Source organism: Proteus sp. G2674, from assembly GCF_009915195.1.
GTDB classification, from domain to species: Bacteria; Pseudomonadota; Gammaproteobacteria; order Enterobacterales; family Enterobacteriaceae; genus Proteus; species Proteus mirabilis.
Genome location: NZ_JAABLS010000025.1, coordinates 1 through 57671 on the forward strand (window position 1 = coordinate 1; position 57671 = coordinate 57671).

The 57671-nt window shown below is 37.9% G+C and carries 50 protein-coding genes, 2 tRNA genes and 1 pseudogene (1 of these 53 running past the window's edge); 38 read left to right on the top strand and 15 right to left on the bottom strand.

Annotated elements, in window-relative coordinates; translation table 11 throughout:
* Positions 1-327 precede the first annotated feature (327 nt).
* Positions 328-822 (top strand): hypothetical protein, encoded by a 495-nt coding sequence (locus GWI58_RS11750; protein WP_233499634.1) that lies wholly within the window; start codon positions 328-330, stop codon positions 820-822.
* A gap of 22 nt (positions 823-844) precedes the next feature.
* Here the strand turns inward: GWI58_RS11750 and GWI58_RS11755 are convergent, their stop codons facing one another.
* From GWI58_RS11755 to GWI58_RS11780, 6 genes and pseudogenes are all read right to left on the bottom strand, one after another.
* Entirely contained in the window at positions 845-1150 is a 306-nt protein-coding gene (locus GWI58_RS11755) for a helix-turn-helix domain-containing protein (RefSeq protein ID WP_017827823.1), read from the bottom strand.
* A gap of 100 nt (positions 1151-1250) precedes the next feature.
* Entirely contained in the window at positions 1251-2333 is a 1083-nt protein-coding gene (locus GWI58_RS11760; RefSeq protein WP_017628485.1) for a fimbrial protein, read from the bottom strand.
* A gap of 9 nt (positions 2334-2342) precedes the next feature.
* Positions 2343-4877 (bottom strand): fimbria/pilus outer membrane usher protein, encoded by a 2535-nt coding sequence (locus GWI58_RS11765; RefSeq protein WP_036919965.1) that lies wholly within the window; start codon positions 4875-4877, stop codon positions 2343-2345.
* Positions 4878-4886: 9 nt separating this feature from the next.
* Positions 4887-5612, bottom strand: coding sequence for a fimbrial biogenesis chaperone (locus tag GWI58_RS11770; protein WP_012367650.1), 726 nt, complete (start codon positions 5610-5612; stop codon positions 4887-4889).
* Positions 5613-5677: 65 nt separating this feature from the next.
* Positions 5678-6220, bottom strand: a complete 543-nt coding sequence (gene ucaA, locus GWI58_RS11775; protein WP_004247004.1) for a uroepithelial cell adherence major pilin UcaA — start codon at positions 6218-6220, stop codon at positions 5678-5680.
* 496 nt (positions 6221-6716) lie between these two features.
* Positions 6717-6854 (bottom strand): annotated as a pseudogene (locus GWI58_RS11780) (DNA polymerase III subunit theta); the annotation flags it as partial.
* Between the two features lie 244 nt (positions 6855-7098).
* Between GWI58_RS11780 and glnS the strand changes: the two are divergent.
* From glnS to GWI58_RS11795, 3 genes are all read left to right on the top strand, one after another.
* A complete protein-coding gene (gene glnS / locus GWI58_RS11785) occupies positions 7099-8766 on the top strand; it encodes a glutamine--tRNA ligase (RefSeq protein ID WP_012367653.1) in 1668 nt (555 codons plus the stop codon).
* 637 nt (positions 8767-9403) lie between these two features.
* Positions 9404-10798, top strand: a complete 1395-nt coding sequence (chiP, locus tag GWI58_RS11790; RefSeq protein ID WP_161769193.1) for a chitoporin ChiP — start codon at positions 9404-9406, stop codon at positions 10796-10798.
* A 71-nt stretch (positions 10799-10869) separates the two neighbouring features.
* Entirely contained in the window at positions 10870-11094 is a 225-nt protein-coding gene (locus GWI58_RS11795) for a type II toxin-antitoxin system HicB family antitoxin (protein WP_049236268.1), read from the top strand.
* A 155-nt stretch (positions 11095-11249) separates the two neighbouring features.
* Here GWI58_RS11795 and fur read toward each other — a convergent pair whose 3' ends face one another.
* From fur to ybfF, 4 genes are all read right to left on the bottom strand, one after another.
* Positions 11250-11696: a ferric iron uptake transcriptional regulator gene (gene fur / locus GWI58_RS11800; RefSeq protein ID WP_004244382.1), complete on the bottom strand. Its 447-nt coding sequence runs from the start codon at positions 11694-11696 to the stop codon at positions 11250-11252.
* A 190-nt stretch (positions 11697-11886) separates the two neighbouring features.
* The gene (gene fldA / locus GWI58_RS11805; protein ID WP_004244384.1) at positions 11887-12414 is read right to left on the bottom strand and encodes a flavodoxin FldA; all 528 of its coding nucleotides are present in this window, start codon (positions 12412-12414) and stop codon (positions 11887-11889) included.
* A 158-nt stretch (positions 12415-12572) separates the two neighbouring features.
* Positions 12573-12872 (bottom strand): LexA regulated protein, encoded by a 300-nt coding sequence (gene ybfE / locus GWI58_RS11810; protein WP_004244385.1) that lies wholly within the window; start codon positions 12870-12872, stop codon positions 12573-12575.
* Positions 12873-13070: 198 nt separating this feature from the next.
* On the bottom strand, positions 13071-13856 hold the full coding sequence (gene ybfF, locus GWI58_RS11815) for an esterase (protein ID WP_036894445.1): 786 nt from the start codon (positions 13854-13856) through the stop codon (positions 13071-13073).
* Positions 13857-14319: 463 nt separating this feature from the next.
* Here ybfF and seqA point away from each other — a divergent pair, with 463 nt between their 5' ends.
* From seqA to GWI58_RS11850, 7 genes are all read left to right on the top strand, one after another.
* Positions 14320-14871, top strand: coding sequence for a replication initiation negative regulator SeqA (gene seqA / locus GWI58_RS11820; protein WP_004244392.1), 552 nt, complete (start codon positions 14320-14322; stop codon positions 14869-14871).
* A 74-nt stretch (positions 14872-14945) separates the two neighbouring features.
* The gene (pgm, locus tag GWI58_RS11825) at positions 14946-16589 is read left to right on the top strand and encodes a phosphoglucomutase (alpha-D-glucose-1,6-bisphosphate-dependent) (RefSeq protein WP_004244393.1); all 1644 of its coding nucleotides are present in this window, start codon (positions 14946-14948) and stop codon (positions 16587-16589) included.
* Between the two features lie 156 nt (positions 16590-16745).
* On the top strand, positions 16746-17228 hold the full coding sequence (locus tag GWI58_RS11830) for a DUF1456 family protein (protein WP_063109013.1): 483 nt from the start codon (positions 16746-16748) through the stop codon (positions 17226-17228).
* 156 nt (positions 17229-17384) lie between these two features.
* A complete protein-coding gene (locus tag GWI58_RS11835) occupies positions 17385-17627 on the top strand; it encodes a type II toxin-antitoxin system ParD family antitoxin (protein WP_004244397.1) in 243 nt (80 codons plus the stop codon).
* Positions 17620-17913 (top strand): type II toxin-antitoxin system RelE/ParE family toxin, encoded by a 294-nt coding sequence (locus GWI58_RS11840; protein WP_161769194.1) that lies wholly within the window; start codon positions 17620-17622, stop codon positions 17911-17913. Before GWI58_RS11835 ends, GWI58_RS11840 begins: the two co-directional genes overlap by 8 nt.
* Before the next feature lie 353 nt (positions 17914-18266).
* A complete protein-coding gene (locus tag GWI58_RS11845; RefSeq protein ID WP_004247539.1) occupies positions 18267-18473 on the top strand; it encodes a YbfA family protein in 207 nt (68 codons plus the stop codon).
* 224 nt (positions 18474-18697) lie between these two features.
* Positions 18698-19441, top strand: coding sequence for a type 2 GTP cyclohydrolase I (locus GWI58_RS11850; RefSeq protein WP_094959914.1), 744 nt, complete (start codon positions 18698-18700; stop codon positions 19439-19441).
* A gap of 80 nt (positions 19442-19521) precedes the next feature.
* On the opposite strand, the gene GWI58_RS11855 is transcribed toward GWI58_RS11850, so the two are convergent.
* Entirely contained in the window at positions 19522-20652 is a 1131-nt protein-coding gene (locus GWI58_RS11855; protein ID WP_110229840.1) for a multidrug effflux MFS transporter, read from the bottom strand.
* 102 nt (positions 20653-20754) lie between these two features.
* Here GWI58_RS11855 and GWI58_RS11860 point away from each other — a divergent pair, with 102 nt between their 5' ends.
* Complete coding sequence (locus GWI58_RS11860) at positions 20755-21516, top strand: AraC family transcriptional regulator (RefSeq protein ID WP_004244408.1); 762 nt, start codon at positions 20755-20757, stop codon at positions 21514-21516.
* Positions 21517-21585: 69 nt separating this feature from the next.
* On the opposite strand, the gene GWI58_RS11865 is transcribed toward GWI58_RS11860, so the two are convergent.
* Positions 21586-22869, bottom strand: a complete 1284-nt coding sequence (locus tag GWI58_RS11865) for a citrate synthase (RefSeq protein WP_004244410.1) — start codon at positions 22867-22869, stop codon at positions 21586-21588.
* A 631-nt stretch (positions 22870-23500) separates the two neighbouring features.
* Between GWI58_RS11865 and sdhC the strand changes: the two genes are divergently transcribed.
* The 21 genes from sdhC (at position 23501) to GWI58_RS11970 (ending at position 44253) form a co-directional block, all read left to right on the top strand.
* Entirely contained in the window at positions 23501-23881 is a 381-nt protein-coding gene (gene sdhC, locus GWI58_RS11870; protein ID WP_123059542.1) for a succinate dehydrogenase cytochrome b556 subunit, read from the top strand.
* The gene (sdhD, locus tag GWI58_RS11875) at positions 23875-24219 is read left to right on the top strand and encodes a succinate dehydrogenase membrane anchor subunit (protein WP_161769195.1); all 345 of its coding nucleotides are present in this window, start codon (positions 23875-23877) and stop codon (positions 24217-24219) included. The genes sdhC and sdhD overlap by 7 nt, the downstream gene beginning before the upstream one ends.
* The gene (gene sdhA / locus GWI58_RS11880; RefSeq protein ID WP_004244416.1) at positions 24219-25985 is read left to right on the top strand and encodes a succinate dehydrogenase flavoprotein subunit; all 1767 of its coding nucleotides are present in this window, start codon (positions 24219-24221) and stop codon (positions 25983-25985) included. The genes sdhD and sdhA overlap by 1 nt, the downstream gene beginning before the upstream one ends.
* A gap of 34 nt (positions 25986-26019) precedes the next feature.
* A complete protein-coding gene (locus tag GWI58_RS11885; RefSeq protein WP_004244417.1) occupies positions 26020-26736 on the top strand; it encodes a succinate dehydrogenase iron-sulfur subunit in 717 nt (238 codons plus the stop codon).
* A gap of 284 nt (positions 26737-27020) precedes the next feature.
* A complete protein-coding gene (gene sucA / locus GWI58_RS11890; RefSeq protein WP_094959912.1) occupies positions 27021-29825 on the top strand; it encodes a 2-oxoglutarate dehydrogenase E1 component in 2805 nt (934 codons plus the stop codon).
* Positions 29826-29838: 13 nt separating this feature from the next.
* Positions 29839-31047: a 2-oxoglutarate dehydrogenase complex dihydrolipoyllysine-residue succinyltransferase gene (gene odhB, locus GWI58_RS11895; RefSeq protein ID WP_004244419.1), complete on the top strand. Its 1209-nt coding sequence runs from the start codon at positions 29839-29841 to the stop codon at positions 31045-31047.
* Positions 31048-31208: 161 nt separating this feature from the next.
* Positions 31209-32375 carry an ADP-forming succinate--CoA ligase subunit beta gene (gene sucC / locus GWI58_RS11900; protein WP_004244420.1) on the top strand — a complete coding sequence of 389 codons (1167 nt, stop codon included), beginning with the start codon at positions 31209-31211 and terminating at the stop codon, positions 32373-32375.
* Positions 32375-33247, top strand: a complete 873-nt coding sequence (gene sucD, locus GWI58_RS11905) for a succinate--CoA ligase subunit alpha (RefSeq protein ID WP_004244421.1) — start codon at positions 32375-32377, stop codon at positions 33245-33247. Before sucC ends, sucD begins: the two co-directional genes overlap by 1 nt.
* Positions 33248-34729: 1482 nt before the next feature.
* Positions 34730-36298 (top strand): cytochrome ubiquinol oxidase subunit I, encoded by a 1569-nt coding sequence (gene cydA / locus GWI58_RS11910; RefSeq protein ID WP_004252190.1) that lies wholly within the window; start codon positions 34730-34732, stop codon positions 36296-36298.
* Between the two features lie 14 nt (positions 36299-36312).
* Positions 36313-37470 (top strand): cytochrome d ubiquinol oxidase subunit II, encoded by a 1158-nt coding sequence (gene cydB, locus GWI58_RS11915; protein WP_110229842.1) that lies wholly within the window; start codon positions 36313-36315, stop codon positions 37468-37470.
* A gap of 12 nt (positions 37471-37482) precedes the next feature.
* On the top strand, positions 37483-37596 hold the full coding sequence (cydX, locus tag GWI58_RS11920) for a cytochrome bd-I oxidase subunit CydX (protein WP_004244425.1): 114 nt from the start codon (positions 37483-37485) through the stop codon (positions 37594-37596).
* A complete protein-coding gene (gene ybgE / locus GWI58_RS11925) occupies positions 37596-37880 on the top strand; it encodes a cyd operon protein YbgE (protein WP_004244426.1) in 285 nt (94 codons plus the stop codon). The genes cydX and ybgE overlap by 1 nt, the downstream gene beginning before the upstream one ends.
* A 674-nt stretch (positions 37881-38554) precedes the next feature.
* A complete protein-coding gene (gene ybgC, locus GWI58_RS11930) occupies positions 38555-38950 on the top strand; it encodes a tol-pal system-associated acyl-CoA thioesterase (protein ID WP_004247549.1) in 396 nt (131 codons plus the stop codon).
* Positions 38950-39636, top strand: a complete 687-nt coding sequence (tolQ, locus tag GWI58_RS11935) for a Tol-Pal system protein TolQ (protein WP_004244434.1) — start codon at positions 38950-38952, stop codon at positions 39634-39636. The genes ybgC and tolQ overlap by 1 nt, the downstream gene beginning before the upstream one ends.
* A gap of 22 nt (positions 39637-39658) precedes the next feature.
* The gene (gene tolR, locus GWI58_RS11940) at positions 39659-40084 is read left to right on the top strand and encodes a colicin uptake protein TolR (protein ID WP_004244435.1); all 426 of its coding nucleotides are present in this window, start codon (positions 39659-39661) and stop codon (positions 40082-40084) included.
* A gap of 27 nt (positions 40085-40111) precedes the next feature.
* A complete protein-coding gene (gene tolA / locus GWI58_RS11945) occupies positions 40112-41155 on the top strand; it encodes a cell envelope integrity protein TolA (protein ID WP_071425294.1) in 1044 nt (347 codons plus the stop codon).
* Between the two features lie 142 nt (positions 41156-41297).
* Positions 41298-42593, top strand: coding sequence for a Tol-Pal system beta propeller repeat protein TolB (tolB, locus tag GWI58_RS11950; RefSeq protein ID WP_004244437.1), 1296 nt, complete (start codon positions 41298-41300; stop codon positions 42591-42593).
* A gap of 45 nt (positions 42594-42638) precedes the next feature.
* On the top strand, positions 42639-43136 hold the full coding sequence (gene pal, locus GWI58_RS11955) for a peptidoglycan-associated lipoprotein Pal (RefSeq protein ID WP_012367670.1): 498 nt from the start codon (positions 42639-42641) through the stop codon (positions 43134-43136).
* 9 nt (positions 43137-43145) lie between these two features.
* Positions 43146-43919 (top strand): cell division protein CpoB, encoded by a 774-nt coding sequence (gene cpoB / locus GWI58_RS11960; RefSeq protein ID WP_004247552.1) that lies wholly within the window; start codon positions 43146-43148, stop codon positions 43917-43919.
* Between the two features lie 152 nt (positions 43920-44071).
* Positions 44072-44147: transfer RNA gene (locus tag GWI58_RS11965), tRNA-Lys, on the top strand.
* A 30-nt stretch (positions 44148-44177) separates the two neighbouring features.
* Positions 44178-44253 (top strand) — tRNA-Lys (locus GWI58_RS11970).
* A 155-nt stretch (positions 44254-44408) separates the two neighbouring features.
* On the opposite strand, the gene GWI58_RS11975 is transcribed toward GWI58_RS11970, so the two are convergent.
* A complete protein-coding gene (locus GWI58_RS11975; protein WP_004244440.1) occupies positions 44409-45299 on the bottom strand; it encodes an aminoglycoside 6-adenylyltransferase in 891 nt (296 codons plus the stop codon).
* A 239-nt stretch (positions 45300-45538) separates the two neighbouring features.
* Between GWI58_RS11975 and pnuC the strand changes: the two genes are divergently transcribed.
* Together pnuC and aroG are read left to right on the top strand one after the other, a co-directional pair.
* Positions 45539-46267 carry a nicotinamide riboside transporter PnuC gene (gene pnuC, locus GWI58_RS11980; protein WP_110229843.1) on the top strand — a complete coding sequence of 243 codons (729 nt, stop codon included), beginning with the start codon at positions 45539-45541 and terminating at the stop codon, positions 46265-46267.
* Positions 46268-46510: 243 nt separating this feature from the next.
* Positions 46511-47569, top strand: coding sequence for a 3-deoxy-7-phosphoheptulonate synthase AroG (gene aroG / locus GWI58_RS11985; RefSeq protein WP_004244442.1), 1059 nt, complete (start codon positions 46511-46513; stop codon positions 47567-47569).
* Positions 47570-47641: 72 nt separating this feature from the next.
* On the opposite strand, the gene gpmA is transcribed toward aroG, so the two are convergent.
* Positions 47642-48394 (bottom strand): 2,3-diphosphoglycerate-dependent phosphoglycerate mutase, encoded by a 753-nt coding sequence (gene gpmA / locus GWI58_RS11990; protein WP_004244443.1) that lies wholly within the window; start codon positions 48392-48394, stop codon positions 47642-47644.
* Positions 48395-48744: 350 nt separating this feature from the next.
* Positions 48745-50211 (bottom strand): molybdate ABC transporter ATP-binding protein ModF, encoded by a 1467-nt coding sequence (modF, locus tag GWI58_RS11995; protein WP_094960196.1) that lies wholly within the window; start codon positions 50209-50211, stop codon positions 48745-48747.
* Positions 50212-50386: 175 nt separating this feature from the next.
* Between modF and GWI58_RS12000 the strand changes: the two genes are divergently transcribed.
* The 3 genes in view from GWI58_RS12000 to GWI58_RS12010 are tightly spaced (at most 15 nt apart) and all read left to right on the top strand, a layout consistent with a single transcriptional unit that may run on beyond the window.
* Positions 50387-51946, top strand: a complete 1560-nt coding sequence (locus GWI58_RS12000; RefSeq protein ID WP_135091507.1) for a ShlB/FhaC/HecB family hemolysin secretion/activation protein — start codon at positions 50387-50389, stop codon at positions 51944-51946.
* Between the two features lie 15 nt (positions 51947-51961).
* The gene (locus GWI58_RS12005) at positions 51962-57370 is read left to right on the top strand and encodes a two-partner secretion domain-containing protein (RefSeq protein WP_161769196.1); all 5409 of its coding nucleotides are present in this window, start codon (positions 51962-51964) and stop codon (positions 57368-57370) included.
* A protein-coding gene (locus tag GWI58_RS12010; RefSeq protein ID WP_004244448.1) for a hypothetical protein crosses the window boundary here: on the top strand, positions 57370-57671 show its 5' portion. It continues 10 nt past the right edge of the window; 302 of the gene's 312 nt are visible here — the first part of the coding sequence; it begins with the start codon at positions 57370-57372; its stop codon lies off the right edge, out of view. The genes GWI58_RS12005 and GWI58_RS12010 overlap by 1 nt, the downstream gene beginning before the upstream one ends.

The window sequence follows — 57671 nt, forward strand, 5'->3', positions numbered from 1 at the left end:
GTTAATAGCGATACAGAATTAGTCATTTCACAACCGGCTACATTTACCGTAAAAAACACTAGTTACAGCATTAATCTCACTGAGCCGAACTCATACAGCGACGCTAATAATCGTATGACCGCTATTGCATCAGATATTACGTAGTTCTTAAACGAGCAACGAGTTACGCTCGATGGTGTTAAAAAAGTGCTGGGGGATATTAGTAAAAAGTTAGATAAAAGTGGTGTGGACCTTTCAGGGATTTCGAAGTGCGATTACACGTAATACACAAATGGCTTATTGTGTGTTTCGACAAAAATCCACCTTAAAGGCGAGCGCTATTGGTCTTTGCCGACAATATTATCGCATTTAGATAAGTGTGTTGTGTTTTATCATACCACCAACTCTCAAGCGGAAGTGAGCTATTTAGCGCATAAAAAGCAATTATACAGTTCAGCCCAAACAGACATTTATGTGTGTGTATTCGTTTCAGGAATGGTTTTGACCCCGAAGAAACGTTGGGGGTTATCACTGTACAGTGAAGATGGAGCACGGGTCTTTAATACGGACTATTTGCCTTTTACCCGAGGAAAATCAATGGAATTGTTATTACGGGAGGGGAGTGTAGAGACTCCATATAGTTTGCCTTTAGTCTGTGCAACCAGTCAGTTTGTGAATGCGTCTTATCAGGATGACCCTATTGATTGGGCCAAGCGCAATACGGGGATACGTTTTCGGGGAAAACAGATTTTTGTGAGCGAACGAATACGTGATGCTCATCGGCAACATCATGTAGAGCAACGTATTCCCTTTTATGTCCTTAATGGTTCACATTATTTTTAATAAAATGAATACCTGTCTATATTTATGTGGGATACATGTCGCTTTTCTTTATTGGCATAATGCTTTCTGCTGATAATGATTGTTTTGCTTTAATCATTTCTTTTTCATTTGAAAATTTATAATTAGGCAATAGTTCTTTAGGTTTGACACCTAAAATAAACGCGATAGAGAATAAATGTTCTACTGTTATTTTGGTATATCCATTCTCTATACGTGAATAGTGCTGTTGACTTATTTCCAATGAATGGGCTATTTCCCTCCCTGTCATCCCTAATTCTTTTCTTTTTTGCTTTATTCTATAAGCAATAATGGAATTAATTGTACTCATGAACTTCATTCTCCAACAATAAACAGATTTTTAAGTTTAACAGAGTAAAAAGCATTTGTTATAAAAGCATTTTACTCTACTTATAAAACTCAATTAATTTTTATTGATATGAAAAAGTAATCGTTGCTACTGCTTTTACACTTCCTGGCGTAATAGTATTTTCTGTTTTTATATAATTAGCTTTTAATTTTATACGTGGATTTATCTCTCCTCTATAATTTGAAAAATGCCATTGATTTTGATTTCCTTTGTTAGGAGTGTCTGAACCATAACTAATCGCAGTTACTTCATTATTTTTATATAATCTTAGCCCAACGCCTTTTGCCGTAGAATCCGTTGCTAATGTTAATATATCAGAACGATTCCCATGTTGGGTCGCATCATTTAATGTAGCATAAACATCAATACCGTCTTGGCATTGAAGTTGTATATTAACTTCCCCTCCTTGCACTTCTTTATACAAAGACGTGAACTGGGATTGATAGACAGTATTTAATGGAACAACATAATTCTTTTGATTCATCGAGCATGTTTGGCTTTGCACTTGGATGCGCCCTCCATTTAACATAACAGGAGCTGTTAATCTTTTATTATTCAAACTTGCCCGATTAGATTCCAATAAAATATGGCCCAGTTGTTTGGTTGGTATCGTTACATACCCATTAGGTAATCGTCCTGTTGCGACAAAAGCAACATATAAACGAGCACCAAAACTTCCAGTTGCACCATTATAAGCATTTGGATTTGTATTGGCGGCAACAGGATCAATATATATACTTGAGCTGTTTATGGGAACCAATGGCGTTGCAGGCCAATAGCCCGCCATACCAATAATAATACCTAGCCCTGGAACTCCAGTATCAAATATATCGAAATCGGAAGATTGAGTGTTATTTCCTTGGCGAAAGTTATATGTGATTTTGCCTATTTTAGGTAATGTAGGAGTAAATTTTCCACGCATTAATGCTATTAAACTACCGCCGTTAAATATATATTGATTACTTGTTCCGGTGAGTTCCCCTATCACTCGAGGGTAAGTATGGGCATCAGCAGGACCAATAACAACAACAGGGAGGGTAGATGTGTTGATTGTTATTGGAGACGGTACGTAGTCATCTGCACCAGCAACAGCTAGACTAGGGAATAGAGTTAAAAGAAATAATATGACAAAGATTCTTTTCATGGTTTGTTCCTAATTAGAGTGCGGTATACACTGAACAGGAATGGTTTGAGGTCGCATGTCAGTTTCATTGCGTGTCGCATGATATGTAAATGAGCATTTATCGTCATGATTTGGTCCCCATATCACATCAAGTTGACCTTGTTTAGGAAGACCGCGGGTAAATAAGCGTCCAGCTTGAGCCACATATCCGACTAACTGCTTATGCTCATCCAAAACCTCGGAAGCCATTGGAGGAGTACTACCATCTGGCATTCGAATATCAAATAGTAGGCTTCTCCCTGTTTGAGTATTAAATGTCACTAACGTGGCACTATTAGCGCGAGGAATGATTTCTTGTTCTGTTGCTGATAACTCAACATTCAAATCCAAATTAGTGGGGTCGATGCTAATTTGATTTTTTTCATAAGGCGTGACATAAGGCACAATACCATTTCCCCAAAAATCTAATCGGCTACCTGGTGCATTATTAATGACCGCACCTTGTGCTCCTTTTGCATGGATAATGGTAAAAGTATCACTTAAATCATTACTTAACGTCACTCCATAAGGATGTACGACAACGGCCCCCGATGCACCCAATGACATTTGACGATTATGTTGAGTATCTTGCCCGACGGTTGCGGTTACATTTACATAAGGTGAACGATAGCCTCCATTCATCGCATAGCCGGAAGGTCCACTTTCCTGACTATTACCTGAAATACCATAAGAGAATTGATTATCTTCCCCAGCGATACCGCTGATGGATGTTTGAATGCTGTTTTTCTCGCCTTTATTATAATTTAAGACAGTAGAAAAAATGGGGCTTTGAACACGCTCTCCCAAAGGAAGCGTAAAGTTCACATAAAATCTGTCATCTCGGCGTTGTTGCTCATTATCTCGTGATTGAGAAAAGCCAATCTGATAACCAAGTTTTTTCCAAAAATGGCTATATCCCATCTGATACTCATTACGACTTCCTTTATGCTCCCAGTAATTATAAGTGGTACCAGTTAAAAATATATTTCCCCATTTTTCACCTAATTCTTGATTAATTGAAACTTGGAATTGATTTTTAGGGCGATAAAATGCGGCACTTTTTATGGAAACATCATCAATAAATTCACTGTGATTAGCCAATAGCGCATCTTTCAAATGGTAAAAATCTTTAGATGAATAACGATAGGCTGCTAACGTGATATTTGTACTCGTGGTCGGAATATTGACGCTATAGCTAGTATGTAAACTGTAGCCTTTACGCGTTACGTTAGAGTGATTAAATGTTGTTCTGGACAATGTAATGTCAGATGCAATTGCCCCAATCGGCGTGTTAAAAGCAACACCAGCCAATCCTGCGGTATATTTTGAGCTTGTGGTCAGTCCACTATTTAAAGTGATATCATTTGTCAAACCATATTGATATGTGCCTTGTGCAATTAAATCATGATATGTCTCATTTGCATAACGATAGCGTCCCACTGACATTTGCCAACGGCTAAATCCGGGACGAATAAGTTGGGCAACAGAAGCAAAAGGAACCGTAAATGTTCTTGTTTGTCCATTAGATTCGGTTATTTGCACAAGAAGGTCGCCAGCATATCCACTGGGATACAAATCATTAATGACAAAGGGGCCAGCAGGCACAGTTGTTTCATAAAGGATGTGAGCATTTTGATAAATCGTAACTTTAGCATTACTATTAGCAATGCCTCGCACGATCGGAGCGTAGCCACGTAAAGAGTTGGGTAACATTCGTTCATCCGATGCTAATCGAATTCCCCGTAAGCTAAGGCTATCCATTAACTCGCCATTCGTATAAAAATCACCTAATGTGAATTGTGCCCGTAACCGAGCAATATCATGCGTCACATTTGTTTCGATATTCTGATATCCGGTAGAATGACCATTATTCCAGCTTTCACCACCACGGTGACGAAAAGCCCATCCCCATAAATTGAGTCCCGCTTTTAACCCAAGGTAAGTCTGCTCATTATTTATATCCGGAGTATTGTATTGATAATAGTTAACATCATAGTTGACAAATGCGGCAGGGACTCCACTTTGCCACTGTGCAGGGGCAATATATCCTCGAGGTCGAGTATTCACTTGTGCCTGAGGAATTTCTATATTCAGCTTTAAAGTGGATAAATCAAAATGAAATTTTGCTGAGGGGAGTCCTTCTGAGGCGGGATAACAAGTGGCTTTATAACTGTTTTCAGGAACAGTGCCTTTGACGACATCAATTAATGAAAGTAATTCCGGCGTTAGACATAACGTCGACGTATTCGCATTGTCAGTATATAAATACTGTACATTAGCTTTTCCTTTCCATTCATTATTGAGATAGATATCAGCGTAATACTTGCCCTCAGGAATAGGGTTGCCATAATTAAAGCGACGTATATCAATCGCATTCTTTCCTTGCACAGAATGCAAAAAGCTAGGGTCAAATTCAGCCTCTTCAGCAGCGAATGAAGAAATTGTTATCACCCCAATCCCCAAAGCAACACAAAACGGAAGAGAATAACGATAAGAAATGAGGTGTAACCGATTATTAAAATTCATTATATTACCTTATTCCAAAGTAGATTCACCTTGTTGGTATCCACCATAATCATTAACAACAACCCAAGTGACTTTATTTGTTAATGTTGGCTTCTCTTTAAGTGAAAATATTTTTGAAGAAAAAGGAGCTATCATCCCACTTTGTTCAACAGGCGTTAGCTGTTTATCCTGACCCACTGAGATTTTGTTGTAAGTGATGTAATAAGGTGTTGGGTTAATCGCTTTAATGCGTAGTGCTCCTTCCTGATGCCAAGTCACTTTTTGGTAAGCATCATCAGGCGTTACGTTGAGATTATCAGGGCGAAAGAAAAACTTAATGCGACTACGAACGGCTAATTGTAAGTAATTGTTATTTCCCTCTGAGTTTTCCGAATTTTCTTCCACTTTAGGTTTTGCTGGAATGTCTAAGACATTTAGATAGAAAAGAGACTCTCTATCTTGTGGTAATGATTCACCGGTATAGACAATCCGGATGGTTTGCCCTGATTTCGGCTCCATACGAAATATGGGAGGAGTAATGATAAAAGGAACGTGAATTGAATCTGGTGCTGCAGCTGCGTTTCCGGTATCTAACCAAGACTGAATTAATGCGGGGGATTCATCGTTATTATTTAATTGAACATTAATGCTTTTTTGCGTTGCGGGATAAACAACGCGGGTCCCCATAATAACTACACTGGCTTGAGCCACTGTGGATACAAACAGAGTCAAGAAAATAAGAATGAACTTTAACATAATACCTCTAGAAGGAAATGGGGCAGTTTTTTCTGCCCCGTAAAATAAAAGCAATCCAATAAACCTTACTCATAGGCAATGGTGTAATGAACGGTTGCTTTTACATCCCCAGCGGTAGATTGTCCGGTTGCATAATATTGAGCAAAATATGGGAGGTTTACATTAGCATTGTCGATTTGTACTGGATGGACATCTTGTGTTGCAGAATCAGTACCTAACTGGATTGTTGTTGCTGCATCTGAGTTAAGTAATTGAACTTGAACATTATCAGCTTTAGTTTGTGCAGTATTTTTTAAGTTGTGTGTGGTTACATCAATGTCACTTGAAGGTTCAAAATATGTTTTGACACTTTGTGCACCATCCATACCAACAGCGCAACCAGTTAAATGAATAGTAAATGGAGTAAGACCTGCAGTAGCCGCATTTTCATTTAATGTAGTGGTGGATACTGTAGGTAATGTTACCGCTAAATTCTTATCATTTGTATTGACAGAGCAGGTTTGCGCAACAACTTTACCTGTAAATGTAATTGTTCCGTCATACGCCATAGATGAGCCAGCAAATGCAGCAGAAAGAATAGTCGCTAGTGCTATAACTTTTCTTTTCATATATTTATGATTCCTATTTTAAATTAAAGTTAAGTTATTTTTTGTTTTTCAAAAAAATGAAAAGCATTATTGAATAATAAAATATATATAATCCTATTAAATAGAGTTTATAGTGAGGTTTATATTTGTAGATTATATAAATAATAAAGATATTAAGTTTTTTAATGGTGATGTAGCAAATATAAAAATAAATAATTGAAATTATTATTTCAAATATCACTTAAGTAAAGATGGTTTTTTCGATCGATGACGTTGATTTTGATAGTTATGACCTATTAATGGTTGGTGAAATGATCGTTAAAATCGATCTTGTTATTGTTGTTCAATGTGTTATATCAATGATTGATGATATATATATGGGAAGGTTATTAGTCAAAACTTGAGTTTTAATATAAATCAAATTGCTTAGCTCTTTCAGATATGGTGCAGAATTCCCATGTAGCAACTTCTTATTTTTTTCACTATAAAACACTAACCCTTTATTAAAATACATTCATAAATGTGCTGGTTGTTGTCGTTCAACTTTGGACGCAACAATTGGCATGTTGAGCCGTTCTTTATATGCGACACCTGAAGTAGCCAAATCGACATTGATTTTGTCTTTTTCTTCTTGAGATAAGTTTGCGAGGTTCATAACGGATCCGGTTAGTTTTTGGAGAGTATAGCAGGGTGGGAGAATTTAACAGAAAACACACTCACTAAAACTTGTAATATATTGATTTATTTGTCTGGTATTGTCATGTTTTGTCGTGTTTTTTCTTATTAATTATATCATGGTTAAATTGTAAATAATTGATTTTAAAACAATAGCTTGATTTAAGTCTGCTTATTGGATTATAGTAGGTCAATATGCGTTTTGCTTTGAGGAAAAAATGACCATGAATGAGGCAGATGCCCGCCCAACGAACTTTATTCGTCAAATTATTGACGAAGATCTGGCTACCGGGAAACATAATAGTGTCCATACCCGTTTCCCTCCTGAACCTAATGGCTATCTTCATATTGGCCATGCAAAATCAATTTGCTTAAATTTTGGTATTGCACAAGATTATCAAGGTAAATGTAATTTACGTTTTGATGATACGAATCCAGTAAAAGAAGATGTTGAATATATCAACTCGATTCAAAAAGACGTTCAGTGGTTAGGTTTCCAATGGGATGGTAACGTTCATTACTCCTCTGACTATTTTGATCAACTGTATCAATATGCGATTGAGCTGATTAACAAAGGCTTGGCTTATGTTGATGAGTTGAGTGCTGAAGAAATTCGTGAATATCGTGGCACACTCAAAGAGCCAGGAAAAAATAGCCCTTATCGCTCTCGTAGTGTAGAAGAAAACTTAGCGCTATTTGAAAAAATGCGTGCGGGTGGCTTTGAAGAGGGGAAAGCGTGCCTACGTGCGAAAATTGACATGGCATCACCATTTATTGTCATGCGTGATCCTGTTCTTTACCGGATCAAATTCGCTGAACACCATCAAACAGGTAACAAATGGTGCATTTATCCAATGTATGATTTTACCCATTGTATTTCTGATGCATTGGAAAATATCACACATTCTTTATGTACTTTGGAATTCCAAGATAACCGTCGTTTATATGACTGGGTGTTGGATAATATCACTATTCCTTGCCACCCTCGTCAATATGAGTTCTCACGTCTTAATCTTGAATATACCGTCATGTCTAAGCGCAAGCTAAATCAGCTTGTGACAGAAAATATTGTTGATGGTTGGGATGATCCGCGTATGCCGACAATTTCTGGCTTACGTCGTCGTGGTTATACGGCTGAGTCAATCCGCGAATTCTGTCAACGTATTGGTGTGACCAAACAAGATAACAACGTGGAAATGGCATCATTAGAAGCTTGTATTCGTGATGATTTAAACGAAAATGCACCGCGTGCGATGGCTGTTATCGATCCGGTACGTTTAGTGATTGAAAATATGCCAGAAGGTGAAGAGATTTTAACTGCGCCAAATCACCCAAATAAACCAGAAATGGGAACTCGTGAAGTACCATTTAGCCGTGAAATTTATATTGATCGTGCAGACTTTAAAGAAGAAGCCAATCGTCAATATAAACGTCTGGTATTAGGTAAAGAAGTCCGTCTGCGTAATGCTTATGTCATTAAAGCAGAACGAGTTGAAAAAGATGAACAAGGTGAAATAACCACCATTTATTGTACTTACGATCCACAGACGTTAAATAAAGATCCGGCTGATGGTCGTAAAGTAAAAGGGGTGATCCACTGGGTCAGCATTCCACATGCTATTCCAGCAGAAATTCGTCTTTATGATCGTTTATTTAGCGTACCTAATCCTGGTGCTGAAGAGGATTTCTTATCAACCATTAACCCTGAATCATTAGTGATCCGTCAAGGTTTTGTGGAAGCAAGCTTAAAAGATGCGGCTATTGAAAAAGCGTATCAATTTGAGCGTGAAGGTTACTTCTGTGCTGATAAGCTTTCGACAGCGGATAAACTGGTCTTTAACCGTACTGTTGGTTTACGTGATACTTGGGCGAAGATTTCGAAACAAGGTTAATATGCTCTGTTTTAGTGGCGTGTAATATCACTAAACTCACATCTTAATAAAATGCTCGATAATAATTTATCGAGCATTTTTTATTTATCAAATAAGTTTGTTTTTATTGACCAATAATTATTATTTTTTATTTTGTAATGTGAGTTTCTATAGCTATTATTTGTATCAATTCTTATTTACGTTGTGTTAAATTATTAACTTTTGTCGTCATCTTCTTCTTTTATTTCATATGATTATATTGAATTTGTCTATAATAATAAAAATGTGAACCATGACACATATTTTTCTTTTCTAAAAAAGTTTATTAATTAATACGACTAATAATTCTTTTCTATAAAAACGAAACATTATCATATTAGGTGTGATAATTTTCTTTTTTAATATCAATATATTAAAAAATACTTACGTTCTACTTGTTCCTCATTGACTAAAGAAAAAATATGAAACTGTAATTAAGTAATGTGCCCTTGGTCATATTTTGATAAAAATTCTTTTTTTTAGGTTGATAATTCGCGTCGCGAAAAATAAGCTGGTGTTAACCTAATTTTAGGTTTTTTCCCCATTTGGGGTTTTATATTTGGAAATAGGCGTTGGTGCTTATTTCTTTTTTAGTCAAAGTCAAAGAGGAAACAATGCTATGGTTATGCAACATGCTAAACCAGACAGGGTGGCACTTGCCGTTATGGGCGCATTGCTTGTAACTGCACTACCTGCGAAAATGTCTTATGCTGAAGGATTTATTGATGACTCAACCCTGACAGGGGGGATCTATTACTGGCAACGTGACCGTGATAGAAAAGAGTTAACACCAAACAGTCCTGATTACGGCAAATATAAAGCCAATTTACACCACTCTACCTTTAACGCTAATCTTGATTTTTCTTCTGGTTATCTGGGTGATTTTTTTGGTATTGATTTAGCTGCTTTTGGTGCTGTTGAACTTAACAACAGTGGACCAGCTGCACCTAATGAAATAGGATTTAGTGATGCAAAAAGTCGCTGGGATGAAAAATGGACAGGTGATCGCAGTGGCGTGAGTATTTATAAAGCTGCTGCTAAATTTAAATTAGGCCATTTCTGGGCTCAAGGTGGATATATTCAACCTAAAGGGCAAACATTATTACGTCCTCATTGGAGTTTCTTACCTGGTACTTATCGCGGTGCAGAAGCGGGCGCTGTATTTGATTTCGATAAAAATGGTGAACTCTCTTTCTCATATATGTGGACTGATGAATATAAAGCGCCGTGGTATCGGAATATGTACAATTTCCGTAAGGCAGACTTAGAGACAAATATCAGTTATTTACACTCTTTTGGTGCCAAATATGATTTTAAAAATAGCTTAGTATTAGAAGCCGCATTTGGCCAAGCTGATGGTTATATTGATCAATATTTTGGCAAAGTTTCTTACGATTTCCCTATCGCAAATAATACATTAAAAACCTCTTATCAATTCTACGGTGCAAAAGATAAAGTCACTGGAGGGGGAATTAACGATGTTTATGATGGTTTGGCATGGTTACAAGCATTCACTTTAGGCTATACCTACAATGTATTTGATTTTAAAGTTGAAGGTACTTGGGTTAAAGCAGAAGGTAACCAAGGTTACTTTTTACAACGTATGACGCCGGGATGGGCAACCTCGAATGGTCGTTTAGATATCTGGTGGGATGGTCGTTCTGATTTTAACGCCAATGGTGAAAAAGCATTATACGCGGGAGTGATGTATGATCTAAAAAATTGGGATCTACCGGGCTGGGCGATTGGTACTTCCTATGTGTATGCTTGGGATGCAAAACCGAGTAGTAACCCTATTTATGACCAAAGTAAACGCATTAGAGAAAGCGCATGGAATGCCGACATCATGTATACCGTTCAAGAGGGGAGAGCGAAAGGTACGTTATTTAAACTCCACTACACTCGTTATGATAACCATTCCGATATACCAAGCTATGAAGGTGGTTTTGGTAATATCTTCCAAGATGAAAAAGACGTTAAATTCAATGTGATCATGCCATTTACGATTTTCTAAATAACAATAAGGATAAAGTGTATTTATTACGCTTTATCCTTAATAGTTTGAGAGTGTGATAGGAGTAAAACATGATTAAAAGCACAAATATCATGATAATAAATGGTCACCCTGCATCTGTTGTTTATGGATCAGAAATAAGTGCATTCCGAGGACAATTTTTAGATGTCAATGGGTATTGTGACTTTGTTGCTGATAGTATTGAAGGGTTGCAAAAAGAAGGTGCAATTTCCTTAGCTGAATTTATTGAGACTTGTACTGAAGAGGAGATCGCACCTTTTAAAAGTAGAAGATAAGCTGAAAGTATTTACACTACGCTATCCTGCTTGGTTAGAGGCGAGATTGAATGCTACGGTTGCTGCCCATGATATTTCAAAATGTAGTAAATCTTTACCAATAAAAAAGGAACTGCAGGCAGTTCCTTTTTTTACTGAGATATTATCCAGAATGATTACTTCTCATCATGTGCGTGGCTATCTTCTTTACAATTACCTGCGGCGCAGTGACCATATAAATACAGGCTATGATTGGAAAGTTTGATGCCATGGCGTTCAGCGATATTTCTTTGACGAACTTCGATAGCATCGTCAGTAAACTCGATAACTTTACCACAATCAAGGCAAATTAAGTGATCATGGTGATGTTGTTGAGTTAATTCAAATACTGATTTACCACCTTCAAAATTATGTCGGGTAACAATACCAGCATCATCAAATTGGTTTAAGACGCGATAGACTGTTGCCAGACCAATCTCTTCGCCGATATCGATCAGTTTTTTATAGAGATCTTCAGCACTGACATGATGGCACTCAGGATCCTGGAGCACTTCCAAGATCTTTAAGCGAGGAAGTGTAACTTTTAACCCAGCATTTTTTAACGCTTTATTATTGTCGGTCATGCGGATTTAATCCTGTTGCTAATGGTGAATTTAATATGTGCTCACAAAATACTGTATATATTCATTAATACATAGGGTATTTAATAACCTTAATGATTATAGGCATGATATTAAAAAATAAACACCCCACCTATCACACTATCTTAGCACACCATTGAATAATTATCATTCTCAATATTAAGAATTTATATTATCCCAGAATTTCGTCAAGGCTCATCTCTTCTTTGATCTGAGCAACCCAAGCGTCAACACGCTCTTCAGTTAATTCTGGTTGGCGATCTTCATCAATCGCAAGGCCGATAAAGTGATTATCATCAGCAAGACCTTTAGATGCTTCAAAATGATAACCTTCAGTAGGCCAATGACCCACAATGACTGCGCCACGAGGTTCAATGATATCACGAATAGTTCCCATTGCGTCACAGAAGTATTCTGCATAGTCTTCTTGGTCACCACAACCAAATAGAGCAACAAGTTTACCGTTGAAATCAATATCTTCTAATGTTGGGAAAAAGTCATCCCAATCGCATTGTGCTTCACCATAATACCAGGTAGGAATACCTAGTAATAGAATATCAAATGCTTCGATGTCTTCTTGACTGGATTTTGCGATATCATGAACTTCGGCATTATCCGCGCCTAATCTTTCTTGAAGCATTTTGGCAATATTTTCAGTGTTGCCGGTATCACTGCCGAAGAATATTCCTATGATTGCCATAAAGTGAGATAACCTCTTTTATTCTCTTTGTCTGTATTTTTGAACAATTACCAGTAAAAGATAAACATCATGTTTTCATAATTGAAAACTAAAGCACTATTTTGACGAAAAGAGCAGGGTAATTCTGTCGAATTTGTGTGATTTTCCTGCTGATTTTTTTAGCTTTGATGTTTTTTTAACGCATAAGTTTGTGCGAGTTGTTCTAGTAATATTTCTTCAATAAGCTCACTACGACTGACATTTTTTGCGCTCGCAAGCTCATTAAGCGCATTGACAGCATCCTCATTTAATTTCAACTCAACCCGACGTAATCCATTGACGCGATCGCGTCGTAATTGGTTTCGTTTATTAATTCTAAGCTGTTCATCCCGAGAAAGCGGGTTTGTTTTAGGTCGCCCAGGTCTGCGTTCATTTGCGAACAAATCCAGTGTGGTGCGATCAGTTTGTTCTTTTGCCATAAATTTTGCTGTGAAAGGGCGTATACCAATGACTCAATATGAAGCGCCCAATAATACCCCACATATCGGCGTATCGCTACTGCTTCCTGTGTTTAACCTATTGTCATTTGGTCTTTTTATCAACAATGACAGATTTAAGAGCAATAATTGTACGCTATAAAATAGTATTGCTGGTGATTTATAACCAACAAAGGAACATTATACTGTTTTGGCTAAGAAGCGACGAATGGCCTTAATTACTGTTTCTGGTTTTTCAGAATGCACCCAATGTCCTGTATTGGCGACAACAAAGGCGGTTGCTTGTGGAAATTGGCGAGCAATATTATCGCGATACTCATCTAAAATATATGGGGATAGTCCACCACGTATAAACAAAACAGGATGATGCCAAGCTGGCACCTCTTGCCAACCAATAATATCGGGGTAATCCTGTTTGATTGCGGGTAAATTAAATAACCATTCACCTTTTTTAAATGATTTAAGCAGGAATTGGATAACGCTGTCTTCCTCAATAAAAGGGCGCATAATAGCAATAGCTTCTGTACGTTGTGTGACGTGAGCTTTAGTGACAGCTTCAAGGGCTGCAAAAATTTTATCATGACGACGAACATTATAAGCAACAGGAGACATATCAATAACTACGATACGTTCAAGGCGAAGAGGTGCGAGAGCGGTCATTGCCATTGCAATTTTCCCTCCCATTGAATGACCTATAACGATTGCTTTTGCGATATTTAAGCTATCAAGCAGGGTTAATACATCTTGTGCCATATCGTGATAGTGCATACTTTCACTATGAGGAGAATGCCCATGGTTGCGCACATCAATTTGTATCACGGTGTGGTCTTGACGTAGATCGCGACCTAGTACGCCTAGATTATTGAGATCACCAAAAAGCCCATGGATCAAAACAATAGGTAAATTGTTTATCGTTGCTGTTTCTGGTTGATGTATTTGATAGTTTAATAATGCATTGAGTTTCATATTGATGACCAAAATTAAGTCTATTTTTTCCTTATGATGACATGTGCAATCATATTAGCCAACTTGTTGTCTTTTTCGGAATATGAGATAAAGTTAATCTAACAAGAGATAGTTTAATTTATTATATTCTGAGAAAATAGAATAATATAGATTATTATTCCAAATGTAATGGAAAAAATAAAATTTTGATATAGCTCAATAAGGATAAGTCAGAGTTTTATATTATTTAATTGCTGATGTGAAAGGGCATTGAAGAAGATGTCAACTCTATTCTATGGCAATAAATTCAAAGAATAGAAGATGATACAGATAGAAACAATAGGATAAATACCCAGCTTAAAGTTTAAAAAGATTAATTCTTTAATGAATACGCTTTAAGTTATTGAAATTTTACCTATTTTGTTTTTAAAGATTATATCTTATAATCCTAGTCACTTTTTTTTGAAAATAGTACTGGGTAGCAATGAAAAAGATAGAAATTGATGACGAACTTTACCGCTATATCGCTAGCGAAACTAGACATATCGGTGAAAGCGCTTCAGATATTTTAAGGCGTCTATTGAAGCTTGATGCCAAACAGCCCGTACAGCCAGTCGTTGTCACTGAGTCAGTACAAGCGCCTGTCGTTAAACAGGATGCTGATCTTAAGCCTGTCGCACCAGCAAAAAATCCGGTCCGTGAAATGCGTGAACTGCTGTTATCTGATAGTTATGCAGAGAAAACAAAATCAGTTGATCGTTTTTTACAGATCCTGTCTACATTATATAGCTTAGATAGTGCTACTTTTACTCAATCTGCTGAAACAGTACATGGACGCACGCGAATTTATTTTGCCGGTGATGAAAAAACATTGCTCGACAGTGGACGTCATACAAAACCTCGCCATATTCCCGGTACGCCATTTTGGGTTATTACCAACTCAAATACTGAGCGTAAAAGAACTATGGTACAAAGCATCATGCAGGATATGCAATTCCCTGCCAATGAGATTGATAAAGTGTGTGGAACTATCTAAACACTATTGTTAATTGATGCATTGCAAAGGCTTTCGTTTAAAGCATGATTGTGATGTAAAATAGGAGAAGATTTGTGGCAATCCATTCAAGAGCTGGGCAACATACTCGTCAAAGCGATCTGATTAATGTAGCGCAATTAACCGCACAATATTATTCACTAAAACCGCAAGCAAATCAGAATGCTCATCGTGTGAAATTTGGTACATCGGGTCACCGAGGCAGTGCCAAACGTCATAGCTTTAATGAAGCACATATTCTAGCAATTGCTCAAGCTATTGCTGAAGTCCGAGCTAATAATGGTGTAACGGGGCCTTGCTATGTAGGTAAAGATACCCATGCATTATCTGAGCCTGCTTTTATTTCGGTTTTAGAAGTGCTTGCTGCAAATAAAGTTAACGTGATTATTCAAGAGAATAATGGTTATACCCCAACGCCTAGCGTTTCCTTCTCTATTTTAACTTACAATCAAGGGCACCAAGACATTGCTGATGGTATCGTCATTACACCATCACATAATCCTCCAGAAGATGGGGGGATAAAATACAATCCATCAAATGGTGGGCCTGCTGATACTGATTTAACCTCTGTGATTGAAAAACGCGCCAATGAATTATTGGAAAATAATTTATCGGGGGTTAAACGTCTTTCTTATGATGATGCATTAGCGAGTGGTTATATTCACGAGCAAGATTTAATTATGCCTTATGTTAAAGCGTTAGGTGACGTTGTTGATATGAAGGCAATTAAAAAAGCGGGTTTGAAATTAGGTGTCGATCCACTGGGTGGTTCAGGAATTGAATACTGGAAACGCATAGGTGAATATTACGAACTTGATCTTGAGTTGGTAAACGATCAGGTGGATCAAACTTTCCGCTTTATGACATTAGATCATGATGGTGTGATCCGTATGGATTGCTCATCACCTTGGGCTATGGAAGGTTTATTGCAACTGCGTGATAAATTTGACTTAGCTTTCGCCAATGATCCTGATTACGATCGCCATGGTATTGTTACCCCTTCGGGCTTGATGAATCCTAACCACTATTTAGCGGCAGCGATTAATTATCTTTTTCGCCACCGTCCTCAGTGGTCAAATGAGGTAAAAGTGGGTAAAACACTCGTCTCTAGTGCGATGATTGACCGAGTTGTGGCTGATTTAGGCCGTGAACTTGTTGAAGTACCTGTCGGCTTTAAATGGTTTGTGCAAGGTCTATTCAGTGGCGAGTTTGGTTTTGGTGGTGAAGAGAGTGCGGGGGCATCATTCTTACGTTTTAATGGTAAACCGTGGTCAACAGATAAAGATGGTATTATCTTATGTTTACTGGCTGCTGAAATAAAAGCGGTAACAGGTAAAGATCCACAACAACATTATAATGAGTTAGCGCAACGTTTTGGCTCTCCAAGCTATAATCGTATACAAGCATCTGCAACTCATGAGCAAAAAGCGTTATTGTCACGATTATCACCAGAAATGGTCACCGCAAATACCTTAGCAGGTGATCCTATTACTGCGCGTTTAACTCACGCATCTGGTAATGGTGCTGCTATTGGTGGTTTAAAAGTGATGACCGATTATGGTTGGTTTGCCGCTCGTCCTTCTGGGACAGAAGAAGCGTACAAAATTTATTGTGAAAGCTTCCGTGGCTCTGAGCATCGCGAATTAATTGAAAAAGAAGCCATTGAAATTGTTAATAATGTTTTTGCCAGTAAACAATAAACTAAATAACTTAGTCGTATAATTTAATTATCACCAAATAGAATACACTCTACCTATAGGTGGAGTGTATTTTTTTAATCATAATAACTTTTAGATCACAACATTGATATCCATCATTGATGATTGATTTAGAATTGAATAAAGAGCGGATAATCAATGCAAAATAATTATGTGTTACGCAGTGTGCGTTATATGTTAGATCTTAGCGATGGTCATATTGTTGATATAATGAAACTGGCGGATTTCACCGCGACTAAAGAGCAAGTCAATCAGTGGTTAAAAAAAGACGATGATCCTGCCTTTGTTGAGTGTGATGATATGGCCTTGGGACATTTTTTAAATGGGCTTATCTTTTATCGTCGTGGTAAAGATGAAAAATATCCTACTCCAGAAGTCGAAAAACGGATAACCAACAATATTCTTTTAAAGAAATTACGTGTTGCCTTTGAATTAAAAGACATGGATATGATTAACATTTATGAACTAGCGGATTTTCGCGTTTCTAAGCCTGAACTTAGCGCGATATTTCGTAAGCCAGGACATAAAAACTACCGTAACTGTGGCGATCAACTGGTGAGATACTTTCTGAAAGGGTTAACTGAAACCTTACGTGGCAAAGGTAAAGCGGTGAAGAAATAAAATTAGAGTATTTTATGCTATAAAATTATCTAGTTACTGAATGATACCCCAAAATTGATTTTCTGATTTGGGGTATTTTTTTATGGTATTAACTGGCAAATGAATAAATTTATTGCTAATGTAGTATTACTAAGTAATACAATGTAGGAAGGGTTTATGGCACGAGTAACGAGTGTAACTTTAGGTGAACACTTCAATGATTTTGTGGGCTCAATGATTAATTCAGGGCGTTATGGAAATACCTCTGAGGTTATTAGAGATGCTTTGCGTATGATGGAAATCAGAGAAGAACGACTCCAATTGGTTCGTAAAATGGTACTAGATGGTGTGAATTCACTAGAAAGTAAAAATGACATGGATGATATTTTTGCAAGAGCTGAAAAGGACTTAAATGTATAAACTTTCTCAATTAGCAGAAGAAGATATTTATCAAATTGCTCGTTATACTATTCAACAATTTGGAGTAACTCAGGCAAAAAAATATCATAATGATTTAAAACAGACATTTGAGCTACTAGCTAAAGCACCTTGGATTGGACGAGAATGTAATTGGGTGTGTGATGGTATGAGACGATTTGAGTTTAAAAAACATTCAATTTATTATCTACCAAAAAATGATAACTTATTTATTACTCGCCTTATTCATCATTCAATTGATGTTGATTTTGTTGATTTTCCTAAATAAATATTTCATTACTTATTACCAAATATATTGTCCAGTCATATATCCTTTAGTGCTGATATAGCATTATTGGATACCTTATCTCCCTTTTCTTGTTTTGATTTTCTCTTTTTTATCATTCACTCGCGAAATTATTTACTATAACCGTAATTCAATAAAGTATTAGTTTGCTTTGTTAATAGGTTTTTTGTTTTTGTTTCAATTTTGTTTCATTTTTATTTCTATTGTGAAATTTAATTACACTACAAGCAAAATAAAGGTGATTTTTCGCACAAAATAAGTGGTCTGATCAGTAGTAAAATTTCATCAAATGAGGTAAAATTTCAGCATCAATTCATTTTATGCAGGAGAACACTATGCCAGCTTATAACGAATACACTAAAAAACATGTTTTAGCCCGTCGTACTGGTGCGGTAGCGCTAGGTATTGTGGCATTTCCTGTTATGGTTTTTCATCCTAAACGCGCTCAGTTTTATAGCTATTTACATCGTGTATGGTCTAAAACAAGCAATAAGCCAGTTTGGTTAGCTAAATCAGAAATGGCATTAACTAGCCATAAATAACAGAAAATTCCATTTAACGCCTGTTGAAACAGGCGTTATCTTTTAACCCTTCGCCAAACCCTTTTTAACGTGTTATCACATGTATTTTTCACTGTTCTATTTATTCTCTTATTTTAAGTTACAATAAAGGTTATTCACTTTGAGAAGTGCTAATTAATCTATTGTTATTTATCACACATGTACACTATGCACTGTGGCGCCGTGATAACAAGGAGAAACAGGATATGAAAAATACTGATCTAGAATTAATTATTAATGAAAAGCTAAGTATTGAGAATTTTCACGACTACGCACCTAATGGTCTTCAAGTAGAAGGGCGCCCTCATATTCAAAAAATAGTGACAGGAGTAACGGCTTGCCAAGCTTTACTTGATGAAGCGGTACGTTTAAATGCAGATGCTGTATTAGTTCACCATGGTTATTTTTGGAAGAATGAGCCAGTTGTTATCCGTTCAATGAAACGCAATCGCTTAAAAACCCTACTATGTAATGATCTCAATCTATATGGTTATCACTTACCTTTAGATGCCCATCCTATTTTAGGTAACAACGCTCAATTAGCGTTAAAAATGGGCGTAAGAGTTGAGGGTGAGATCGAGCCTTTAGTGCCGAAAGGGATTTTTGATCTACCTGTCACAGCCAATGAATTAAAAACACGACTCGAAAAAGCCTTACAGCGTAATGTGCTTCACTGTGGTGACAATGCACCAGATGTTATTCGCCATATTGCTTGGTGTACTGGTGGAGGACAAGGATTTATTCAACAGGCGGCAGAGCAAGGTGTTGATGCATTTGTAACAGGAGAAGTCTCAGAGCAGACGATTCATATAGCAAGAGAAATGGGCGTGCATTTTTTCGCTGCTGGGCATCATGCCACCGAGCGTTATGGTATTAAATCATTAGGTGAATGGTTAGCACAAACTCACCATTTAGATGTTACTTTTGTCGATATTGATAATCCAGCTTAAGATTTTTATTCTCTATATTTTATCTCCCTTATTTATTTGGATTAATAAGGGAGATAAAATGATCACCGCTAATGAGCGTTTTATTTAACCTTTTGGTGCGAAAAAGAGAGTAACAAAGCACCTATACTACAAATCAGCAAGGTAATCGCTAAACTTTGTCCCCATCCAGCCAGTGCTAAACCACCACCAATAAGTAAATAGTAGAATAAACCTAATAGTGCCCCCGCTGTGCCTAAGCGATCTTTATATTGCGCTAAAGCCGTCGCTAAGATATTTGGAATAGCAATGCCATAGGCAACGACACTTGTCATCATTGGAATAATAAAACTAATGTGATTGCGCAATAAATAAACACCTACAGCACTAATTACTGCAATAATACTTGCAAGTAATACTAATTTCTCACATTGCCAATGATGGCTTAATAATGCTTTATTAATGTAAGAACCGATACCGACACCTATTGCTAATACAATACCACTATAGCCAAAAATACTTGCACTATAACCTTGATTATCAAACATAAAAGGTGCTAGTTGGTAATAAGCAAATAGACTGATATTAAAAAAAGCAATTAAAAGTATAGTCTTGGCAATTTGCTTATCTTTCAGCATTTTTATCGCTGTTTCCCCTAGTGGTGCGGTTTTTATTGTTGCAGGGCGACTTTCTGGTAATGCAATAGTACTCCACAGCAATAAAACGACGGCGAGAAGAGCAAGGCCACTAAATACCCCTTGATAACCTGCATAGCTCACCAGTAAAGAACCACTTAACATACCAATAGCCGGACTTAATGCGATTGCCGCTCCCATAACGGAAAATACTTTGGCTAATTCTTCACCACTATAAACATCACGCATAATAGTTTGTGTTCCTACAGAGCCAACTGCAGCACCAAAAGCAGAAAGCATACGTAATATCAGTAATACAGAAAAATTATCGGTCATAAAGACACCAATACAAGCAATGGCATAAATAAATAACCCTGCTAACATTGTTGGGCGCCGGCCAATGACATCACATAAACGACCCCATATAATGACACCGAGTGCAAAAGCAAAAAAGTAGAGCGAAAGTGTTTGCCCTGCTTCATTAGCACTGACTCTAAAACCATTTGAAATATCAGTAAGTGCTGGGCTATAAATGGTTTCTGCAATTTGTGGAAACATCATTAACGCAATTGCTAACCATAGAGAGAGTTTTCTGTTCATTCTTTGTTTTCCTAAAGCTTGATACTTTGATGACAGAATACAGTGATAATAATTGTCTTGTTATATATATAAAGACATAATATTTACCAAATAGGACAAGTGATGGCTTGGCTTAATCAATACGACCACTTTGTGCCAGAAGAACACCTTGCATCAGTTGTGGGTATTGCTGCAGAGATGGGAAAACATGATTCAGGTTTTCACTCACATGATAGGGGGCAGTTACTGTTTACTCAATCGGGTTGTATGAGAATTACTTTAGCCTCTCGTGTATCTGTTTTGCCACCCATGAGAATTGCCTGGATCCCGCCAAAACTGGAACACCGAGTCGAGATGTATGCGGCTGTAGGTTATCGTTCAGTTTATATTGCCGATAAATTTCATCATCGTTTCCCAACTGAAAGCGAAATATTAACTATTTCACCTTTACTTAGAGAGATATTAGAACGTATTGCCATTGCTGATTTTGACACCCAGTGGGAAGTAGGGCGGTATGCAAATTTATTAGCTGTTTTTTTAGATGAAATTCAGCAAGCTAAACGTCAACCTAATCATTTATCAATGCCCAGTGATAGACGGTTAAGAAAATTGTCTTTTGATGAATTACCTCCGCCACTACAAGAATTAGCACAATATATTGGCGCTAGTGAAAAAACCATTACTCGATTATTTTATAAAGAAACAGGATTAAGCTATCAACAATGGCGTCAGCAATGGCGATTAATGAAAGCGATAGAGCTATTAGCCACACATCATCGTTATTTAGAAATTAGTCAATTATTAGGGTTTGCCAGCGATAGTGCCTTTATCACTTTTTTTAAAAAAATGACCGGGCAAACACCACAAGAGTATTTAAGAAATTGATCCATACTAATAGCATAAAGCCCCGTAAAAACGGGGCTTAGCCAGTCAATAAATCGTGTTTAAATCGATTTATTTATTTTTAAGTTCACTATGGAATTTCCGCTCGTTATAGCCAGTATATAACTGACGAGGACGTGCAATTTTCAGTCCATCTTCATGCATTTCATTCCAGTGAGCAATCCAACCGATAGTACGTGCAATAGCGAAAATGACCGTAAACATATTTGATGGAATACCTAGCGCTTTTAGAATAATACCTGAATAGAAATCGACGTTAGGATAGAGTTTTTTCTCAATAAAATACGGGTCATTTAAGGCGATGCGTTCTAATTCCATTGCCACTTCAAGTAAACTGTCATTGAGATTCAGTTCTTTTAATACTTCGTGACAAGTTTCGCGCATGACTGTTGCACGCGGATCGTAGTTTTTATATACACGGTGACCAAAGCCCATTAAACGGAAAGAGTCATTCTTGTCTTTTGCGCGTTTAATAAATTCAGGAATATGTTCAACGGTTTTGATCTCTTCCAACATACGTAAACAAGCTTCGTTAGCACCACCATGAGCAGGTCCCCATAGTGAAGCAATACCCGCAGCAATACAGGCAAATGGATTTGCACCTGAAGAGCCTGCAGTACGTACAGTAGATGTTGAAGCATTTTGTTCATGGTCGGCATGAAGAATAAAGATCCTATCCATCGCACGTTCAAGAACTGGGTTAACCACGTACTCCTCACAAGGTGTGGCAAACATCATATGTAGGAAGTTACCTGCATAAGACAGATCGTTTCTTGGATAAACAAAAGGTTGTCCTATGGAGTACTTGTAACACATTGCGGCTACAGTAGGCATCTTAGACAGTAAACGATATGCTGTGATATCACGGTGAACTGGATTAGAGACATCAAGCGCATCATGGTAAAAGGCAGCTAAAGCTCCTGTCACACCACAAAGTACAGCCATCGGGTGTGAGTCACGACGGAAACCATGGAACAGGCGGGTGATTTGCTCATGGATCATGGTATGGCGAGTGACGGTTGTTTTAAATTTATCGTATTGCTCTTGGGTCGGTGCTTCGCCATAAAGCAGGATATAACATACTTCTAAGTAGGTTGACTCAGTGGCTAATTGCCCAATTGGGAAACCGCGGTGCAGTAAAATCCCGTTATTACCGTCGATATAGGTAATTTTCGATTCACAAGATGCCGTTGAGGTAAAGCCTGGATCATAGGTGTAATAACCTTTGGAGCCGAGAGTACGAATATCAATGACTTTGGAACCGAGTGTAGGGGAGAGAACGTCCAAGTCCACAGAAGTTTCACCAATCGTTAACTTAGCTTTGTTATCAGCCATTTATAATCTCCTTAGCGCTTATTATGTCTCCTAACAAAGTCGAGGGTATCTTCATAAAGATGCACTTCGATAGTGAAACTATAGTTGATAAAAAGTACCTAGCGAGTTTTATTTTATGGCTTAACACGAGTAAAACCGTAGGTCTATAGTGTGTCACTTTTGTTAAGGAGCTTTTGATGTTATGTTTTTTAGGTGCTTTTTTATGCAAGGCACTTAGAATGTGTTCTGCTTACACTTTTACATAAGTTTTCGATTTCTGGAAGCGTGTTTGCGCACAAAAAAAACATAAACATTAAAAATATGCACCAAATGTAAGAAAAATGTTGTACATGTGTCAAAAATGATAACGATTATTACATTGGATGTTTGAAAAAGTGATCCCTCTCACTGTTCGAACCAAATGTCTAGCACACAAGTTGTGTGGTAATTGTAATAAGTTTGTGAAGCACTTATACTGCGCCCAGGTCTCCGGAACCTTTGTTGTATGGAGAACCAGCGTAACGAATCCACAATTTTTGTAAAATAGACGGATTTAACATTTTACTTAAAGTGTGCCTTTGTACCCCATTCGCTGCTTAATTTCCATCCAGGTCCGGAGGAAGGAAAAATTATAAAAGCTGTGTGGGCATAAATTGTGAAAAAACAAAGACCTGTCAATCTGGATTTACAGACGATACAGTTTCCACTCCCTGCTATCGCATCGATCTTGCATCGTGTCTCAGGGGTTATCATGTTAGTCGCAGTTGGTATTTTACTGTGGTTACTTGGCACCTCTCTCTCATCTCCCGAAGGTTTTCAGCAAGCCGCTGATATCATGACTGGCTTCTTCGCGAAGTTTATTTTATGGGGCATCCTAACAGCATTGGCATATCACATTTGTGGTGGTATTCGTCATATGTTAATGGACTTCGGCTTTATTGATGAAACATTGGTTGTTGGTCGTCGTTCTGCGGCAATTTCAATGATTATTACCGTTATTTTATCAATATTGGCGGGGGTATTAGTATGGTAAGTAATCCTTCTACTTTAGGCCGTACAGGCATACAGGATTGGTTATTCCTACGTGCAACTGCCATCATTATTTTCTTATATGTTTTATATTTTGTTGGTTTTGTTGCAACAACTGATATTACCTATGAAGTTTGGCGTGGATTCTTTAGCTCCTCTCTAACCAAAGTTTTTACCCTATTAACGCTACTTTCTATTCTAATTCATGCATGGATTGGAATGTGGCAAGTGTTAACGGACTATATTAAGCCAATAGCATTACGTTTGACGTTACAACTTATTATTGTCGTTGCGCTGTTGGTTTATCTTATTTATGGAACAATTGTGGTGTGGGGTGTGTAATGAATCTGCCAGTTAGAGAATTTGACGCAGTTGTAATTGGTGCTGGTGGTGCAGGTATGCGCGCCGCTTTACAGATTTCTCAAATGGGTCTGTCATGTGCACTAATCTCAAAAGTTTTTCCTACTCGTTCTCATACTGTTTCCGCTCAAGGTGGTATTACAGTTGCTTTAGGCAATACCCATGAGGATAACTGGGAATGGCATATGTACGATACTGTTAAAGGTTCCGACTATATCGGTGACCAAGATGCTATCGAATATATGTGTAAAACCGGTCCAGAAGCTATTTTAGAGCTGGAACATATGGGACTTCCTTTCTCTCGTCTTGATGATGGACGGATATACCAACGCCCATTTGGTGGTCAGTCGAAAAATTTTGGTGGTGAACAAGCTGCCCGTACTGCTGCCGCTGCTGACCGTACAGGCCATGCACTATTACATACTTTGTATCAACAAAATTTAAAAAATCATACCACTATCTTTTCTGAATGGTATTCGCTGGATTTAGTTAAAAACCAAGACGGTGATGTTGTTGGTTGTACCGCTATTTGCATTGAAACAGGTGAAGTTGTTTATTTTAAAGCCAATGCCACCATTTTAGCGACAGGTGGTGCGGGGCGTATTTACCAATCAACAACTAATGCGCATATCAATACGGGTGATGGTGTTGGTATGGCAGTTCGTGCGGGTGTGCCTTTACAAGATATGGAAATGTGGCAATTCCACCCAACAGGTATCGCAGGGGCTGGGGTGTTAGTGACGGAAGGTTGCCGTGGTGAAGGTGGCTATCTACTGAATAAAGACGGCGAACGCTTTATGGAACGTTATGCACCAAATGCTAAAGATTTAGCAGGTCGTGACGTGGTTGCACGTTCTATTATGATTGAAATCCGTGAAGGCCGTGGTTGCGATGGACCATGGGGACCTCATGCCAAACTGAAACTCGACCACTTAGGTAAAGAAGTATTGGAATCTCGTCTGCCGGGTATCCTTGATCTCTCTCGTACCTTTGCTCATGTTGACCCAGTTAAAGAACCTATTCCGGTTATTCCTACTTGTCACTATATGATGGGGGGGATCCCAACTAAAGTTACCGGACAAGCTATTCGCATGAATGAGAAAGGCGAAGATGAAGTGATCCCAGGATTATTTGCTGTGGGTGAAATTGCTTGTGTATCTGTCCATGGTGCTAACCGATTAGGTGGTAACTCACTGCTTGACCTTGTGGTATTTGGTCGTTCTGCGGGTGTTCACTTAAAAGAGTCTTTGATGGAGCAGGGCACGATGCGTGATGCCAGCGATTCTGATGTTGAAGCTGCATTAACACGCTTACATCGTTGGGAAAATAATCGTTCAGGCGAAGATCCGGTTGAGATCCGTAAAGCATTACAATCTTGTATGCAACATAACTTCTCGGTCTTCCGTGAAGGGGATGCAATGGCGAAGGGCTTAGAAGAGCTGAAAGTGATCCGTGAACGCCTGCAAAATGCCCGACTCGATGATAATTCAAGTGAATTTAATACACAGCGTATTGAGTGCTTAGAGTTAGATAACTTGATGGAAACAGCTTATGCCACAGCGGTATCTGCTAATTTCCGTACGGAAAGTCGTGGTGCACATAGCCGTTTCGATTTCCCTGATCGTGATGATGAAAACTGGTTATGCCATACATTATATCAACCGCAAACCGAAACAATGACACGACGTAAAGTCAATATGCAGCCGAAACTGCGTGAGGCTTTCCCTCCAAAAGTGCGTACATATTAATTAGCGGTGTTATTGAAGTTGCGGAGACTGAATTATGAAACTTGAATTTTCAATTTATCGTTATAATCCCGACGTTGATAATGCGCCGCGTATGCAAGATTACACGCTTGAAGTACCCGAAGGGCGTGACATGATGTTGCTAGATGCATTAATTCAATTAAAGGAAAAAGATCCTACATTATCATTCCGTCGTTCTTGCCGTGAAGGTGTATGTGGCTCCGATGGAGTGAACATGAATGGTAAAAATGGTTTGGCATGTATCACACCTATTTCATCTTTACAGAAAGGAAGTAAGAAAATTGTGATCAGACCGTTACCAGGTCTACCGGTTATTCGTGATTTAATAGTGGATATGACTCAATTCTATACGCAGTACGAGAAGATCCGTCCTTATGTGATTAACGACGACAAAAATCCTCCGGCTCGTGAGAATCTACAGTCACCAGAACAACGTGAAAAACTTGACGGACTTTATGAGTGTATTCTTTGTGCTTGTTGTTCAACATCTTGCCCGTCATTCTGGTGGAATCCAGATAAGTTTATCGGACCTGCTGGACTGTTAGCAGCGTATCGTTTCTTGATTGATAGTCGTGATACTGAAACAGAATCTCGTCTTGATGATTTAAGTGATGCGTTTAGTGTATTCCGTTGTCACGGTATTATGAACTGTGTCAGCGTATGTCCAAAAGGGTTAAATCCGACTAAAGCGATTGGTCATATTAAATCAATGTTGCTAAAACATAGTGCATAAATTAATAACCGCCCTAAAATAGTTAGGGCGGTTAATGAAAAAATTAAGTTAGACGTTTGCAATAAGTAGTCTGTGTATTTGTATAAGTTTGTCTTGATAGCGGTTTTTGGAGGCACCTTTAAACACTGTTAGACAGTATTTAAAGGTTCCTTGAGAGTGAAAAACTCCAATATTTTAAGAACCTGCGAGATAGCGGGTCATAAGAGAACCTTGCAATCGACACCGTTTAATAACGGTACTAGTTATCCACGGCGAACTAAAGCTGTATAGCTTAAGGGATCATAATGCAGAACGGCGCAATGAAGGACTGGCTAGATTCCACATTTCTAGCAGGAGAGAATCAGTCTTACATAGAAGAAATCTATGAAGATTACCTAACTGACCCAAACTCTGTTGACGAAAGTTGGAGAGAAATCTTTCAACAACTACCCGTAAGTCAAGGCGCAGAACAGTCGCATTCTCAAACCCGCGACTACTTCAGACGCCTCGCAAAAGAATCCACTCGATATCATACCTCGGTAAGCGATCCTGCAATGGACTCAAAACAAGTTAAAGTTTTGCAGCTCATTAATGCGTTTCGTTTTCGTGGTCATCAAAATGCTAATCTCGATCCGCTTGGTTTATGGAAAAGAGAATCTGTTCCAGATTTAGATCCTGCTTTCCATAATCTCACCAAAGAAGATTTTGAAGAAACCTTTAATGTTGGTTCTTTTGCTATCGGCAAAGAAACCATGAAACTCGGTGATATCTATGAAGCACTGAAACGTATTTACTGCGGTTCTATCGGTGCTGAATATATGCATATTACCAATACAGAAGAAAAACGTTGGATCCAACAACGTTTAGAATCTGTCAATGTTGCAGACCAATTTACTAAAGAAGAGAAAATTCGCTTTTTAGCAGAACTGACTGCAGCTGAAGGGTTAGAACGTTACTTAGGGGCTAAATTCCCAGGAGCAAAACGTTTCTCTTTAGAAGGTGGGGATGCTCTGATCCCAATGTTAAAAGACTTAATTCGTCATGCAGGGAAACAAGATACCCGTGAAGTGGTACTTGGCATGGCTCACCGCGGACGTTTAAACGTTCTGGTTAATATTTTAGGGAAAAAACCGGCAGATTTATTTGATGAATTTGCGGGTATACACAAAGAGCATTTGGGAACTGGTGACGTTAAATATCACCAAGGCTTTTCATCTGATTTTGCAACAGAAGGTGCTCAAGTTCACCTTGCTTTAGCCTTTAACCCATCTCACTTAGAAATTGTGAGTCCGGTTGTTATCGGTTCTGTCCGTGCTCGTCGTGACCGCTTAGATGAAGCGCGCAGTAATATGGTTCTTCCGATCACTATTCATGGTGACGCAGCAGTGACAGGGCAAGGTGTTGTTCAAGAAACACTGAACATGTCACAAGCTCGCGGTTATGAAGTTGGTGGTACGGTTCGTATCGTTATTAATAACCAAGTTGGTTTTACCACATCAAATCCTAAAGATGCCCGTTCAACAGAATACTGCACTGATATTGTGAAAATGGTTCAAGCGCCTATTTTCCACGTAAATGCAGATGATCCTGAAGCGGTAGCTTTCGTCACCCGTTTAGCGTTGGATTTCCGTAATACCTTTAAGCGTGATGTGATGATTGACCTTGTTTGTTATCGTCGTCATGGACATAACGAGGCGGATGAGCCAAATGCAACTCAGCCATTGATGTATCAAAAAATCAAAAAACATCCAACACCTCGTAAGATCTATGCTGATAAGTTAGTAGAGCAAGGTTTAATCGAAGCTAATGATGTTACTGAGTTAGTTAATCTCTATCGTGATGCTCTCGATCGTGGTGATTGTGTCGTTGAAGAGTATCGTCCTATGGGGCTACATTCTTATACATGGGAACCTTACTTAAACCATGAATGGAATGAAGAGTATCCGCATAAAGTCGAAAAATCACGCTTACAAGATTTAGCGCGCCGTGTCAGCACAGTACCTTCTGAAATCGCAATGCAATCTCGCGTCGAGAAAATTTATGCCGATCGTGCTGTTATGGCTGAAGGCGAAAAATTACTCGATTGGGGGGCGGCTGAAACCTTAGCGTATGCCACTTTAGTGGATCAAGGTATTACTATTCGCCTCTCTGGTGAAGATGCAGGCCGTGGCACATTCTTCCATCGTCACGCGGTTATTCACAATCAAACCAATGGTTCAGTTTATGTACCATTAGCCAATATTCATAACGCCCAAGGTCAATTTAATGTTTGGGATTCTGTCTTAACAGAAGAAGCGGTATTAGCATTTGAATATGGTTATGCCACTACTGAGCCTCGCGGGCTGACTATTTGGGAAGCGCAATTTGGTGACTTTGCTAACGTAGCACAAGTGGTTATCGACCAATTTATTAGCTCTGGTGAGCAAAAATGGGGTCGTATGTGTGGCTTAGTCATGCTGTTACCTCATGGTTATGAAGGCCAAGGTCCAGAGCACTCATCTGCACGTTTGGAACGCTATCTGCAATTATGTGCAGAGCAAAACATGCAAGTTTGTGTGCCTTCCACACCGGCGCAGGTTTACCATATGTTACGTCGCCAAGCGTTACGTGGTATGCGTCGCCCATTAATCGTTATGTCACCTAAATCACTGTTACGTCATCCATTAGCAGTATCAAGCTTAGATGAATTAGCGGATGGTAAATTCTTACCTGTAATTGGTGAGTTAGATGAATTAAATCCAGCGGGTGTGAAACGTGTCGTGATGTGTTCAGGGAAAGTTTACTACGATTTATTAGAACAACGTCGTGCTAATGGGCAAACAGATGTTGCGATTATTCGTATTGAACAGCTATATCCATTCCCTCATGATGATATGGCACAGATTTTGGCACCTTATGCTCATGTGAAAGATTTTATTTGGTGTCAAGAAGAACCGTTAAATCAGGGCGCTTGGTATTGTAGTCAGCATAACTTCCGTGATGCTATTCCTACTGGCGCAACATTACGTTATGCAGGTCGTCCTGCATCAGCTTCTCCAGCTGTTGGTTATACCTCTGTTCATCAGGAGCAACAAAAAGCTCTGGTTGAAGATGCACTGAAAGTTGAATAAATAAGGATAGAAAATGAGTAGTGTAGATATTCTAGTACCGGATCTCCCTGAATCAGTTGCTGACGCGACAGTCGCAACTTGGCATAAAAAACCTGGTGATAGCATTCAACGCGATGAAGTGCTGGTTGAAATTGAAACAGATAAAGTTGTGTTAGAAGTACCGGCGAGTGAAGCTGGGGTGCTGGATAGCATTCTTGAAGAAGAAGGCGCTACGGTAGGTTCACGTCAATTATTAGGACGTATTCGTCTTGGTGATAGCACTGGTATTCCTGCGGATGTGAAACCTGCACAAGATACGACGCCTGCGCAACGTCAAAGTGCGGATATTGTTGCGAAAGAAAGCAATGATGCTCTTAGCCCGACAGCACGTCGTTTAGTCGCTGAACACGATATTAATCCAGCAGATGTAAAAGGCAGTGGTGTTGGTGGACGTTTAACTCGTCAAGATATTGAAAGCCATGTTGCTAATAATAAATCAGCAACAGCAGCCACCGCTGAAGTTTCTCAAGCTCCATTATCGCATCGTAGTGAGAAACGTGTACCAATGACACGTTTACGCAAACGTGTTGCAGAGCGTTTATTAGAAGCGAAAAATACTACCGCCATGTTGACAACGTTTAACGAAATCAACATGCAGCCTATTAAAAATTTACGTGCGCAATATGGTGAAGCATTCGAAAAACGCCACGGTGTACGTTTAGGCTTTATGTCTTTCTACATTAAAGCGGTAGTGGAAGCGTTAAAACGTTATCCAGAAGTCAATGCGTCTATTGATGGTACTGATGTGGTTTACCACAACTATTTTGATATCAGTATTGCCGTATCAACACCTCGTGGTCTGGTAACACCGGTATTACGTGATGCAGATGCGATGAGCATGGCGGATATTGAGAAAAATATCAAAGCATTAGCAGTGAAAGGCCGTGATGGTAAATTAACCGTTGAAGATTTAACAGGCGGTAATTTTACTATTACTAACGGTGGTGTTTTTGGCTCATTAATGTCAACACCGATTATCAACCCACCACAAAGTGCTATTTTGGGTATGCATGCGATTAAAGATCGCCCAATGGCAGTTGATGGTCAGGTTGTTATTCTACCTATGATGTATCTAGCACTTTCTTATGACCATCGTTTAATTGATGGCCGTGAGTCTGTCGGTTTCTTAGTGACCGTTAAAGAAATGCTAGAAGATCCTGCCCGTTTATTACTGGATGTGTAGGTAATAAATATCGCTTTTAGGCAGGAGATGCTCCTCCTGCCTCTACAGCAACATACACAAACATCAAAGAAGTACAGTGTGTTCGTGAAGCCAGATTTTTCTGGCTTATAGTCAAAAAAATAAGAAAGTCCGACTTTCAACAAGATTATGGATAGAACATCATGAATTTACACGAGTATCAGGCAAAACAGCTTTTCTCACGGTATGGATTACCAGCACCTGCTGGTTTCGCCTGCTCCACGCCGCGCGAGGCAGAAGAAGCTGCATCAAAAATTGGCCAAGGCCCTTGGGTTGTTAAATGTCAAGTTCACGCGGGTGGACGTGGTAAAGCGGGTGGCGTAAAAGTCGTCAACTCAAAAGAAGAGATCCGCGCATTTGCTGAACAATGGTTAGGCAAACGTTTAGTAACTTATCAAACAGATGCTAATGGCCAACCAGTAACACAAATCTTGGTTGAAGCTGCAACAGATATTGCTAAAGAACTTTATCTTGGTGCTGTTGTTGACCGTGGTACCCGTCGTGTTGTCTTTATGGCTTCCACTGAAGGTGGCGTTGAAATTGAAAAAGTGGCGGAAGAGACGCCAGAGCTTATTCATCGTGCCATTATTGATCCGCTGACAGGACCTATGCCTTATCAGGGACGAGAATTAGCCTTCAAACTCGGTTTAAAAGGCAAACAAGTTAGTCAATTTGCTAAAATATTTATGGGATTAGCGACGATCTTCTTAGAGCGTGATTTAGCGCTTATTGAGATCAACCCATTGGTGATCACCAAAGATGATGATTTGATTTGTCTTGATGGTAAATTAGGTGTGGACAGTAATGCGTTATTCCGTCAACCGGAAATGCGTGAAATGCATGATCCATCACAAGAAGATCCACGTGAAGCGCAAGCGGCACAATGGGAATTAAATTATGTAGCACTCGATGGCAATATCGGTTGTATGGTTAATGGCGCTGGTTTAGCTATGGGAACCATGGATATCGTTAAACTGCATGGCGGTGAACCTGCTAACTTCCTTGATGTTGGGGGAGGGGCAACCAAAGAGCGTGTTACAGAAGCATTTAAGATTATTTTGTCAGATGAAAATGTCAGTGCTGTATTAGTCAACATTTTCGGTGGCATTGTACGTTGTGACCTTATTGCAGACGGTATTATTGGTGCAGTTGAAGAAGTCGGTGTTAACGTACCAGTTGTTGTTCGTCTTGAAGGAAACAATGCAGAGTTAGGCACTAAAAAATTAGCAGATAGCGGTTTAAATATTATTGCTGCTAAGAGCTTAACGGATGCCGCTAAACAAGTTGTTGCAGCAGCGGAGGCAAAATAATGTCTATTTTAATCGATAAAAACACTAAAGTTATTTGCCAAGGTTTCACTGGAAGCCAAGGAACTTTCCACTCCGAACAAGCTATTGCTTACGGTACTCAAATGGTGGGGGGGGTTACACCGGGTAAAGGTGGTACAACACATTTAGGCTTACCTGTATTTAATACTGTACGTGAAGCAGTGGAAGCAACGGGGGCGACGGCGACGGTTATTTATGTACCAGCACCATTTTGCAAAGACTCTATTTTAGAAGCTATTGATGCAGGTATTAAACTAATTATTACAATTACAGAAGGTATTCCTACGCTGGATATGCTGACTGTAAAAGTAAAATTAGATGAAGCTGGTGTTCGCATGATTGGCCCTAACTGTCCGGGTGTTATTACTCCAGGTGAGTGCAAAATTGGTATTATGCCTGGTCACATTCACTTACCTGGCAAAGTAGGTATTGTCTCTCGTTCAGGTACTTTAACTTATGAAGCAGTAAAACAAACTACTGACGTTGGTTTAGGTCAATCAACCTGTGTTGGTATCGGTGGTGACCCAATTCCGGGATCGAACTTTATTGATATTCTGAAGCTATTCCAAGAAGATCCGCAAACAGAAGCAATTGTTATGATTGGTGAAATTGGTGGTACAGCAGAAGAAGAAGCAGCTGCTTATATCAAAGATCACGTTACCAAACCTGTTGTAGGCTATATTGCTGGTGTTACAGCACCTAAAGGTAAGCGTATGGGGCATGCTGGCGCCATTATTGCTGGTGGTAAAGGAACTGCTGACGAGAAATTTGCCGCATTAGAAGCCGCTGGCGTTAAAACAGTACGTAGTTTAGCTGATATCGGTGATGCTGTTAAATCGCTATTAAATAAGTAACATTTTTGTTAATTACTTCTAGTTAAAACTACATATCATGCCAATCTCTGATCAAACTGGAGATTGGCATTTTTTATTGTTCTATTTTATGGCGCCTTTAGGTGCTGTCAGCAAGTAGTCACTTGTATTTTTGTTCGATTTTATCTCATCTAATTGTTTTTAAATATATTTTTATTTCATTTTTTGTGTGTTAAATAGTGATTTAAACACAGCAATAACGAAAATATGGCGCTAAACAAGAATACCTGAGCCCTGGTTTGCTAAAAAATGCGGAATTTGTTTTGCTCAGCCTAACTGATATGAAGAGTAGGGGAAGGCAAAAAAAGGGATACTTTTAGTATAATTTTTATTCATTAATACTATGTGTATAAGATTTACTATAGTTAATTTATATTGTTTAACGATACCTTATTAGCAGATAACCCCCCTCAATTATTATCATTTGTTAGTATTATTGGAAGGGCACAACCTTGCCCTATTGCAGTATGGTGAAGGTTTCATAGTGAAAAATGTATTATAGATACAATAATGCTCGAAAGAGAAGTTTAATGAGTAGCAGAGTAACCATGCTAAAAAACCGACCTTCTAAAATAACATTAAACTATCAACTATCAGCTAAACTTTAGAGATAAAGCTTACAAATAATCATTCTTCAATACAGTTATGCCATTTTGCTATCCATATTTAAAAATAAAATGATTGTATATTGTTGTTTTGCAAAGAAATATTATTTATTTTTATGGCTTAAGGTATGATTGCTATAGAGTGTATGAGTTATTTCTATTCAATGGATAGATACATTATTTATCCTAAATTAAACTTTGTATTAAAAAAAGATTATCATTATAAGAGTTTATTTATGTTTTAGGTTCGCTCGATAAAACTAAATTAAAAAAGATAAAAAATTAAAAATTTATTTTCAACTTATTAATTAATAGATTATTTTTTTAAATATCCCTTTTTTACCTGAAAAAAAATGTTTTTAATATTAGAATTAATGAAATACAGCTAAATATGACTATTTAAATGTATTTATGAAAATAAAAAGTTAATTTTATTATGGAAATTAATGGGAGGTAAATTATACTTAAAAATAAAACCAACAGTAAATTAACATTACGGTAACTATTGGGTAATTTATTCGCAACTAGTTAACATTAAAGTGTTTTTTTGATGTGGGTCAAGTTATTAATTGTGGAAAAATTTTCTAAATATGCTTAAATTGGCACACGATCAAATATGCTGTTACTAACCTAAAAGTCGTATTGTTGACCTAAGCTCAGAATTCAAATCTGGGTCACGCAAAATATATTTATTATATGTAAATATAGGCGTACTATTTGTAAGGTATTGTGTTTTTGGTCTTTAATATTCGTTGTTGTTTTTAGAGGCATTTATTGCTGGTAGTTATGAGGCTTTATTTATTAATTAAAGTCGGGTTGCCGCAAGTCGGTGTCTTCCTGCTAGGAGCAAGGAGTCAAGATGTTTGATATTGTCGAACTGTCACGGTTACAGTTTGCCTTAACAGCGATGTATCACTTCCTGTTTGTCCCATTAACGCTCGGTATGGCGTTTATGCTGGCAATCATGGAAACGATATATGTCCTGTCAGGTAAACAAGTTTACAAAGATATGACAAAGTTCTGGGGTAAGTTATTCGGTATTAACTTTGCTCTGGGTGTCGCAACTGGTTTGACCATGGAGTTCCAATTTGGTACTAACTGGTCATATTTCTCTCATTACGTTGGTGATATCTTCGGTGCGCCTTTAGCAATCGAAGGTCTGATGGCATTCTTCTTAGAATCAACTTTCGTCGGATTATTCTTCTTCGGTTGGGATCGTTTAGGCAAGAAGCAACACTTAATGGTAACTTGGTTAGTTGCCTTTGGTTCTAACTTCTCTGCACTGTGGATCTTAGTCGCAAATGGTTGGATGCAAAACCCTGTTGCTGCAGACTTCAACTTTGAAACCATGCGAATGGAAATGTTGAGTTTTGCTGATCTGGTCTTAAACCCAGTCGCTCAGGTGAAATTTGTTCACACCGTTGCTGCAGGTTACTGTACTGGTGCATTCTTTGTTTTAGGTATCAGCTCTTACTACCTACTCAAAGGTCGTGATATCGGTTTTGCAAAACGTTCTTTCGCTGTTGCGGCAACCTTTGGTATCGCAGCGGTATTATCTGTTATCGTACTGGGTGATGAATCTGGTTATGAAATGGGTGACGTACAAAAAACCAAATTGGCTGCCATTGAAGGTGAGTGGCATACACAGCCTGCGCCAGCTTCCTTTAACTTGATTGCATTCCCTAATCAAGAAAAAATGGAAAACTCATTTGCTATTGAAATTCCATATGTAATGGGGATCATCACAACGCGCTCTTTTGATACGCCGGTATTAGGTCTGCATGATCTGATGAGCCAGCATGAAGTGCGTATTCGTAATGGTATGAAGGCGTATGACCTATTAACTGAACTACGTTCAGGTAATACTGATCCTGCCGTACGAGCTGCATTCAATGAGTCTAAAAAAGACTTAGGCTACGGTCTATTATTGAAGCGTTATACTGAAAATGTTTCTGATGCAACTGAAGAACAAATTAAGTCAGCTGCAAAAGACTCTATTCCTAACGTCGCACCACTTTTCTGGTCATTCCGTATCATGGTTGCTGCTGGCTTCCTGATGTTATTGGTTGTTGCGATCTCCTTCTGGACTGTTCTGTCTAATCGTATCGGTAACTACAAATGGTTACTGCGTGCTGCGCTATTTAGTATTCCATTACCATGGATTGCTGTTGAAGCGGGCTGGTTTGTTGCAGAATATGGACGTCAACCATGGGCGATTGGTGAAATCTTGCCTACGGCTGTAGCAACTTCTTCACTGACACAGGCTGATATTCTCGTTTCTATGGGACTTATCTGCGGTCTGTATACTCTGTTCCTCGTTGCCGAAATGTTCCTGATGTTCAAATTTGGTCGCCTTGGCCCAAGTAGTCTGAAAACGGGTCGCTATCACTTTGAACAGAAGACAGCTTCTTCTGCACAAAGTAAGTAACACAGGAGTCCACTATGTTTGATTATGAAGTATTGCGGTTTGTTTGGTGGCTACTGATTGGTATCTTACTGATCGGCTTTGCGGTCACCGATGGTTTTGATATGGGTGTTGGTGTGTTATTGCGCGTCATTGCAAAAGATGACACAGAACGCCGTATTTTAATTAACTCTGTTGCACCTCACTGGGATGGTAACCAAGTTTGGTTAATCACTGCCGGTGGTGCATTATTCGCTGCATGGCCAATGGTATATGCTGCGGCATTTTCTGGTTTCTATTTTGGTATGATCTTCGTACTGGCGGCATTATTCTTCCGTCCAGTAGGTTTTGACTACCGTTCTAAATTAGAATCATCAAAATGGCGTGGTATGTGGGATTGGGGTATCTTTATTGGTAGCTTTGTTCCACCATTAGTTATCGGTGTTGCTTTTGGTAACCTGTTACAAGGTGTTCCATTAGAAGTCGATAGCATGCAACGTGTATCTTATAATGGTACAACTAACGCACTAATTAACCTGTTAAGCCTATTAAACCCATATGGTTTATTAGCTGGTGTTATTAGCTTAATGATGATTGTGGCACAGGGTGCTAGCTATCTTCAAATGCGTACTACCGGTGAGCTGCATGAGCGTACTCGTAAAGCAACTTACATTACCTCTTTAATCACTTTTATTGCTTTTGCATTAGCCGGCGTGTGGTTAATCTACGGTATTGATGGCTTTATTATCACTAGTGCGGTTGATACTGCGGGTCCTTCTTCTCCGTTGTTGAAAACAGTTTCTCACGAAGCTGGCGCTTGGATGACGAACTACAACAACTATCCTATTTTATGGATCTTACCGGCATTAGGTCTGTTAAGTCCTTTATTAGCGGTTGTTGCAACTAAAGCAAACAAAGGAGCTTGGGCATTCCTGTTCACGTCACTGACTATTGCTTGTGTTATCCTAACGTTTGGTGTAACCCTGTTCCCATTCATTATGCCATCAAGCACATTCCCTGATGTAAGCTTGACAATTTGGGATGCAACTTCAAGCCTGTTCACTTTACAAGTGATGACAGTAGTCGCGATTATCTTTGTACCTATCGTTCTCCTCTACACTATCTGGTGTTACTGGAAAATGCATGGTCGCCTCGATAAGAAATTTATCGAAGGCAATAATCATACTCTTTACTAAGGAGCATAGAGAATGTGGTATTTTGCATGGCTTCTCGGCACACTCTTCGCTTGTAGTATTGCGGTGATCGCAGGACTGGCTTATGAGCACGCTGAAGCGAAAAAAACTTCAGAAAGTGAAGAATAATGTTGGATAAAAGTTACCAACTACTTAACAAGGGCCCAATTAGGGCTCTTGTTTTAATCATGGCTCTAGCAATGGCATTTTGTGTTATGTGGGATCCGAGTCGATTCGCGGCTAATACAAGCTCATTAGCGATTTGGCAAGGAATATTACTGATTTGGGCTGTATGTGCAGGGGCAGTTTTTGGCTTAGCCTATCGTCCTAAACATGTTGTAGCGCAATATCTATTACATCCCATTCCCGCCATTATTATTTTAGTTGTAGGGCTATATTATTTCTTCTTCTAATCAAAATGCCTTATTTCTGCAGTGAAATATCAGTAGGGAATAAGGTATTTTTATTCTTTATATCAATTAGTTAACATAATTCACACTTTTTACTGTACTGATCCTCTCCTTTTTTGAATTTAGAAAATCAATAAATTAGTCTATTTTTTTTGCATATATTCAATAGGTGGCATGTATATATGGTAAACATAAAGAGGTTATGGCTGAGGCGTTTGCTAATCTAACTCTTTGGTAAAGAGGGGAGAGTTGATTATGAAAATAAGAAGATTCTCACCCGTCAATCTGTGGTGGTTTTGAGACGCGCGTCTCTAGATTGTCAATGGCAGTGGTATTACTTGCATGAAACACCTGTATTAGATAATTAATTGATTTTAATAAAAAACCAGTAATAAGACTGGTTTTTTTATTGGTTGGGAAAAAGTTTGAATCAGAGTGCTAAACTATTAATTGTTAATTAGCAAGCATTTTAATGCTGAACTAATAAAAATATTTTTTCTATTCAGGCGCTAAAGCATATTGCGTGTTGCAAAGAAGAGTTTATGATTGGCGTCTGAAAACGGTGTTTTCTATTCTTTACGTTACTATGATTCCCTTAGAGGCACCTCTTAAGTATAGTTAACAAATCTATAGCTTAATTATTTATGGGATTACTCAAGGGATGTAAGGACGGAATTATGCGGTTTCTTTGGCCAGTTCGTGTCTATTACGAAGATACTGATGCCGGTGGTGTGGTCTATCATGCCAGTTATTTAAAATATTTTGAACGAGCAAGAACAGAATTACTCAGAGAAAAAGGTTTTTATCAGCATGATTTACGGGAGTATGATCATGTTGCGTTTGTTGTGCGTAAATTAACCATTGACTATATTGCGCCAGCACGGCTCGATGAGCTTCTGAAAGTAGAAAGTGAAATTACTACATTACGTGGTGCATCAATGACATTTTCTCAAAAGCTTATCAATCAAGATGGTGTGGTACTGTGTAGGGCAGATGTATTAGTTGTCTGCGTTGATTCATTAAAAATGAAGCCTGTAGGGCTTCCTAAGTCCATTATCGCGGAGTTTAAGTAGTGGCTGACATGAATGTTATCGATCTCTTTCTAAAAGCGGGGCTTTTAGTTAAGTTGATCATGTTGTTATTAATCGGATTTTCTATTGCCTCATGGGCGATCATTATTCAACGTACGAAAGTATTGAATGCAGCAGATCGTGAAGCGGCAGATTTTGAAGATAAATTCTGGTCAGGCACTGATTTGGCTCGTCTATATAAAGAAAGCCAAGCTCGTCGTGACGAGTTATCAGGGGCAGAACAAATTTTTCATTCTGGTTTTAAAGAGTTTGCACGACTACATCAAGCGAATGTTCATGCACCCGATGCCGTTGTTAATGGGGCTTCCCGTGCAATGCGTGTTTCATTTAATCGTGAATTAGAGTCCTTAGAAACGCATATTCCTTTTTTAGGTACGGTGGGGTCAATTAGTCCTTATATTGGCTTATTCGGTACGGTATGGGGGATTATGCATGCATTTATCGCTTTAGGTAGCGTTAAACAGGCAACTTTACAGATGGTGGCACCCGGTATTGCTGAAGCGTTGATTGCAACAGCCATTGGTTTATTTGCGGCCATCCCCGCAGTTATGGCTTATAACCGCTTTACGCAACGTGTAAATAAGTTGGAACAAAGTTACGATAACTTTATGGAAGAGTTCCTGACGATTTTACATCGCCAAGCTTTTGTCTCCGCAGAAAAGAAATAGTTAACGCAAAAGGAGAGAGCTGATGGCACGAGGTCGCAGTAGCCGCCGAGGCGTAAAATCAGAAATTAATATAGTACCTTTGCTTGATGTGTTATTGGTGCTTTTGCTGATTTTTATGGCAACAGCGCCAATTATTTCACAAAGTGTTGAGGTTGATCTTCCACAAGCAACAGAAACACAGACTGTTTCAACCAGTGATAACCCGCCTGTAATTGTCGAAGTTGCTGGAGTGGGGCAATATAATATCCGTGTTGAACAAGAGGTTTTAGAGCTTTTACCTCAAGAACAGATTATGGCTGAAGCAAAACGACAATTAGAAAAAAACCCGAAAGCGGTCTTTCTTATTGGTGGCGCTAAAGATGTTCCTTATGATGAGATAATTAAAGCACTCAACATGTTACGTCAAGCGGGTGTTAAGTCTGTCGGTTTAATGACTCAGCCTCTTTAGTAGGCTGAAATAAGTTTGGATAATAGCGTGGGAAAGAAGACGAAACCAATCCGAAGTAAATTGAGCGGTTCAGTTATCTTGTCTACTGTCTTGCATTTACTGATCATCGCTTTGCTTATCTGGGGATCGTTAACTCAGAAATGGAATTTAGGCGGTGGCGGTGGATCTGATGGGCAAGTTATTGATGCTATTATGGTTGACCCTAATGCGGTAGTACAAGAGTATAATCAGCAAAAGGCGCAACAAGCTAATGTCCAAAAAGCAGAACAAGAACGTAAAGCGCGGGCGCAGCAACAAGAAGAAGAGCTACGCCAACAACAAATTAAAGAACAAGAACGTTTAAAAGCGTTAGAAGTGGAACGTTTGCAAGCAAAAGAGGCTGCAGAAGCTCAACGTCGTGAAGCGGCCACCGCCGCTGCTAAAGCGAAAGAAGAGCAAAAGCAGGCTGAAGAAGCTGCCGCACAAGCTAAAGCTGAACGCGATCGTATTTTAAAAGAGCAAGCTGATGCGAAAGCCAAAGCAGAGGCAGAAGCGAAGAAACAAGCAGAATTAGCAGCGAAACAGAAAGCAGAAGAAGCGAAGGCAAAAGCAGAAGCTGAGGCAAAAGCGAAGGCTGAAGCCGATGCTAAAGCGAAAGCAGCCGCAGAAGCTAAAGCCAAAGCAGCAGCGGAAGCTAAAGCGAAAGCCGCTGCACAGCAACAAAGTAAAGCGGTTGATAGTCTACTCGATGGATTAGTTGCTCAAGGCGATAAACAATCGGGGGCTTCTGCAGCAGGTCAAGGTGGTGGTAATCGCTCTGGGGCAAATGCTGCGGGCATTGATCGCTATACTGGGCAAGTAAAAGTTGCCATCGAACAGAAGTTTTTTGATTCTGATTTATATAAAGGTCGTAAATGTGACCTTAAAATAAGTATTGCACCAGACGGTATGTTAGTAAGTGCAAAAGCGGTAGGCGGTGATCCGGCTTTATGCCAAGTTGCATTACAAGCGGCTAAAATGGCAACATTGCCTAAGCCACCGAAAGATATTTACGAACAAGTAAAATCACCAACAATTGAGTTTAAGCCATAAAACTGTCTGATAGTAGGAAAACATACATTAATTTATCTCTATTTTAGAATGTTATTGATGTGTTGTATGGTGTTGTTTAAAAGCGTTTGTTACTATTCTGTGCGTTATTGCGCAATAACCGCAATAATAAAAGGGAGACATGATGAAGCAGGCATTAAATGTTATTTTCGGACTTTTGATATTATGCGTTACAACGCTCGCTAATGCAGAAGTTCGCATTGAAATTACACAAGGGGTGAATACTGCACGCCCTATTGGTGTTGTTCCTTTTAAATGGGAAGGCACAGGTCAAATGCCAGAAGATATTGCTGGAGTGATTGCGGCTGATTTACGAAATAGTGGTAAATTTAACCCTATTGATATGAATCGTTTGCCTCAACAACCCGTTACCGCTTCTGAAGTTCAACCTGCACTCTGGACAGCATTAGGTATTGATTCAGTGGTTGTAGGGCGTGTTCAGCCCTCGGCTGATGGTCAATATGTTGTTAGCTATCAATTAGTTGATGTTGCTGGCTCTCCAGGCGCGGTTTTAGCGCAAAGTGAGTATAAAATCAGCAATAAATGGTTACGATATGCTGCTCATACCGCCAGTGATGAAATCTTTGAAAAATTAACTGGCATTCGTGGTGCGTTCCGTACCCGTATTGCTTATGTCGTTGTGACTAATGGTGGCGCTTATCCATATGAATTACGTGTATCTGACTATGATGGATTTAATCAAGATCGCGTTTATCGTTCATCACAGCCATTAATGTCACCCGCTTGGTCTCCTGATGGTGCTAAACTAGCATATGTCACATTTGAAAGTGGTCAATCTGCTTTAGTTGTACAGACATTAGCAACGGGGGAAGTGCGTCAAATCGCTTCTTTCCCTCGACATAATGGTGCACCTGCTTTTTCTCCAGATGGCTCTAAATTAGCCTTTGCACTGTCAAAAAGCGGTAGTCTAAATCTTTATGTAATGGATTTAGCCAGTGGCAATATGACACAGGTAACCAATGGTAGAAGTAATAATACAGAACCGACTTGGATGCCTGATGGACAGACTTTGGTCTATACTTCGGATCAAGGCGGACGTCCTCAAATTTATAAAATTAATATTAACGGAGGAACGCCAGAACGTATTACTTGGGAAGGAAAACAAAACCAAAATCCTGCAGTAAGTCCTGATGGTAGTTTCTTAGTTATGGTGAGTTCTGAAAGCGGTAGGCAACATATCGCTAAGCAGGATCTAGAAACGAATGCTGTTCAATATTTAACAGATACGTTTCTGGATGAAACGCCAAGCATCGCGCCTAACGGCACTATGGTTATTTATAGCTCTACTCAAGGCTTAGGAACCATTTTGCGACTAGTATCGACTGATGGACGTTTCAAAGCGCGTCTTCCGGCGACTGATGGTCAGGTTAAATCACCTGCCTGGTCTCCGTTTATGTGATGCATAAGAATTATGTATGGCAAACAAATAAAGGAACAATTAGAGATGCAATTAAACAAAGTGTTTAAAGGGTTGATGTTAGCATTACCACTCGTTGCTGTTGCAGCATGTAGCTCAAACAAAAACGACGATCAAACAGATACAAGCAACAATGTACCTGTTACTGAGCAAGGCCCTACTGCTGAAGAATTAGCACGTCAGCAATTAGAACAACTGAAACAAACTAACATTGTTTACTTCGGTTTTGATAAATATGACGTTACTTCAGAATATGCTCAACTGTTAGATGCTCACGCTGCATTCCTGCGTGCTAACCCTTCAGTACGCATTACTATCGAAGGTCATGCTGACGAACGTGGTACTCCAGAATACAACATCGCGTTAGGCGAACGTCGTGCAAACGCAGTTAAAATGTATCTGCAAGGTAAAGGCGTATCAGCTGATCAATTAGCAATCGTATCTTACGGTAAAGAAAAACCTGCTGTACTGGGTCATGACGAAGCCGCTTATGCGAAAAACCGTCGTGCAGTACTGGTTTACTAAGAGAACGGCATGAACAACAGTAACTTCAGACCTTTATTGATGAGTCTGTTGTTACTGGTTGGCGTAGCGGCTCCTGTAGCCGCTATTGCCCAAGCGCCAATCAGTAATATCGGTTCAGGCTCTACTGATGAACGACTCGCCCAACTTGAGCGTATCTCTAATGCTCATAGTCAGCTTTTGACCCAATTACAGCAACAACTCGCAGATTCTCAACGCGATATTGATATGTTGCGTGGTCAAATTCAGGAAAATCAATACCAGTTAAACCAAGTTGTAGAGCGTCAACGTAATATCTATCAACAATTAGATAGCCTAAATGGTGGCAACTCAGCACCAACAACGGATGAGGCTTCAACGGGTGGCAATGTACCTTCAACATCTGATACAAGTACGAGTTCGTCGTCAACAGGTGATGAAAAAGCCGATTATAACGCGGCAATTGATATTGTATTGAATTCAAAAGATTACGATAAGGCAATTGTTGCATTAAACAACTTTATTAAAAGTTATCCGAAGTCTAGCTATCAATCAAATGCTCAATTTTGGTTGGGGCAAATGTATTATCTAAAAGGTAATAAAGATCAGGCTGCGAGTACTTTTGCTATTGTTGTGAAAAATTATCCAAAATCTCAAAAAGCAAGTGAGGCCTTTTATAAGATAGGGCTTATTATGCAAGAGAAAGGGCAAAAGGATAATGCGAAAGCTATTTATCAACAAGTGGTTAAGCAATATCCAAACAGTGCTGGTGCAAAATTAGCACAAAAGCAGTTAGCAGCACTATAATTATTGGCCCCGTAATGTGAATGTTACATTTTCGGGGTTAACTGATTGTTTTTTCAGCGTTTGAATGTTTTTTTGAAAAAAAACGTTGCACAATAACATTAAATCAGTATTATTACCCGCCGTTGCCACAGAGAATGTGGCGAGTTCGAAAAGGGTCGTTAGCTCAGTCGGTAGAGCAGTTGACTTTTAATCAATTGGTCGGGCGTTCGAGTCGCCCACGACCCACCATTTTCGAATTTACATACCATTTTATGAAATGGGTCGTTAGCTCAGTCGGTAGAGCAGTTGACTTTTAATCAATTGGTCGGGCGTTCGAGTCGCCCACGACCCACCATTTCAATATGCTTTTCTAGTCTTTTATCACACGCCATTCTCATTCTATCTAAAAATGCTCTCTATAACTCGTTTTTGTATTTATTACTCAAGTTACTCAAATAGAGGATGTAAATAGATAGCTTCTCCATTGCTGAAAAAACTATCTGATCTCACTTAAGTTGGATAATGACAAATAATGGAAGTGGTTATTTGGTAATATTCATTTTCAGTTAATAGTTCATTATCAATAAACCAATCGCTAATAAGTGTTTGAGCTTGTGTTGCCTTTTCTATCGACAAACCAAAACGCTTTGAAGCATCAATAAAAAAAGCCATGATAATACTTAATGCAGCAGCTGCTTCATAAGGGGTACTCATAGCCAGTGTGCTTTCTAATGAACGTAATGAATAAAACTTAGGTAACCACTCCCGTAAGTTTTTGCCTTGATACCAGACATCTTGTGTTGATGTTTGCAGAGCAACTTGCTCTAGTAAACGGATCAACCATTCCCTTATATCACTCATACGATATTCAGCGAACCAAAATTCATTACGTAAGATAGCTATAGCGATTTGTGTGGCTTCAAACCAAAACTCTTGAGCCAAGGCATCAGCTTGCTCTATGGAAAGGGCTGGGGGAGTTACAGTGCTAATTTCTGGAAGTTGGTCACATAAACCTGTTTTATCAAGTAAAACACGATAGCCTCGTTGATAAACTGGACTTAGACCATTTTGTTTCATATTGATAATTCTTTCAGGCTCTGCCATCAAAATATCCATTTTTCGGCCTTGAGCTAATACGTGCAAATAGATTGGCCAGCGAATGCCGTTCGGATCTTCACATTCTGTTGCTAAAGAGACGAGGTGTTTACCAAATTGTGATAGCCAATGTTGGTTTTTTGCGAGCTCGGTCGCACCGTGACCAATAAGCTCTATATCAATATCAGAATAGCTGTCTATCTTTTTATTACGACCCACTGAGCCTGTTAATACCACAGCCTCAATTCGAGGATCAAGTAATGCAAAAGATAACATGCGATCGATTAAGCGGGTGATTGGCTCCATATTTCTCTCTAGTTGTTATAGTAGATAAAGTTATTTGTTGTAAGTATGAATAAAAAAATAGCATATTTATTATATAAAACACTTTTTGTTTTTTATGGTAAATAAATGGCATTTTGTTTAATATTTTAAACTAAGTGCTATCATTGATAGGAATGTATATATATCTTTATCACTTTGCAACAATGTCGCAATAATCCATATTTTATTTGTTTTTTCTATGATTAAGTCGGGGTTGTCAAATGGATGTCATTAGTTGGTTTAGTATCAATAATATTTTAGTCAATATTCCATTAGGAAAAGAAGGCTATCCACTCTCATGGATTGAAGCTATAGGGACTATTGCTGGATTATTATGTATATGGCTTGCGAGCCAGGAAAAGATCATTAATTATTTATTTGGGTTAATTAATGTCACTTTATTCGCCATTATTTTTTTCCAGATCCAGTTATATGCCAGTCTACTGCTACAAATTTTCTTCTTTGCTGCCAATATTTATGGTTGGTATGCATGGAGTAGAGTGAATGATTTTGAACAAGCAGAATTGAAAATACGTTGGTTAAAGCCGGGCCAACAAATCGTATTAATCATTGTCTCCATTGCTGCCATTATTGCGCTAACGTTTAATATTGATACTGTTTTTGGCTATTTAGCGGTTATTGCTGTTGATATCTTAAATGTCTTCGGGGCAAATTTAGCCACACCTGTTATCGAGCCAGATGCTTATCCATTCTGGGATTCAACAATGACGGTACTCTCCATTGTGGCTATGATCTTAATGACACGCAAATTGGTAGAAAACTGGTTAATTTGGTCTGTTATTAATGTCATTAGTATTGTTATATTTTATAAACAGGGTGTTTATGCCATGTCTATTGAATATATCATCTTATTGGCTATCGCTATTAATGGCTCTCGTTTGTGGATCAAATCAGCAACGCATTCAAATAAAAATAATTATCTCTCATAATAAAAAAGGCTGGTAGAGTTATATTTCTCTCCAGCCTTGCTATTCATTGTGTTTATTCTTCTATTCTAGGCAATTTCAAATCATTATTTTACTTAATGGTGCTATTACTTGTTTTCGATATTTTTGTTATCTATCGTCATGGGCTGTTTAGGCTCTTAAGGGTGTTTACAGAGAGAAAACGAATGGTTAGATTGAAGAAACAGAAATCATATTGACTAGATAATAATAGAGTGGAACACGGGAATGAATTACCAGAATGATGATCTTAAAATAACACAAATCAATGAACTTTTACCGCCAGTGGCATTATTGGAAAAGTTTCCAGCCACTGACAATGCGGCGTTTACAGTTCGTCATGCCCGTGAAGCTATTCATCAAATCCTTGCTGGAAAAGATGATCGCCTATTAGTGGTGATTGGGCCTTGCTCTATTCATGATCCTAACGCGGCACTGGAATATGCTCAGCGTTTAAATTTATTAAGAGAAGAGCTGAAAGATAAACTTGAAATTGTGATGCGAGTTTATTTTGAAAAACCACGTACCACAGTCGGTTGGAAAGGGCTGATAAATGATCCACATATGGACTGTACCTTTGATATTAATGAAGGATTACGCATTGCTCGTCGTTTGCTATTAACCATCAATGATAGTGGATTACCAACGGCTGGCGAGTTTTTAGATATGATAACCCCACAATATGTCGCTGATTTGATGAGTTGGGGAGCCATTGGTGCTCGAACAACAGAATCTCAAGTGCATAGAGAATTATCCTCCGGACTATCTTGTCCTGTTGGTTTTAAAAATGGCACCGATGGCACAATTAAAGTGGCGATTGATGCCATCAATGCTGCAGGCTCTCCACACTGTTTCTTATCGGTAACTAAATGGGGTCACTCAGCGATAGTTCGTACTGCAGGGAATAAAGATTGCCATATTATTTTACGGGGCGGTAAAGAGCCTAATTACAGTGCAGAACATGTTGCTGCCGTAAAAGAAGGTCTGAAAAAAGCAGGATTACCCCAAAATGTTATGGTTGATTTTAGCCACGCCAATAGCTGTAAACAATTTAAGAAGCAAATGGAGGTTGGTGCCGATATTTGCCAACAAATTAGCGCAGGAGAAAAAGCTTTAATTGGTGTAATGGTTGAAAGTCATTTAGAAGAGGGCAATCAATCATTAGAAAGTGGTGAACCTTTGGTATACGGTAAAAGTGTCACAGATGCTTGTATTGGGTGGGATGATACAGAAACGTTATTACGCCAATTAGCCGATGCAGTCGCTACTCGTCGTAATAAATCATAATAGTCTGTTTTTATTAATAAAAATGCCACTCAAAAGTGGCATTTTTTTATCTAATTCAAAATAAAAGTAAAATTATTTTGCTTTACCTTGGTTAGCAACAGCCGCGGCTTTTGCTGCGATTTCTTCTGCATTACCTAAGTAGTAACGTTTGATTGGTTTCATATTTTCATCAAATTCGTAAACTAAAGGTACTGCTGTTGGGATATTCAGTTCAAGAATTTCTTCTTCACTCATATTGTCTAGGTATTTAACCAGAGCGCGCAGTGAGTTACCGTGAGCGGCAATAATCACTTTATCACCTGAAGCAACGCGAGGTTTAATGACTTCTTCCCAATATGGTGTTACACGGTCGATAGTTAACGCTAAGCTTTCTGTTAATGGCAGTTCTGCTTCAGTTAAAGATGCATAACGTGGATCTTTACCTGGGAAGCGATCATCATCTTTAGTTAACTCTGGTGGGGTAACCGCAAAACCACGACGCCATTGTTTAACTTGCTCGTCACCGTATTTTTCAGCTGTTTCAGCTTTGTTTAAGCCTTGTAATGCACCGTAGTGACGTTCGTTTAGTTTCCAGCTTTTCTCTACTGGCAGCCATTGTTGATCAACTTCATCAAGAATGTTCCACAGAGTGTGGATTGCACGTTTTAGTACAGAAGTATATGCGTAGTCAAAAGTAAAACCTTCAGCCTTCAGCAGTTTACCTGCTTCTTGCGCTTCATTACGGCCTTTATCTGACAATTCAACGTCAGTCCAGCCTGTAAAACGGTTTTCTTTGTTCCATACACTTTCACCGTGTCGAACTAGCACAAGCTTAGTTACTGCCATAGTTTAGACTCCTATAATTACTTTCTTAATATAAGTTTAAAATCAGGACTGCAATCATTATATGGATCATCAACAAGAACGCCAAACATAACTAACAAAACTAGGGGGATTATGTCAAAAATGACGATTGTTTGATGAAATATTACACAGTTATTACACCTTTTGCTTAATCGATCAAGCTATTAATTTAACGGGATCGGTGAAAAGAAACGAAAAGCCGATTCTGGATAATTATCAGTAAAAAATATGCTCTATAAATCTATCGTTAAAATCATCGCCATCTATCGATAACAAATACCCTTTTCTTCAGTGTGATGATGTATCTTACCTTAAAAATAGCCTATATCTAGTTAACAGGGTTGTTGTTGGTAACGATAGATATCTCCTTCTTTAATAAAAATCAGTCGATGGGTAATACAGTGAGGTGCATCTTCTTGATGATGACTAACAAATAGTAGTTGAGTATTGCTATGGCTTATCATGATATCAATAAAGCGCTGTACTAATAGTCTATTGGTTGTATCTAATCCTTGTAGTGGTTCATCGAGGATCAATAATGTCGGGTGTTTAACCAATGCTCTTACAATTAATACTAGACGCTGTTGTCCCCATGAAAGTGAGTGAAAAGGATGGTTAGCGAGTGCAGTTAAACCAATTAGTGTTAGCCATTCATCCGCTAATTTTTGCTGTTTATCGGTAACGGCTTGATAAATACCAATAGAGTCATGAAAACCAGAAATAATGACATTTTTCACACTTGAAGAGACGCGATAGCTTTGATGTAAGGCATTACTAACATAACCAATATGGCGTTTGATCTCCCAAATGGTTTCACCACTGCCTCTTTTACGACCAAATAGTGTTAAATCATTGCTATAGCCCTGAGGATGATCTCCTGTGATTAAGCTTAATAAGGTCGATTTTCCTGCGCCATTAGAACCTAATATTTGCCAATGTTGTTGTGGTTTAACTTCCCAGGTTAAGTGATGGAGCACAGGTTTATCATTATAACTGACCACGCCATCCTTAAGTATAATAGGGGAAAGCGTTGGTGGTAAGGTAGGAACTGCATCAACGGAGTCTGAGGCGGGTAAGATCAGATTTTCAAGTGTTTCACTGTGAGATAATTGCGCAATTACTGAGTCTGATAAAATATCACTTTTTTTACCTTGTGCCACGAGTTTACAGTCAATCAATAAGCCAGCATTTTGCACAAAATCAGGAATATCATTAAAGCGATTTAAAATAAGAACAATCGTTAGCTTTTGTTGATGTAGTGATGAAAGTAACTCACTTAATGTACGACGAGAGTCAATATCTAAACCATCAAAAGGCTCATCTAAAATTAATAGATCAGGTTTATTCATCAATAACTGAATAAGCAGTACCTTACGAGACTCTCCCGTTGAAAGATATTTAAAACGCCTTGATAAAAGTGCATCAATACCAAATTGTTTTGCTAATAATAGGCAGCGATCATTATCTTTTACCTGCATTTGGATCACCTGAGCCACGGTTAATCCCGTATCATCCTCATCTTCACTTAATAAGTCTGTATTGTTACGCAGCCACTCTTCCTCTATCATTTTTTGTAATTTTTCAAAAGAGAGATTAATCGGACGAGTAAACCTATTAATAAGCTCACCCGATAATAAAATCCCCTCTTGGCATAATGTATTAGCGAGTGCCGTTTTACCACTACCATTGCTACCAACGAATGCCCAACTTTCTCCTTCATTGATAGTTAAATCATCGATATGCAAGCAGAGTGTATCACTTAAGCGAAACTGTGTTTTTGTGAGTTGCAAGTACTTCATTATTATTATCCTTGTTTTTATTACAAGTAGAATACTTACCAATATCGGTTTAATTAAAACTTGTCAATATTTGTTGCTGATCGCTTAAGTAAAAATAGTGCAGAGAGAATAAAAAAGATAAAAGATGGGCAAGATTATTTATGTTATTTTAATAAAAACATAAGGACTCGTTTATATGAATAACATTAAAAGGGAATGTGTTAACTATTTATTAGGATTAATGGCGCTATTTTTATTAACGATAAGTAAGATAACTTTTGCAGAAATAAATAATAATGTAAATAATTGCTTCTTAATTAATGAAATAAAAATAGAAAGGAATGGTTTATTAACTAATAAGGCACAAAAAGAATTAATATCTAAATATATAAATAAATGTTTAACATTAAGTGATATGCAACATATCATTAAATCAATGACTAATGCGTATATTGAAAAAGGCTATATTACTTCACAAGCTTTTATTGCCGATCAAGATCTCTCAAATCATCAATTAACCATTAACGTAATTGAAGGAAAGATAAAATCAATCTTTATTGATAACATGACTTCTCCCATGGTTGATATTCTATTTCCTTCATATCAAGATAAACGACTTAATTTACGTGAGTTAGAGCATGGGCTTGAACAACTTAATCGATTAACAACATCACAATATAGATTAGATATTCAACCTAGTGACAGAATAGGATACTCGACTATTTTTATTTATAAGAAAAACAAAACGCATCCTTTCAGAAATCAACTTACTATTGATAATTCAGGTTCAAAAGCAACAGGTGAAATTTTACTGACGAATACCACAACAATAGATTCGTTATTTGGATTTGGAGAGCAGTGGGATCTCTCCTTAAACAGTAATACAGATTTATTACATTCACATTATTATAGAGGCTATACAGCGAGTATAAACATTCCCTATGGCTATTGGTTTTATCAATATCAGTTATCTTATAACCGTTCTTCTCATTTTATTAAAAGTTATAGTAATCAATATATCTATAAAAGTATAAATACTAATCAGCAAGTTGATATTAGTCGTTTACTTTATCGGGATAGTAAGAAGAAGATAATATTAAAAGGCATATTAAAACATAAAAAAGTAAGAACGGAATTAGCCAAACAGCCGATATTAATCAATAGCCCAACATTAACATCATTATCATTAGCCCCTCAATATCATTTTAATCTGACATCAGGTTATTTATCTATTAATCCATCAGCAGAAATTGGGTTGTCTTTTTTTGGGGCATCACCTGATTATATTGCTGAAAACTCACCCCGAAGTCACTATAGAAAATTGAGTCTAAATATACATTATCAATATTTATTTCCTTACTCTATCTCCTATATTACGTCTTTTTATGGTCAATATACATCTGATAATCTTTATAGTGTGGAAAAAATAACCATAGATGGATTAAATGCGGTTCGTGGTGCTAAACAAAATAAGCTTAGTGCCAATAGAGGACTTTATTGGCGTAATGAAATTAATACACCATGGATAAATTCATTTTTAGGTCAATGGCGTTTTATTACGGCTGTTGATTATGGCGTTATCTATTCTGATCAATATGAAACAAAGCAACAGTCTTTATTAGCTGGCGCTATGGGGCTTTCATTTTATCGTTCCCCTTTTTCTTCACAACTATTGATAAACAAACCATTCATTTATCCAAAGTGGTCAAATGCTAACCAATGGTCTTTATCTTGGTCAATTTCTTTTGCTCTTTAAATAAGGAAGTTTTTTATGCATAAAAAGGATATTTCGCGAAAACAGCGTTTAATAAGCTATTGTGTTATTTATTTAACCGCTATTTACCCATTGCATCCTGCTTGGGGCTCTGTCATTACTTCATCTGATAAAACGATAACAATAAATCAGCAAAATAATATTCCTATTATTAATATAGCAACACCTAATGACAGTGGTGTTTCTCATAATAGGTTTAATGTCTTTAATGTTAATAAACAGGGGGCAGTACTTAATAATTCGCAAGTTGATGCCAATAGTCAATTGGCAAAAAAAATATCTGCTAATAAAAATTTAAAAGGTAATACGGCTAATTTAATTATTAATGAAGTTGTCGGTAATAGTCGTTCACAGTTATTAGGTAAATTAGAAGTTGCAGGGCAACAAGCGGATGTTTTAATTGCTAATCCTAATGGAATTAGTTGTGATGGTTGCTCATTTATTAATACTCCATCAATTACTCTCACGACAGGAAAGCCTCAATTTAGCCCTCAAGGTATCTATTCGGCACTAGAAGTAAAAAAAGGCAGTATTGTTATTGGTAAGCAAGGTATGAATGCCGATTTGCAAAATTATGCCGATATTATTAGTCGTAGTATTGAAATAAATGGAAAGATAAATGCTAAAAATCTCTCTTTAATGCAAGGGAATAACCATATTGATTTCGGCAAAGGGACAGTAAATAGCATTAATGGAGAAGGTGTAAAACCGACCGTCGCTATTGATACAAAAGCATTGGGTGGAATGTATGCCAATCAAATACGCTTAGTTAGCACAGAAAAAGGGGTCGGTGTTAATTTAACTGATATTCAAACAAAACAAAATAGTATCAATTTAACAGTTGATGGCAAAATTACCTTTAATGGCAATATTCAATCTGAGCAAGATATTAATGTTAGTAGCAAAGCGCTACAAATGAATAGTAATGCCAGCTTAAAAGCGCAAAGAGATATTACATTAGCAACTAATACGCTAACGAATCATAGTGATATTATCGCAGAAAAGGATATGCGTTTATTCGTAGATAAATTCACTAATAAAGGTGAAAAAGCGCTTATTCAAGCAAAAGATAATTTATGGATACAAAAAAATGCACAGGGTGAACCAAGTAGTTTAATTGAAAATCAATCAGCCACCATAAAAACAGAACAGGGTGATTTGATTATTAGAACCAAGAAATTGGTTAATGAATCTATTACTCCTTTATTTAAAGAAATAAAGCAAGAGCCTGATTCTACATCGTCTATAAATATAGGTACTCATTTTCTTCATCCTTACAATAGCCCTACGAATAATTTCCTTATAATTATTTTACTTGCTGAATTAAAAGAACTCTCTGATAAAAAGTGGTTTGATCTATTAGATTTAAAAAATAATGGAGGTGTTAATGTAGAACGCTCATTATTTGAAAAGAATAAAAAGTATGTTCCTAGTGTTATTTATTCTGGTAAAAATTTATATATACAATCTAACGAGTTTTTTAATACCCAATCTGATATTTTTGCAACTAATGATCTTATCGCAACGGGAAACAATGCAAAAGTATACTATTATCGGTTTGGACACCTTAATAAATGGGATCTTTATTCTCATGATAATGCTCATATTTTTTATCGAGATGATGTAAACAAATATAATATTGATGAAACAAAATTTCAAAAAATAGTTCATTTTATTCCCTTTACTAAAACTGGAAGTCATTATGAATTTATTGTAGATAGTGCTTCTGAATATATGATAAAAGCAGGTAATAATTTAGTTTTAGATTTTAAAGATAGTATAGCGTTAGAACGTAAATTTCCATTTTTAGAAAAAGAAATTAAAAAGTATAGAAGAATATCTGATTTTGAAAGTACTATATTAGCTAAAAATATACTATTAAATGCTAATAATTTAAATATCTCATTAAATTTAAAATCAAGTAACTCGTTATCTGTCATTGCTAATAAAAATATAAATATAAGTAATTCAAATTTATTATCTGGTGATATTGTAAATTTAACAGCAATTGATAATGTTAATTCTGAAAATATAGATGTAACGGCAAAGCATTTTTCCATCATAACTAAGAATGGAGATATTAATTATTCATTTAGCCCTATAGCCTCTTATACTCTGAATAGCATTAAGGCACCATTTATTGATGTGTCTGAAAAAATAGACTTTTATTCAGGTAAAAACATTTACATTTCAAATGTAATAATTAATGAATCAAATGAAAAAAGTTTATCAGCATTAGAGAATATTAAAATAAAACGCGATGAGTCTTTATTTTTCAATCTAATGCCAAATTTTAGATATGAACAATATATTTCAGCGTTTTTATTTAATATGGGGCTTTGGAAAAGTAAGAATAATATAAGCTTGATGGCTGGCAAAGATATTGTTAGTCAGGGAATAAAATATTATAGTAACAAAGAAATAACTTTTAATGCAGGACAAGATATTTTTCTTGCCTCCAAATTAATAAAAGAAGCCGCTCCTTTTTTCAGTGATATTCATTACCCCAAACTACAATCTAAATTATTTTCAGATAATAACCTTATTTTAAATGCTGCGCGTGATATTGATTTAAGTTCAACAGTATTAAATTCAAAAGATAAAGTTATTGTATTAGCGGGTAGAAATATAAAACTGGGTGCAAATGCTTATTCCGCCATCGAAGATCCCCACGAAGATGCGCAAGACATTCAATATACCACCACATCCATTATGGGAAATAAAGGTATTTCTATTGCATCATCAGGCTCACTCACAACAGAAGGAAGTTCACTTAAATCAGAGGGGGATATTGCTATTTCCAGTGGTGGCAATATCCAATTGGGATCAGTAAGAACACATTTTCGTAAAGAGTCGGATTCAGAGTTAGAAGAACTTCGTAAACAAGTCAGTACTGAAATTAATAGCGGTAATCATCTAACACTATTATCTGAGGGCAGTATTTTATTTCAGGCCTCTCAATTGGCTGCTAATAAAAAGATGGATATTGCTGCTAAAGGTGGATTTCTTTATGCACAGGCAATGGAAGAATCCAGTTACTATGAAGAAGAAAAGAAAAAATGTAATTGGTGGACACTGTGTGCGACTAAAAAGAAATATACCAAAACATTTAATAACACAACGAATAAAGTTACCGAGTTTATTGCTAATGACGATATTAATTTAATTGCTAAAGATGATATCACTTTAGAAGCAAGCAAATTAGAGACAGCAAAGAATGCCAAATTAACCAGTAAAACAGGAGGCATTAATTTTAAAGCGGTGAAAGATACTGCTTTTAAACAAGTTATTACTCGTTCAAAAGATATATATATCACTCAACGTAATCAGGGATACACCAAGGGAACATGGCTATTACCTGAACTCTATATTGGCGGAAAGCTGACTATCGATGCGCCAAAAGGCATATCTGCAGATATTAAAGCCAAAAAAGAGCAATCTTTAGAGCAGGCATTAACTGCCTTAAGTAACACACCAGAATATGCTTGGCTTAATGCGCTCCAACGTCAAGAAAATATTAATTGGAATTTAGTGAAAGACACTTATTCCAGTTGGGATGATAAAACCCAGCAGTTAAATCCAGTTGTTGGTGCGGTTATTGCCATCGCGGTAGGGGTTGCAACTTATGGTACGGCAACAGCTGCCTCAATAGGAGGAATGGCAAGTAATGCCACTATTGCTGCAGGAGCCTCTGCGGGGGTTGCGTCAACGGCATCAGTTGCGGCACAAGCCGGTTTTGCTTCTTTAGTTTCGCAAGCTGCGGTCTCTTTAGCCGAAAATCAAGGCAATATTTCTAAAACATTTGGCGCCTTAAGTCGCAGTGATACGGTGAAATCCATTGTCACCAGTATGGCCGTTGCAGGCGCCTTGCAAGGTCTTGACCAATTTATGGGTTGGGATCAAGCAATACAGGGGGGAACATTACCGACAACAGGCAAGTTGCTTGCGACGGATAATGCCACATGGACTCAAGTTGCTCAACGCGTTGCCTCACAGTCAGTAGTGAGTTCTACACTGGGCACAGCCATTCAAGGTGGCAGTTTTATTGATAATTTTAAAACTGCGCTATTAAGCCATATCGGCAGTCAATTTCACGCTGAAGGTGCCAATCTCATTGGTGATAACGGTGCGATATTAGGGCATGCAGGAAAGGTTTTAAGCCATTCTGTTGTTGCAGGAGTGAGTGCTGAAATTGCAGGAGGCAGTGTAACAGGTGCAGTAGCCGGCGCCTTGGCAGCAGAAATAGCGGCAATATCGCTACAAAGTAAATTATTTGAGCCTAGTTATTTAAATGAAACTGACAGACAAGTTGCATTAATTCAAGAGGCACTACATGGCAATGAAGGAAAAACACAGCTCACTAAATTAATTGGTGCACTGACAGGCGCTATTGTGACTCGTAAGCCTGAGGGCGTATTTTCTGCGGCTAATTCTGCGGAGTTAGTTTATCGACATAATTACAGCGAACATATGCTTTCAAAGCTAGCACTAGAAAATAATAAGGACATAATTGCAGCGTCAAAAGGTGATGTTGCAGCAGCAGAAAGAGTTGTAAATCGACAAAATGCAGGGATGATTGCGATTGCTCTTGGTTTAGGAGGAAGTGCGAGCATTATTGGTGGTCACACTGTTATTGCAGCAACACCAGAACTTATTGCTATTACGCAAGCTGCATTTAGTACATGTAAAGCTAATTGGGTTTATTGTGCTAATCAGCTAGGTATTAATATTGCTGGGATATCAGCTCCAGAAGCTGCAATCGCTGGTGTCACCGTTGGTACTGGTTATAAAGTATTAGCTAGTTCAGAAGAAAGTGCTAAAGCTTTCTCTAGCATGTTAGCTAATAGTTCAAAGTCTTTAATGACTTCAGGAAAATTAAATATAACTGCTATAAAACCGATAGTAGAACAAGAAAAATTATTAATAACTACCAACAAAAAAGCTATTGAAATAATCAATAACGGGGAGTTTATAATATATTCAGGAGTAACTACGAATGGATATAAAGTATCTAATGGAGCCAAAACCGTAGTTTTTAAAAATGAATTAGAACATCCTATTGTTCAATCTAGGATTAATATTAAAGTGGGAGATGTTGAATCAGGTTGGTTGCATGTACAAAAACGTCATTTTTCAGGAGCGCAAAATGCTAGCCAATTTACGCTTAGTGAACAGGAAATTAAAGATATATTATTAAGTCCTGCTGTCATTAAGATTCCTATTAATAAAACGAGAGAATCATATAATAAAAACACCAATAGTATTGATATTTTGTATGAAAGAGTGATTCAGCTTGATAAAAATATAGGAATTGATAAATTTAGTAAACAGCCAACTAACATAATTACTATGCTCACAGATAAAAATGGAAATTTAATAACTACTACCCCTGGGGAAATAAAGTGATGACAAATGAAGCTTTTTTAAAATTTAAGGATTCAGAAAATAAAATTATCATTCCGTACCTCAAAAAAGTATTTCCATCATTGAAATCAGCATGTTGTTTATATCATATGATAGAACAATTAGAGGATGTTTATACTTACTTAATTAATAGCAAGGATGTTATTTTTATTGAAGTGTCGAGGTTAAATAATTCTATTAACCATACGGATATTTTATCAATTAAAGATTATGCTATTATGAAAAAGGGGAAACAATATCATCGTTATATGAAAGAGATTATTGCTTTATCAAATAGTGAGAT

What these genes read in the sequence shown, in the direction of transcription:
- GWI58_RS11755 (WP_017827823.1), bottom strand. Translation starts at nt 1,150, where the DNA reads ATGAGTACAATTAATTCCATTATTGCTTATAGAATAAAGCAAAAAAGA.
- GWI58_RS11760 (WP_017628485.1), bottom strand. Translation starts at nt 2,333, where the DNA reads ATGAAAAGAATCTTTGTCATATTATTTCTTTTAACTCTATTCCCTAGT.
- GWI58_RS11765 (WP_036919965.1), bottom strand. Translation starts at nt 4,877, where the DNA reads ATGAATTTTAATAATCGGTTACACCTCATTTCTTATCGTTATTCTCTT.
- GWI58_RS11770 (WP_012367650.1), bottom strand. Translation starts at nt 5,612, where the DNA reads ATGTTAAAGTTCATTCTTATTTTCTTGACTCTGTTTGTATCCACAGTG.
- ucaA (WP_004247004.1), bottom strand. Translation starts at nt 6,220, where the DNA reads ATGAAAAGAAAAGTTATAGCACTAGCGACTATTCTTTCTGCTGCATTT.
- glnS (WP_012367653.1), top strand. Translation starts at nt 7,099, where the DNA reads ATGAATGAGGCAGATGCCCGCCCAACGAACTTTATTCGTCAAATTATT.
- chiP (WP_161769193.1), top strand. Translation starts at nt 9,404, where the DNA reads ATGGTTATGCAACATGCTAAACCAGACAGGGTGGCACTTGCCGTTATG.
- GWI58_RS11795 (WP_049236268.1), top strand. Translation starts at nt 10,870, where the DNA reads ATGATTAAAAGCACAAATATCATGATAATAAATGGTCACCCTGCATCT.
- fur (WP_004244382.1), bottom strand. Translation starts at nt 11,696, where the DNA reads ATGACCGACAATAATAAAGCGTTAAAAAATGCTGGGTTAAAAGTTACA.
- fldA (WP_004244384.1), bottom strand. Translation starts at nt 12,414, where the DNA reads ATGGCAATCATAGGAATATTCTTCGGCAGTGATACCGGCAACACTGAA.
- ybfE (WP_004244385.1), bottom strand. Translation starts at nt 12,872, where the DNA reads ATGGCAAAAGAACAAACTGATCGCACCACACTGGATTTGTTCGCAAAT.
- ybfF (WP_036894445.1), bottom strand. Translation starts at nt 13,856, where the DNA reads ATGAAACTCAATGCATTATTAAACTATCAAATACATCAACCAGAAACA.
- seqA (WP_004244392.1), top strand. Translation starts at nt 14,320, where the DNA reads ATGAAAAAGATAGAAATTGATGACGAACTTTACCGCTATATCGCTAGC.
- GWI58_RS11830 (WP_063109013.1), top strand. Translation starts at nt 16,746, where the DNA reads ATGCAAAATAATTATGTGTTACGCAGTGTGCGTTATATGTTAGATCTT.
- GWI58_RS11835 (WP_004244397.1), top strand. Translation starts at nt 17,385, where the DNA reads ATGGCACGAGTAACGAGTGTAACTTTAGGTGAACACTTCAATGATTTT.
- GWI58_RS11840 (WP_161769194.1), top strand. Translation starts at nt 17,620, where the DNA reads ATGTATAAACTTTCTCAATTAGCAGAAGAAGATATTTATCAAATTGCT.
- GWI58_RS11845 (WP_004247539.1), top strand. Translation starts at nt 18,267, where the DNA reads ATGCCAGCTTATAACGAATACACTAAAAAACATGTTTTAGCCCGTCGT.
- GWI58_RS11850 (WP_094959914.1), top strand. Translation starts at nt 18,698, where the DNA reads ATGAAAAATACTGATCTAGAATTAATTATTAATGAAAAGCTAAGTATT.
- GWI58_RS11855 (WP_110229840.1), bottom strand. Translation starts at nt 20,652, where the DNA reads ATGAACAGAAAACTCTCTCTATGGTTAGCAATTGCGTTAATGATGTTT.
- GWI58_RS11860 (WP_004244408.1), top strand. Translation starts at nt 20,755, where the DNA reads ATGGCTTGGCTTAATCAATACGACCACTTTGTGCCAGAAGAACACCTT.
- GWI58_RS11865 (WP_004244410.1), bottom strand. Translation starts at nt 22,869, where the DNA reads ATGGCTGATAACAAAGCTAAGTTAACGATTGGTGAAACTTCTGTGGAC.
- sdhD (WP_161769195.1), top strand. Translation starts at nt 23,875, where the DNA reads ATGGTAAGTAATCCTTCTACTTTAGGCCGTACAGGCATACAGGATTGG.
- sdhA (WP_004244416.1), top strand. Translation starts at nt 24,219, where the DNA reads ATGAATCTGCCAGTTAGAGAATTTGACGCAGTTGTAATTGGTGCTGGT.
- GWI58_RS11885 (WP_004244417.1), top strand. Translation starts at nt 26,020, where the DNA reads ATGAAACTTGAATTTTCAATTTATCGTTATAATCCCGACGTTGATAAT.
- sucA (WP_094959912.1), top strand. Translation starts at nt 27,021, where the DNA reads ATGCAGAACGGCGCAATGAAGGACTGGCTAGATTCCACATTTCTAGCA.
- odhB (WP_004244419.1), top strand. Translation starts at nt 29,839, where the DNA reads ATGAGTAGTGTAGATATTCTAGTACCGGATCTCCCTGAATCAGTTGCT.
- sucC (WP_004244420.1), top strand. Translation starts at nt 31,209, where the DNA reads ATGAATTTACACGAGTATCAGGCAAAACAGCTTTTCTCACGGTATGGA.
- sucD (WP_004244421.1), top strand. Translation starts at nt 32,375, where the DNA reads ATGTCTATTTTAATCGATAAAAACACTAAAGTTATTTGCCAAGGTTTC.
- cydA (WP_004252190.1), top strand. Translation starts at nt 34,730, where the DNA reads ATGTTTGATATTGTCGAACTGTCACGGTTACAGTTTGCCTTAACAGCG.
- cydB (WP_110229842.1), top strand. Translation starts at nt 36,313, where the DNA reads ATGTTTGATTATGAAGTATTGCGGTTTGTTTGGTGGCTACTGATTGGT.
- cydX (WP_004244425.1), top strand. Translation starts at nt 37,483, where the DNA reads ATGTGGTATTTTGCATGGCTTCTCGGCACACTCTTCGCTTGTAGTATT.
- ybgE (WP_004244426.1), top strand. Translation starts at nt 37,596, where the DNA reads ATGTTGGATAAAAGTTACCAACTACTTAACAAGGGCCCAATTAGGGCT.
- ybgC (WP_004247549.1), top strand. Translation starts at nt 38,555, where the DNA reads ATGCGGTTTCTTTGGCCAGTTCGTGTCTATTACGAAGATACTGATGCC.
- tolR (WP_004244435.1), top strand. Translation starts at nt 39,659, where the DNA reads ATGGCACGAGGTCGCAGTAGCCGCCGAGGCGTAAAATCAGAAATTAAT.
- tolB (WP_004244437.1), top strand. Translation starts at nt 41,298, where the DNA reads ATGAAGCAGGCATTAAATGTTATTTTCGGACTTTTGATATTATGCGTT.
- pal (WP_012367670.1), top strand. Translation starts at nt 42,639, where the DNA reads ATGCAATTAAACAAAGTGTTTAAAGGGTTGATGTTAGCATTACCACTC.
- cpoB (WP_004247552.1), top strand. Translation starts at nt 43,146, where the DNA reads ATGAACAACAGTAACTTCAGACCTTTATTGATGAGTCTGTTGTTACTG.
- GWI58_RS11975 (WP_004244440.1), bottom strand. Translation starts at nt 45,299, where the DNA reads ATGGAGCCAATCACCCGCTTAATCGATCGCATGTTATCTTTTGCATTA.
- pnuC (WP_110229843.1), top strand. Translation starts at nt 45,539, where the DNA reads ATGGATGTCATTAGTTGGTTTAGTATCAATAATATTTTAGTCAATATT.
- aroG (WP_004244442.1), top strand. Translation starts at nt 46,511, where the DNA reads ATGAATTACCAGAATGATGATCTTAAAATAACACAAATCAATGAACTT.
- gpmA (WP_004244443.1), bottom strand. Translation starts at nt 48,394, where the DNA reads ATGGCAGTAACTAAGCTTGTGCTAGTTCGACACGGTGAAAGTGTATGG.
- modF (WP_094960196.1), bottom strand. Translation starts at nt 50,211, where the DNA reads ATGAAGTACTTGCAACTCACAAAAACACAGTTTCGCTTAAGTGATACA.
- GWI58_RS12000 (WP_135091507.1), top strand. Translation starts at nt 50,387, where the DNA reads ATGAATAACATTAAAAGGGAATGTGTTAACTATTTATTAGGATTAATG.
- GWI58_RS12005 (WP_161769196.1), top strand. Translation starts at nt 51,962, where the DNA reads ATGCATAAAAAGGATATTTCGCGAAAACAGCGTTTAATAAGCTATTGT.